This is a genomic window from Pseudaquabacterium inlustre, assembly GCF_038066595.1.
Lineage (GTDB): Bacteria > Pseudomonadota > Gammaproteobacteria > Burkholderiales > Burkholderiaceae_C > Pseudaquabacterium > Pseudaquabacterium inlustre.
In genome coordinates, this window is record NZ_JBBUTH010000004.1 from 1 (window position 1) to 57198 (window position 57198).

At 71.6% G+C, this 57198-nt stretch carries 45 protein-coding genes (1 of these 45 only partly in view); 27 read left to right on the plus strand and 18 right to left on the minus strand.

The features are described 5' to 3' along the window. Positions 1-594 precede the first annotated feature (594 nt). Positions 595-1557 carry a M14 family metallopeptidase gene (locus AACH10_RS08160; RefSeq protein WP_341409894.1) on the minus strand — a complete coding sequence of 321 codons (963 nt, stop codon included), beginning with the start codon at positions 1555-1557 and terminating at the stop codon, positions 595-597. Between the two features lie 158 nt (positions 1558-1715). Between AACH10_RS08160 and AACH10_RS08165 the strand changes: the two genes are divergently transcribed. Both AACH10_RS08165 and AACH10_RS08170 read left to right on the plus strand, forming a co-directional pair. After that, entirely contained in the window at positions 1716-2945 is a 1230-nt protein-coding gene (locus AACH10_RS08165) for a D-amino acid dehydrogenase (protein ID WP_341409895.1), read from the plus strand. Position 2946: 1 nt separating this feature from the next. Continuing rightward, entirely contained in the window at positions 2947-4200 is a 1254-nt protein-coding gene (locus AACH10_RS08170) for a serine hydrolase (RefSeq protein ID WP_341409896.1), read from the plus strand. Positions 4201-4204: 4 nt separating this feature from the next. Here the strand turns inward: AACH10_RS08170 and AACH10_RS08175 are convergent, their stop codons facing one another. Continuing rightward, positions 4205-5857, minus strand: coding sequence for an ABC transporter substrate-binding protein (locus AACH10_RS08175; RefSeq protein ID WP_341409897.1), 1653 nt, complete (start codon positions 5855-5857; stop codon positions 4205-4207). A gap of 73 nt (positions 5858-5930) precedes the next feature. On the opposite strand from AACH10_RS08175, the gene AACH10_RS08180 reads away from it, so the two are divergent. Beyond that, positions 5931-7772, plus strand: coding sequence for a SulP family inorganic anion transporter (locus tag AACH10_RS08180; protein ID WP_341409898.1), 1842 nt, complete (start codon positions 5931-5933; stop codon positions 7770-7772). A 139-nt stretch (positions 7773-7911) separates the two neighbouring features. Beyond that, positions 7912-9189, plus strand: a complete 1278-nt coding sequence (locus tag AACH10_RS08185) for an HD-GYP domain-containing protein (protein ID WP_341409899.1) — start codon at positions 7912-7914, stop codon at positions 9187-9189. 16 nt (positions 9190-9205) lie between these two features. On the opposite strand, the gene AACH10_RS08190 is transcribed toward AACH10_RS08185, so the two are convergent. The 5 genes from AACH10_RS08190 to AACH10_RS08210 form a co-directional block, all read right to left on the minus strand. Beyond that, complete coding sequence (locus AACH10_RS08190; protein WP_341409900.1) at positions 9206-9673, minus strand: (2Fe-2S)-binding protein; 468 nt, start codon at positions 9671-9673, stop codon at positions 9206-9208. Positions 9674-9690: 17 nt separating this feature from the next. Then, entirely contained in the window at positions 9691-11985 is a 2295-nt protein-coding gene (locus tag AACH10_RS08195; protein WP_341409901.1) for a xanthine dehydrogenase family protein molybdopterin-binding subunit, read from the minus strand. 129 nt (positions 11986-12114) lie between these two features. Then, complete coding sequence (locus tag AACH10_RS08200) at positions 12115-13356, minus strand: hypothetical protein (protein WP_341409902.1); 1242 nt, start codon at positions 13354-13356, stop codon at positions 12115-12117. Between the two features lie 118 nt (positions 13357-13474). Next, the gene (gene rocF / locus AACH10_RS08205; RefSeq protein WP_341409903.1) at positions 13475-14404 is read right to left on the minus strand and encodes an arginase; all 930 of its coding nucleotides are present in this window, start codon (positions 14402-14404) and stop codon (positions 13475-13477) included. A gap of 37 nt (positions 14405-14441) precedes the next feature. Beyond that, positions 14442-15365, minus strand: a complete 924-nt coding sequence (locus tag AACH10_RS08210) for an LOG family protein (protein WP_341409904.1) — start codon at positions 15363-15365, stop codon at positions 14442-14444. Positions 15366-15458: 93 nt separating this feature from the next. Between AACH10_RS08210 and AACH10_RS08215 the strand changes: the two genes are divergently transcribed. The 3 genes from AACH10_RS08215 to AACH10_RS08225 all read left to right on the plus strand — a co-directional run bounded on the left by AACH10_RS08215 (position 15459) and on the right by AACH10_RS08225 (position 18709). After that, a complete protein-coding gene (locus AACH10_RS08215; protein ID WP_341409905.1) occupies positions 15459-16148 on the plus strand; it encodes an HAD family hydrolase in 690 nt (229 codons plus the stop codon). Positions 16149-16301: 153 nt separating this feature from the next. Further along, positions 16302-17747: a S41 family peptidase gene (locus tag AACH10_RS08220; RefSeq protein WP_341409906.1), complete on the plus strand. Its 1446-nt coding sequence runs from the start codon at positions 16302-16304 to the stop codon at positions 17745-17747. 209 nt (positions 17748-17956) lie between these two features. Next, complete coding sequence (locus AACH10_RS08225; RefSeq protein ID WP_341409907.1) at positions 17957-18709, plus strand: HesA/MoeB/ThiF family protein; 753 nt, start codon at positions 17957-17959, stop codon at positions 18707-18709. 44 nt (positions 18710-18753) lie between these two features. Here the strand turns inward: AACH10_RS08225 and AACH10_RS08230 are convergent, their stop codons facing one another. Beyond that, a complete protein-coding gene (locus tag AACH10_RS08230; RefSeq protein WP_341409908.1) occupies positions 18754-19452 on the minus strand; it encodes an NAD(P)H-binding protein in 699 nt (232 codons plus the stop codon). Between the two features lie 26 nt (positions 19453-19478). Beyond that, the gene (locus AACH10_RS08235) at positions 19479-21032 is read right to left on the minus strand and encodes a DEAD/DEAH box helicase (protein ID WP_341409909.1); all 1554 of its coding nucleotides are present in this window, start codon (positions 21030-21032) and stop codon (positions 19479-19481) included. A gap of 328 nt (positions 21033-21360) precedes the next feature. Between AACH10_RS08235 and AACH10_RS08240 the strand changes: the two genes are divergently transcribed. Continuing rightward, positions 21361-23190: a M24 family metallopeptidase gene (locus AACH10_RS08240; RefSeq protein ID WP_341409910.1), complete on the plus strand. Its 1830-nt coding sequence runs from the start codon at positions 21361-21363 to the stop codon at positions 23188-23190. Here the strand turns inward: AACH10_RS08240 and AACH10_RS08245 are convergent. Continuing rightward, positions 23180-24718 carry a methyl-accepting chemotaxis protein gene (locus AACH10_RS08245; RefSeq protein WP_341409911.1) on the minus strand — a complete coding sequence of 513 codons (1539 nt, stop codon included), beginning with the start codon at positions 24716-24718 and terminating at the stop codon, positions 23180-23182. The genes AACH10_RS08240 and AACH10_RS08245 overlap by 11 nt on opposite strands. 204 nt (positions 24719-24922) lie before the next feature. Between AACH10_RS08245 and AACH10_RS08250 the strand changes: the two genes are divergently transcribed. Next, positions 24923-25849, plus strand: coding sequence for an ROK family protein (locus AACH10_RS08250; RefSeq protein ID WP_341409912.1), 927 nt, complete (start codon positions 24923-24925; stop codon positions 25847-25849). Then, positions 25846-26151, plus strand: coding sequence for a hypothetical protein (locus AACH10_RS08255; RefSeq protein WP_341409913.1), 306 nt, complete (start codon positions 25846-25848; stop codon positions 26149-26151). The genes AACH10_RS08250 and AACH10_RS08255 overlap by 4 nt, the downstream gene beginning before the upstream one ends. On the opposite strand, the gene AACH10_RS08260 is transcribed toward AACH10_RS08255, so the two are convergent. From AACH10_RS08260 to argH, 5 genes are all read right to left on the minus strand, one after another. Beyond that, entirely contained in the window at positions 26138-27016 is an 879-nt protein-coding gene (locus AACH10_RS08260) for a LytR/AlgR family response regulator transcription factor (protein ID WP_341409914.1), read from the minus strand. The two genes, AACH10_RS08255 and AACH10_RS08260, sit on opposite strands and share 14 nt — an antisense overlap. Before the next feature lie 46 nt (positions 27017-27062). Continuing rightward, positions 27063-28160, minus strand: coding sequence for a sensor histidine kinase (locus tag AACH10_RS08265; protein WP_341409915.1), 1098 nt, complete (start codon positions 28158-28160; stop codon positions 27063-27065). Next, a complete protein-coding gene (locus AACH10_RS08270) occupies positions 28157-31003 on the minus strand; it encodes a zinc-dependent metalloprotease (RefSeq protein ID WP_341409916.1) in 2847 nt (948 codons plus the stop codon). Before AACH10_RS08270 ends, AACH10_RS08265 begins: the two co-directional genes overlap by 4 nt. A 120-nt stretch (positions 31004-31123) precedes the next feature. After that, positions 31124-32788 carry an energy-dependent translational throttle protein EttA gene (ettA, locus tag AACH10_RS08275; protein WP_341409917.1) on the minus strand — a complete coding sequence of 555 codons (1665 nt, stop codon included), beginning with the start codon at positions 32786-32788 and terminating at the stop codon, positions 31124-31126. Between the two features lie 70 nt (positions 32789-32858). Next, entirely contained in the window at positions 32859-34256 is a 1398-nt protein-coding gene (gene argH, locus AACH10_RS08280; RefSeq protein WP_341409918.1) for an argininosuccinate lyase, read from the minus strand. A gap of 146 nt (positions 34257-34402) precedes the next feature. On the opposite strand from argH, the gene AACH10_RS08285 reads away from it, so the two are divergent. Continuing rightward, positions 34403-35584 carry a sensor histidine kinase gene (locus AACH10_RS08285; RefSeq protein WP_341409919.1) on the plus strand — a complete coding sequence of 394 codons (1182 nt, stop codon included), beginning with the start codon at positions 34403-34405 and terminating at the stop codon, positions 35582-35584. A 65-nt stretch (positions 35585-35649) separates the two neighbouring features. Continuing rightward, positions 35650-36432 carry a LytR/AlgR family response regulator transcription factor gene (locus tag AACH10_RS08290; protein ID WP_341410433.1) on the plus strand — a complete coding sequence of 261 codons (783 nt, stop codon included), beginning with the start codon at positions 35650-35652 and terminating at the stop codon, positions 36430-36432. A gap of 611 nt (positions 36433-37043) precedes the next feature. Here AACH10_RS08290 and AACH10_RS08295 read toward each other — a convergent pair. Next, complete coding sequence (locus AACH10_RS08295; RefSeq protein WP_341409920.1) at positions 37044-37907, minus strand: amidohydrolase family protein; 864 nt, start codon at positions 37905-37907, stop codon at positions 37044-37046. A 182-nt stretch (positions 37908-38089) separates the two neighbouring features. Here AACH10_RS08295 and AACH10_RS08300 point away from each other — a divergent pair, with 182 nt between their 5' ends. From AACH10_RS08300 to AACH10_RS08345, 10 genes are all read left to right on the plus strand, one after another. After that, positions 38090-38911, plus strand: a complete 822-nt coding sequence (locus tag AACH10_RS08300) for a crotonase/enoyl-CoA hydratase family protein (RefSeq protein ID WP_341409921.1) — start codon at positions 38090-38092, stop codon at positions 38909-38911. Then, on the plus strand, positions 38908-40812 hold the full coding sequence (locus AACH10_RS08305; RefSeq protein WP_341409922.1) for a feruloyl-CoA synthase: 1905 nt from the start codon (positions 38908-38910) through the stop codon (positions 40810-40812). Before AACH10_RS08300 ends, AACH10_RS08305 begins: the two co-directional genes overlap by 4 nt. 21 nt (positions 40813-40833) lie before the next feature. Next, entirely contained in the window at positions 40834-41607 is a 774-nt protein-coding gene (locus AACH10_RS08310) for an SDR family NAD(P)-dependent oxidoreductase (RefSeq protein ID WP_341409923.1), read from the plus strand. Next, positions 41604-42017: an acyl-CoA thioesterase gene (locus AACH10_RS08315; RefSeq protein WP_341409924.1), complete on the plus strand. Its 414-nt coding sequence runs from the start codon at positions 41604-41606 to the stop codon at positions 42015-42017. Before AACH10_RS08310 ends, AACH10_RS08315 begins: the two co-directional genes overlap by 4 nt. A 57-nt stretch (positions 42018-42074) precedes the next feature. Next, positions 42075-43211 (plus strand): ABC transporter substrate-binding protein, encoded by a 1137-nt coding sequence (locus AACH10_RS08320; RefSeq protein ID WP_341409925.1) that lies wholly within the window; start codon positions 42075-42077, stop codon positions 43209-43211. A gap of 153 nt (positions 43212-43364) precedes the next feature. Next, positions 43365-44402, plus strand: coding sequence for a branched-chain amino acid ABC transporter permease (locus AACH10_RS08325; protein WP_341409926.1), 1038 nt, complete (start codon positions 43365-43367; stop codon positions 44400-44402). A gap of 13 nt (positions 44403-44415) precedes the next feature. Next, complete coding sequence (locus tag AACH10_RS08330; protein ID WP_341409927.1) at positions 44416-46176, plus strand: branched-chain amino acid ABC transporter ATP-binding protein/permease; 1761 nt, start codon at positions 44416-44418, stop codon at positions 46174-46176. Between the two features lies 1 nt (position 46177). After that, the gene (locus AACH10_RS08335; RefSeq protein WP_341409929.1) at positions 46178-46903 is read left to right on the plus strand and encodes an ABC transporter ATP-binding protein; all 726 of its coding nucleotides are present in this window, start codon (positions 46178-46180) and stop codon (positions 46901-46903) included. Between the two features lie 41 nt (positions 46904-46944). Further along, positions 46945-48750: an acyl-CoA dehydrogenase family protein gene (locus tag AACH10_RS08340; RefSeq protein ID WP_341409930.1), complete on the plus strand. Its 1806-nt coding sequence runs from the start codon at positions 46945-46947 to the stop codon at positions 48748-48750. Further along, positions 48747-49199, plus strand: coding sequence for a MarR family winged helix-turn-helix transcriptional regulator (locus tag AACH10_RS08345; protein WP_341409931.1), 453 nt, complete (start codon positions 48747-48749; stop codon positions 49197-49199). Before AACH10_RS08340 ends, AACH10_RS08345 begins: the two co-directional genes overlap by 4 nt. A gap of 15 nt (positions 49200-49214) precedes the next feature. Here AACH10_RS08345 and AACH10_RS08350 read toward each other — a convergent pair whose 3' ends face one another. Next, the gene (locus AACH10_RS08350; RefSeq protein ID WP_341409932.1) at positions 49215-50378 is read right to left on the minus strand and encodes an aromatic ring-hydroxylating oxygenase subunit alpha; all 1164 of its coding nucleotides are present in this window, start codon (positions 50376-50378) and stop codon (positions 49215-49217) included. Between the two features lie 211 nt (positions 50379-50589). Here AACH10_RS08350 and xseB point away from each other — a divergent pair, with 211 nt between their 5' ends. The 4 genes from xseB to AACH10_RS08370 are packed head-to-tail and all read left to right on the plus strand — an operon-like array spanning position 50590 to position 54977. Then, on the plus strand, positions 50590-50823 hold the full coding sequence (xseB, locus tag AACH10_RS08355; RefSeq protein ID WP_341409933.1) for an exodeoxyribonuclease VII small subunit: 234 nt from the start codon (positions 50590-50592) through the stop codon (positions 50821-50823). Then, positions 50820-51725: a polyprenyl synthetase family protein gene (locus AACH10_RS08360; RefSeq protein WP_341409934.1), complete on the plus strand. Its 906-nt coding sequence runs from the start codon at positions 50820-50822 to the stop codon at positions 51723-51725. Before xseB ends, AACH10_RS08360 begins: the two co-directional genes overlap by 4 nt. 26 nt (positions 51726-51751) lie before the next feature. After that, positions 51752-53680 carry a 1-deoxy-D-xylulose-5-phosphate synthase gene (gene dxs / locus AACH10_RS08365; protein ID WP_341409935.1) on the plus strand — a complete coding sequence of 643 codons (1929 nt, stop codon included), beginning with the start codon at positions 51752-51754 and terminating at the stop codon, positions 53678-53680. A 49-nt stretch (positions 53681-53729) separates the two neighbouring features. Beyond that, entirely contained in the window at positions 53730-54977 is a 1248-nt protein-coding gene (locus AACH10_RS08370; protein WP_341409936.1) for an SUMF1/EgtB/PvdO family nonheme iron enzyme, read from the plus strand. Between the two features lie 51 nt (positions 54978-55028). Here AACH10_RS08370 and AACH10_RS08375 read toward each other — a convergent pair whose 3' ends face one another. Then, positions 55029-55661 (minus strand): response regulator, encoded by a 633-nt coding sequence (locus AACH10_RS08375; RefSeq protein WP_341409937.1) that lies wholly within the window; start codon positions 55659-55661, stop codon positions 55029-55031. A gap of 330 nt (positions 55662-55991) precedes the next feature. Between AACH10_RS08375 and AACH10_RS08380 the strand changes: the two genes are divergently transcribed. Then, positions 55992-57198 carry the 5' portion of a TonB-dependent receptor family protein gene (locus AACH10_RS08380; RefSeq protein WP_341409938.1) on the plus strand. Its footprint extends 1022 nt past the window's final position, so only the first 1207 of its 2229 coding nucleotides appear in the window; it begins with the start codon at positions 55992-55994; its stop codon lies off the right edge, out of view.

Sequence of the window (57198 nt, forward strand, 5' to 3'; positions counted from 1 at the left end):
TGTACTTCTGCCACCAGAAATTCATGACCATCGACCTGCGCGCCGACAAGCCCGACACTTGAGCCCAAGGTGTTACCCATGTCCTGGCACACCCGTTACCCATGTGTCCGGTCTGAACAGTCGCGAAAAGAAAGTAGGCAAAGAAAGCGCTTCCCAAACTTTCCGACACCGCACTGCTGCTCTCCACGCATCGAGGCGGGGGCCTCGCCCGCCCGGCGGGCTCGAACATAGCCAGCCGGAGACGCAATGGGCCATTCCCAGGCCAAGCCCCCCCCGGTCAAGACTTGCGTGAGAAACGGCGCAAGGCAGGAGGGTTGCCAGAGTGGTGCGATGCGACGGCCATGCCATCGGCGGCAGCGCTTCCGTCACCCAGCCCTTGTTCGGCAGTCTGTTCGAGCCCGCCGGGCGGGCGAGGCGCCCGCCTCGATGGTGGGCGAGCAGCAGGGCCTCAACGGAAAGTTCAAGAAGCGTTTCTTTGGGTCCTTTCTTGTCGCGACAAGAAAGGACCTCGCCGGCCGGGCGAGACCGGCGGGCTGCAAGGAGAAATGGGAAACCCCAGCCGCCAGCCGCCGCCCGCCTGGGACGCTCAAAGGCTCAGAACCGCGCCGAAGGCTGCGCCAGGTAGAACCACTCCTGCCGCGCCTGCGCCTTGGCATTCGGGAACACGATGCGCCCGTCGCCCGGCGCCCGCACTTCCTCGCCATCGGCCCGCACGCCAATCAGCTCACCCGCAGCCACGGCGTCAAAACTCTTCCACTCGCGCGCAAACCGGTCGTCGACATGGCGCTTGTCGATCACCTCGTGCAGCGACAAGGCCTCGATGGCACCCATGGTCGGCGGCGGCGCCTCGTCGGTCAGCCCCAGGTGCGCCAGCGTGTTGCGGATGGCGCGGTAGGCCACCTCGGGCGCGGCGGGGTCGTCGTGCTGGCCGCATTCCAGCGTCAGCGCGCAGCCGCCCATGGCGCGCATGTACTCGGTGGTGCCCACGCCGTAGTTCGGGTTCAGGTCCAGCGTGGCGGCGGCGGGGCCGGCCTCGGCGCGGCGGCGGGCCACGCCGGCGGCATAGGTGCCCAGCCAGCCGTCCACCGCGCGGTCCACGCCCAGGTGGCGCACCAGGGCCTCCTCGCGCGCGGCCTGGGCGAAGGGTTCGACGGGGCCGGTGTTGTCGCGCGGGCCCACCATCACGAAGGGCTTGCCGTTGCTCTGGAACGAGTGCAGGTCCAGCAGCACCTGGTGCTCGGCCAGCAGCGGGCACAGCCAGTTGGCCACATGGTCCTCGAACTCGCGCGGGATGGCCGTGGGGCCGAGCGCGCGGTTGAGGTTGCGGTCGCCGGCGCGCACGCCCTTGGCATGGGCCAGCGGGTTGGTCACCGGCACCAGCGTGAGCACGCCGCGCGCGATGCGCACCACGCCGCGGTCGATCTCGTCGATCAGGCGGCCGATGGCGTGCGTGCCGCAGACCTCGTTGCCATGCACGGCGCCGGTGACGATGACGCGCGTGCCGGGCGCGGTGCCGGCATAGCGCACGGACTTGAACGGGAGCAGGGGCGGATTCATCCCCGCATTGTCGCCAAGCCAAGCCGGACCGCCGCCGATGGGCGCCGGCAGCGCCTGTCATGCGGCGCGGTTATGCGCGCCGCCCCAGCCGGCATTTCCCTTGGCCTGCGGCAGCGCCTACCCTTGCCGCTGGCGACAACGAGGCAACAGACGGCGACATGCGGGGTGAGGTGTGCGTGGTGGGCGCGGGCGTGGTGGGCATCACCAGCGCCTGGTACCTGGCCGAGGCCGGTTGGCGCGTCACGCTGCTGGACCGCACCGGCGTGGCCCAGGGCACCAGCCTGCGCAATGGCGGGCAGCTGAGTTACCGCTACGTGTCGCCGCTGGCCGATGCCGGCGTGCCGCTGAAGGCACTGAAATGGCTGACCGAGCGCGACGGCCCGCTGCGCTGGAAGCCGCAGGCCGATGCCGCACAGTGGCGCTGGCTGGCGCAGTTCATCGCGCGCTGCCGCGGCAGCGTGAACCGCGCCGCCACGCAGCGCCTGGCGCGCCTGGGCGAGCACAGCCGGCAGTGCCTGCAGCAGCTGATGGCGGCACAGGACCTGCCGCCGTTCGACTGGCAGCAGCCCGGCAAGCTGGTGGTCTACCGCACGCCGGCCTTGCTGGACCGCGCCAGCGCCGGCTTGCAGGCCGGCGTCCAGCAGCGCTGGGACGCCACCCAGTGCGTGGCACATGAGCCCGCGCTGGCCGGCTTGGCCGAGCGCCTGGCCGGCGGCATCTTCAGCCGCGACGAGGCGGTGGCCGACTGCCATGCCTTCTGCTTCGCGCTGATGCAGCGCCTGCGTGCCCATGCCAACTTCCGGGGCCTGGTGCTCGACCGCGCGCAGACCTTTGAGCCCGACCCGATGGCACCCGACCGCCTGCGCCTGCGCTGCGCAGGCCAGGTGCTGGGGGCCGACGCCTATGTGCTGGCCGCCGGCATCGGCAGCCGCCACCTCGCGGCCAGCGCCGGCCTGCAGTTGCCGCTGTACCCGTTGAAGGGCTACAGCCTCGATGCGCCGATCGGCCCGGGCCATGTGCCGCCACGCGCCAGCATCACCGACTTCGAGCGCAAGGTGCTCTACGCCCGCATCGGCCAGCGCCTGCGCATCGCGGCCATGGTCGACCTGGTGGGCGAAGATGACACCATCGACCCGGCACGCCTGGAAAGCCTGCTGCGCATCGCCCGCGCCGACCTGCCGGTCGCCGGCGATTACGAGCAGGCCGAACCCTGGGCCGGCCTGCGCCCGGCCACGCCCGGCGGCGAGCCCATCGTCGGTGCCAGCGGCGTGCCGGGGCTGTGGCTGAACCTGGGCCACGGCGCGCTGGGATTCACCTTCGCCTGCGGCACGGCGCAGCTGCTGGCGCAGCAGATGAGCGGCCAGCCGGCGTCGCTGCCCACTCACTGACATGGACTTCCGCCGCCTGAGCGCCGAGCCACTGACCCACGCCACACTGGCCGAGGCGCTGCGTCAGGCGCTGGTGGAGGAGCTGGCCGTCGCGCCGCGCTTCGACCCCACGCCGCAGCTGGACCTGGCGGTGATCGCCTTCCCTGAACAGGCGCCGCCGGTGTGGGCCAATGTGCTGTGGGGTTGCCAGTGGCCGCAGGGCCTGGTGGCCAGCATCGACGCGCACCAGGCCGGCCCGGTGCGCAACATCGCCTGGTTCGCCGATCCCACCGATGCGCAGCGCAATTCCATCGCCTGGGCGCCCGGCGCCGACTGCACCCGCCTGGCCGGCCTGCCCGCACTGGCCGGCGACGGCCCGCACCAGGCCATCGCGCCATACCCGGCCTCGCTGATCAAGCTGATGGTGGCGGTGGGCGTGGCGCACCTGGTCGACCGTGGCCTGGCCGACTGGCACGAGCCCTGGACGCATGCAGGGATCAGCCGGAGCGTGGCCGAATGGGCCGAGCCGATGATCACCGTCAGCAGCAACGAGGCCACCAGCGCGCTGGTGGCGCTGCTGCATGCGCGCGGGCTGATCCGCCGTGCCGCCGATGGCAGCGAGCACAACGGCCTGCATGCACTGTTCGAGCGCTCCGGCCTGGCCACGCTGCGCCTGGCCCGCACCCGGCCCGATGGCGGCTGGCTGAACCGCGACGGTGCCGGCGTGGGCCACCTGCAGATGACCGCCTGGGACACCGCGCGCCTGCTGTGGTGCCTGCTGCCGGGCACCTGGGCTGAGGCGCCGGCCGCGCCCTGGCGGCCGGCTGACGCGGCGCCCCTGCTCAGCCGCGCCAGCGCCGCGCGCCTGTGGGGCTGGCTGGGCGATCAGGCGCTGCACCAGGTGCTGTCGTCCACGCTGGTGGCCGGCCTGCCGGGCTGGCAGCCGGGCATCCCGGCCGAGCTGCCGGCGCGCTGGCTGCAGGCCGATGGCAGCGCTCGCACCGGCTCGGGCGATGACGAACGCTACCCGCCCGACATCCGCCCGGCGCAGCGCGCGGCGCAGTTGCGCTTCGCCCACAAGACCGGCACGACGGCCTCGTATGTGTCCGATGCCGGCTGGGTGACACCGATGGCCATGGCCGGCCGTCGCTACCTGATCGCGCTGATCGCCACGCTGGGCAACCGCCATGCGCCGCATCCGCAGGCGGCCACGCCCTGGTGCGTGCCGCGCATCGGCGCGCGCGTCGACGCCTGGCTCATGGCTCGCTTGGGTTGAAGGATCAGGGTGCCAGCTTCACCCAACGCAGCTCCAGCGTGTCATTCGGCCACTGCACCAGCTGCACCTTCTTGCTGGTGGCCCAGTTCAGCGTGCGGCGGTACAGCGGCAGGTAGGGCATCTCGTCGGCGATCAGGCGCAGCGCCACGCCCACGCGGGCGCGGCGCTTGACCAGGTCGGGCTCGACGCGCACCGCGTCGATCAGCGTGTCGAGCTGCGGGTTGCTGTAGCGCCCGGCGTTGAAGGTGCCGCCGCCGGCGGGGTCGTGCGTGCGCACCAGGCCGTTCAGCGTGTTCCAGGGGTCGGTGGTGGGCGTCCAGCCGAACTCGATGAAGCTGGCCGTGCCCTGGCTCAGCTTGGGGAAGAACTGGTTGGTGGGGCTGCTGCGCAGCTGGGTGCGGATGCCCACCTGCGTCAGCATGGCCGAGGCGGCCTGGCACACGGCCTCGCGCCAGGCCACGTTCACGCAGTCCAGCGTCACGCCGAAGCCGTTGGGGTAGCCGGCCTCGGCCAGCAGGGCCTTGGCCTTGCCGGGGTCATAGGGCAGGCGCTTGTCCAGCGTGGCGTCGTAGCCATCCACCATCGGAGAGAAGAAGCTGCCGGTGGGCGTGGCCTGGCCGCGCAGCACCTTCTGGATGATCAGGTCGACGTTGATCGCATGGGCTACGGCGCGGCGCACGCGCACGTCCTTGAACGGGTTGCGGTCTTTCACGTCGCCGTTCGTCAGCTCGTTGCGCGCCTGGTCGAAGGTGAGGTACTGCGTGCCCAGGTCGGTGGTGCTGCGCACGCTGATCTTGGCGTCCTGCTTCAGGCGCGCCACGTCCTGGAAGGGCGGGTCGAGCACCACGTCCACCTCGCCCGAGCTCAGGGCGGCCAGGCGCGTGGCGTCGCTCTTGATCGGCAGGAACACGGCGCCGTCCAGGTTGCCGGATCGCTTGGCATCCTTCCAGCCCCACCAGGCGGGGTTCTTCACCAGTTCCAGCTTGGCGTCGGGCGCGTAGCTCACCAGCTTGAACGCGCCGGTGCCGTTGGCATTGCGCACGGCGAAGGTCTCCTGCTTGGCATTGAAGTCCTGCGCCTTCTCCACGCCATGCTGGCGGCACCAGGCGCGGCTCATCATCGCCACGTACAGCAGCTTGTCGGGCAGCACGGCGTCGGGTTGCTTGAGTTGCAGCTCGATCGTCGCGGCGTCGATCTTCTTCACGGCCGCCACGCCGGTGAGCTGGAAGCTGCGCTGCGAGCCCGGGCCCATCGCACGCTCCAGCGAGAACACCGCGTCGTCCACGGTGAACGGGCTGCCGTCGTGGAAGCTCACGCCTTGGCGCAGCGTGAGCCGCCAGGTGCTGGGGTTGAGCTGCTTCCACTCGGTGGCCAGCGCCGGCTCCAGGCGGAACTGCTCGTCGCGGCTGACCAGGGTGTCGTACACCTGGAACGCCACGCGCGAGTGGTACAGCAGGGCCAGCGCATGCGGGTCCATGGTCTGCGGGTCGAAGGCGCTGGCCACGCGCAGCGTGCCGGCGACGGCCGGCGCGCCGTGCAGGGCCAGCAGCGCGGCGCAGGCCAGGGCCAGCGGGCCGCCGCGGCGGGGCAGCCGCGGGGCCTGGAACGGGAAGTGGCGCAGCGGGAAGTCGCGCAGCGAAAGGTGGCGCAGCAGCATCGGGCGTCCCTGCAAGTGGATGTTGCGCCGGATTCTGGCGGAAGCGGCGGGCGGCGCTGATACGCTGCCGGGCATGCCGTCCACCGCCTCCCTGCCCGCCGCCGCCCCCCTGGACCGCTGGTGGCCCTGGCTGGCCCTGCTGCGCCAGGGCGGCTGGCGCAGCACCTTGCGCTCCGATGCGCTGGCCGGCCTGCTGGGCGCGGTGCTGGTGCTGCCGCAAGGCATCGCCTTTGCCGCGCTGGCCGGGCTGCCGCCGGCCATGGGCCTGGCCGCGGCGGTGCTGCCGGCGGCGGTGGCGGCGCTGGCCGGCTCCAGCCGGCATGTGGCCACCGGGCCCACCAACGCCACCTCGCTGGCGCTGGGCGCCATGCTGGCGCCGCTGGCCCAGGGCGACGTGATGCTGGCCATCGCGCTGGCCGGTGCGCTCACGCTGCTGGTGGGCCTGATGCAGGCCGCGCTGGCGCTGCTGCGCCTGGGCACGCTGGCCAACTTCATCTCGCCGTCGGTGATGCTGGGCTTCACCACCGGCGCGGCGGCGCTGATCGCCTGGTATGCGCTGGCCGGCCTGCTGGGCGCCAGCGGCCGGGTGTCGCCGCTGGCGGCCTGGGCGCAGGGCGCGTCGCTGCCGGCGCTGGCCGTGGGCGCGCTGGTGCTGGCGCTGGCGGCTGCCGGGCGACGCTGGTGGCGGCGCGGACCGCACCTGCTGGCCGCGCTGCTGGTGGGCGTGGCGGCGGCCTGGTGGCTGGGCGATCCGGCACGCCGTGCGGCGCTGTTCGGCTCAGGCGCGGGTGGCCCCTGGCTGGCGACGGCCCCGGCCGTGGTGGGCACGCCGCCCTCGGCCTGGCCGCACTGGCAGTGGCCGGTGCTGCAGCCGGCGCTGCGCTGGGAACTGCTGCCGCAGCTGCTGCCGATGGCGCTGGCGCTGGCCATCGTGGCGCTGGGCCAGGCCATGGCCATGGCCAAGGTGCTGGCGCAGCGCAGCGGCCAGGTGCTGGACGTCAACCGCGAATGCCTGGGCCAGGGCCTGGGCAACATCGTCGGCGGCCTGAGCGGTGCGCTGGTCAGCTGCGGTTCGCTGAACCGCTCGCTGCCCAACTTCGAGGCCGGCGCGCGCACGCCGCTGGCCAGCGTGGCGGCCGCGCTGTGGCTGCTGGCGCTGCTGGCCGTGGCCGCGCCGCTGCTGGCCTGGATTCCGCTGGCCGGCGTCAACGCGCTGCTGCTGGTGGTGGCCTGGGGCCTGTTCGACCGCGCCGCCTGGGGCCGCCTGGCGCGGCTGGACCGCAGCGAACTGGGCATCGCGCTGGCCACCGCGCTGGCCACGCTGACGTTGCGCCTGGAGATGGCGGTGCTGACCGGCGTGATGCTGTCGCTGGTGGCCTATTTGTGGCGCGTGTCGCGCCCGGCGCTGCGCAGCATGGGCTTTGATCGTCAGTCGTCCGCACGTCCGTTCGTGGTGCTGGACGGCGCCGCGCCCGGCAGCGTGCTGCCCGAGTGCCCGCAACTGAAACTGCTGCGCATGGAGGGCTCGGTGTGGTTCGGCGCTGTGGCCCATGTGGCCGAGCACCTGCGCACGCTGCGCGGCGCCCCCGGCTGCCAGCGCCACCTGCTGGTGATGGCCAAGAGCATGAATGCGCTGGACCTGGCCGGTGCCGACCTGTGGGACGATGAGCGCATCCGCCGCCGCGAACTGGGCGGCGACCTGTACTTCCACCGCCCGCGCCCGCCGGTGCTGGCGCTGTGGCTGCACACCGGCTTCCTGGCGCGGCTGGGCGCCGACCATGTGTTCCCCGACAAGCGCAGCGCCATCGCCACCATCGTGCCGCGGCTGGACCCCGACATCTGCGCACGCTGCCAGGTGCGGCTGTTCGAGGAATGCACCGAGCGCCCGGGCGCACCGATCGCGCCGATGATCTGACGACGGCGCCCGGCGCCTTGCGCACAAGGCGTTGCCAATGCAACGGGGTTTTTCCGGGCCGCTGAAGTGCTCAAGTTCCGGGCGTGGCGTCCGAAATGCTGGACGAGGCGGTCTTCATCCGTCCGTTCAGGAGCTTGGCATGGTGCCGTCTTCATCTCCCGTCGACTTCAGCAGCGCCAATCCGCATGCGCTGGACACCATCCTCGAGGCCAGCGAGACCCGCAGCATCATTGCCGCGCGCGACATCGTCGACCTGAAGGGGGTGAAGCTGTGGGCGCGCAACCAGCCGGTGACGCGCGCGCTGCAGGAGCGCCTGATGGACCGCGGCCTGAAGGACCCGCTGGAAAGCAGCCTGCGGGTGGAGAACGGCGTCGACCACCGCATGTTGGGTCAGATGCTGGGCCAGCGCGCCGACCAGGGCCTGCTGATGCCGCTGCTGCAGCCGGTGATGCCGACGCTGCGCGCCGGGCTGTCGGCGCTGAACCTGCACTCGGTGGCCCAGCTGCTGCTGACCGCGGCGCAGACCGCGCGGCCGGTGTGCTTTGCCCACGCGGTCGATTGCATGGCGGTGTGCGGGGCCATCGCCGCCGCGCGCAACGCGCCCACGCCGATGGTGGCGGCCGCCATGACCGCCGGCCTGCTGCACGACATCGGCGAGATCTACATGGCCCCCGAGTTCGGCGAGGCCGACATCGGCGCCACGCTGGACGCCGCGGCCTACCAGCAGCTGGTGGTGCATCCGCACATCGGCCAGTTGCTGCTGGCCAAGCTGACCGACTACCGCGCCGACGTGATCCGCGCGGTGGGCGAGCACCACGAGCGACTGGACGGCTCGGGCTTTCCGCTGCGCCGCACGGCCGACACCCTGTCGGTGCTGGGGCGGCTGGTGGCGGTGGCCGAGGCGGCGTTGGCCGCCCTGCGGCCCGACGGGGCCACGCTGCAGCACGCCAGCGTGGCGCTGCGCGTGATGCCTGGCGAGTTCGACGACGGCATGGCCGGCCCGGTGGTGGTGGCCGCCCGGCGCGCCGCCAAGGCCGAGCCGGCGGCGCCGCGCGAGGGCCTGCGCGAGGAACTGGCCCAGCTGGACATCGCGCTGCAGGCCGCGCTGAACCGCCTGGACACGCTGGCCGGCAACGACCCGGCCGTGCCGCTGCCCGACAGCGGCCTGGTGCGCGCGTGCGGTCTGGCGCGCCACCTGCTGCTGCGCCTGCGCACCGGCTGGAACGAGAGCGGGCTGTGGAGCCCCGCGGCGCTGGACGAGGAATCTGCCGCCGAGGCCGCGGCGGTGCAGGACGCGCTGCGCTGGCGCCTGCGCGCCATCGAACGCATGGCCCGGCTGACGGCCGGCGAACTGCAGGGCGACGAGGCCGACCAGCTCGACGCCATGTGCGCCGGCCTGGTGTCCGAGCTGCACTGAGCGCGGCCGCGGCCGCTCAGCCGGTGCGGGCCAGCGCCGCGCCCGCCTGGTGGATGGCGGCGCGGATGCGCGGGTAGGTGCCGCAGCGGCACAGGTTGCCGTTCATGGCCGCGTCGATCTGCGCGTCGCTGGGCTGCGGCGTGCGCGCCAGCAGCGCGGCGGCGGCCAGCAGCTGGCCGCTCTGGCACCAGCCGCACTGCACCACGTCCAGCGCGCTCCAGGCGGCGCGCAGCGCATCGATCTCGCGGCCTTTCACGCCTTCGATCGTGGCCACCGGCTGCGTGCCCACGGCCGACAGCGGCAGGCTGCAGCTGCGCACCGGCTGGCCGCCCAGCTGAACGGTGCAGGCGCCGCACTGCGCGATGCCGCAGCCGAACTTGGTGCCGGTGAGCTTCAGCTCGCCGCGCAGCACCCACAGCAGCGGCGTCTCGGGCTCGGCCTGCACGCTGACGGGCTGGCCGTTGAGGTTCAAGGTGGTCGTCATCGGTGAACTCTCTGCCATCAGGCCAGTTTCAGCGGCAGGCTGCGCAGGCGCTGGCCGGTCAGTGCGAACAGCGCATTGGCCAAGGCCGGCGCCAGCGGCGGCAGGCCGGGCTCGCCCACGCCTTCGGGCGGCTCGGTGCTGGCGATGATCTCGGTGTGGATCTGCGGGCAGTCGGCGCCGCGCAGCAGCGGCTGCTGGTGGAAGTTGCTCTGTTGCACCTGGCCCTTGTCCAGCGTGATCTCGCCGTACAGCGCCGTGCCCAGGCCCTGCACGATGGCGCTTTCCATCTGCTGGCGCACGATGCCGGGGTGCACCACGGTGCCGCAGTCGATCGCCGCCACCACGCGGTGCACGCGGATGCGCTTGGCGTCCGCCGGGTCCAGCGACACCTCGGCCACCTGGGCCACGATGGCGCCAAAGCTCTGGTGCAGCGCCAGGCCGCGGGCGCGCCTGGCGCCGTCGGCTGCCGGTGCCAGCGGCCCGCCCCAGCCGGCCACCTCGGCCGCGCGGCGCAGCACGGCGGCGTGGCGCGGGTGCTGCTTCAGCAGGTCCAGCCGGTACGCCAGCGGATCCCGGCCCGCCGCATGGGCGCATTCGTCGAGGAAGCTCTCCTTGAAGAAGGCCTGGTGCGAATGCCCCACCGAGCGCCAGAAGCCCACCGGCACCGGCAGCGGCACGATGTGGTGGCTGATGCGCGCGGCCGGCCATTCATAGGCCTGGTCGAAAGCGCCTTCGCAGGTGGTCTTGTCCGGCCCTGCACCCGGCAGACCGAACATGCGTTGCAGAAACTGCTGCACGATCGACGGCCCGGCCGAGGCCGCCTGCCAGGCCAGCAGCCGGCCCTGGGCATCCAGCCCGGCGCGGTAGCGCGCCACGCAGGGCGGGCGGTAGAAGTCGTGCGTGCTGTCCTGCTCGCGGCTCCAGAAAGCCTGCACCGGCACGCCGGGCACGGCGCGGGCGATGGCGGCGGCCTGGGCCACGAAGTCCACGTCCAGCCGGCGGCCGAAGCCGCCGCCCAGCAGCGTGACGTTCATCGTCACCTGCGCGCTGTCCAGCCCCAGGGCCTGCGCCGCCACGTAGCGCGCCAGGCCCGGCACCTGGGTGGGGGCCCACACGGTGGCGCGCGCACCGCCGGCGGCCTCGGGCTCGAAATGCACGGTGCAGTTCTGCGGCTCCAGCGTGGCGTGGGCCAGCAGCGGGGCCTGGTACTCGGCTTCGAGCGTCTTGGCGGCGCCCTTCAGCGCCTGCTCGGCATCCCCGGTCTTGAAGTAGGCGAAGCCGGGGTCGGCGGCCAGCGCCTCGCCCAGCTGGCGGCGGATGCCGGCGCTGTCGAGTGCGGCCGCCGGGCCATCGGTCCACTGCGGCTGGACGGCCTGGGCCGCCTGCATCGCGTGCCAGGGCGTGTCGGCCACGGCGGCGTAGCCGGCGGTCGAGCCGCGCAGCGCCGGCACGGCCACCACGGTCTTCACGCCGGGCAGGGCCCGCGCGGCCTGGGCGTCGAACGCGGCCATGCCGCCGCCCAGCTGCGGGTTCATCACCACGCTGGCGTACAGCAGGCCCGGCGGCGTGGCATCCAGGCCGAAGCGCGCGTTGCCGTCGTGCTTGGCCGCGTTGTCGCGCCGCGGCGGCGTCTGGCCGATCAGCGTGAACTGCGCGGGTGTCTTGAGCGTTGGCGCCTCCGGCAGCGGCAATGCCGCAGCGCGCTCGGCCAGCTGGCCAAAGCGCAGCTCGCGCTGGCTGCCTGCATGCACCACCACGCCGCGCCGCACCTGCACCTCGCCGGCCGGCACGCCCCATTGCGCGGCGGCGGCAGCGACCAGCATGGCGCGCGCCGAGGCGCCGGCCTGACGCATCGGCAGCCACAGGTCCTTGATGCTGGACGAGCCGCCGGTGACCATCAGGCCGATCTCGCGCATGGTCTTGGCGGTCAGCCAGCCGGCCAGGCGCTTGACGGTGCCCTGGTCGTCGGGGTGGAAGGGCAGGCCGTCGACTACCGTGGCCAGGTTGTTGTAGATCGCGTCCACCGGGGCCATCTCGGTGCGCACGCGCGCCCAGTCGGCATCCAGCTCGTCGGCCAGCACCATGGCCAGCGCGGTGCTCACGCCCTGGCCCATCTCGCTGCGCGCCAGCACGATGGTCACGGCGTCGTCGGCGCCGATCTTCAGCCAGCCGTTGAAGGCCTGCTCGCCAGGCCCGGTGGCCAGTGGCCGGCTGCCCTTCAGGCGCTGGCGCGGCGGCATCACGCCCCAGCCCACCACCAGCGCGCCGGTGGCGGCCAGGGTGCCCAGCAGGATGCGGCGGCGGCTCACCATGGCTGGCGGGCCTCGGAGGGCAGAAGGCGGGTGGCGGTCATGGGCCGCGAGCGTAGCCCGGGTGGCCCCACGGTGGCCTGGAGGAACTCACCTAGACGCCACTGTCGCCCGCGCGACAGCGGCCGGCGCTCACAGCCCCTCGACCGTCCAGCGCAGCTGCAGCCGGGTCTGGCCATCGGGTTGCGCCGGTGTACCGGGACGGGTCTCGCTGCCGTTGCTGGACCCGGTGGCCGGGCCGGCCGGCAGCGTGACGCTGTCGCTGCCGCTGCGCGTGAGCTGCTGCAGCCGGCCCTGCAGCCAGGTGGTCGCCTCGTGCCAGTCCAGGTTCTGCACCTCGTCACCCTGCTGCGTGACCGTGCTGCCATGGCGGTAGCGGAAGGCCACATTTGCTGCCGGCAGCGGCAGGCCGCTGCCCAGCCAGAGCTTGCCGCTGCGCGTGTCCAGCACCGCCATCTGGCGGCCGCACTCGCTGAGCGGCGGCCGCGTGTCGTCGGCCTGGCGGGTGATCTCGAAGGGCCGCATGCCCTGCACGTCGGCGGTCTGGCCGCGGCGCGTGTCGCTCAGGCGCACATGGGCGCGCACCTCGCAGGCGGCCGGGGCCTGGAAGTGCAGGTAGGGCGTGGGTACGATGTCGTCGTCGTGGTCGCTGGCATCGGGCGTGCCGCCAGCGCGGCGGCGTGCGTCGTCCAGGCAGGCGCGGCGCGCGGCGCCTTCGGGATGGCGCTTGTCGCAGGCGCGGCTTTCGGCGGCATAGGTCTGCAGCGCAGCCGTCTGGGTGGCGCTGAGCGTGCCGCCAGGGCGGCCCGCGCCAGCACCCGCACCCGCCGGCCCGGCCCCGCCCAGCATCTGCGCCTGCATGGCCGCGGCCTCGCGCATCAGGCAGTCCTGGTTCTGGCCGCAGCGCGCCAGCAGCTGCTGGGCCTGGGCCTGCAGGGCGGCCAAGTCGGGCGCGGCGGCCATGCCGGCGCGCGCACCGCCCTGGCGGGCCAGGGCCGCATCCACCTTCTGCTGACGCGCCTGGGCGCGGGCCAGCTGGCGGGCCGTGTCGTCGGGATCGAGTGGGTTGTGAGTGGCGGGCACGCCATCGCTGACCAGCGTCAGCGCGTACTCCAGCCGCTGGTTCAGGCTCTGGCGGCCGCTGCCGCCGATGACGGCGATGCCGGCCTCGCGCTGCTGCTCGATCTGCAGCGACAGGCGGATGCGGCGCTCGCCGCCCGGCGCGGCGGCCTGCGCCCCGGGCAGCAGGACGGGCAGCAGCGTGGTGGCGGCCAGCAGGCCGCAGGCCGCATGGCGCAGCCGGGGCATCGGATGGGTCAGGGCGGCGGGCAGGCGCGGAGCGCGCGGGGTGCGCAGGAATCGGGGCGACGACATGGCGGACGGTGCACGGAAGTGGAACGGTCCGTCATCGTCGCCAGCCGGCCGGCCGGCGCCATCGCCCACAGGAGCCATGCGCCGGCGTGGCGGGGAGCCATCGCCGGCCACGCGCAGCTCAGCCGCGGTCGCGCATCAGCGTGCTCTTGCCGAACAGGCTCTCGATCAGGTCCACCGCCAGCTCGGCGGTCTGGTTGCGCACGTCGAGCGCCGGGTTGAGCTCCATCACGTCCAGGCTGGCCAGGCGGCCGGTGTCGGCGATCATCTCCATGCACAGCTGGGCCTCGCGGTAGCTGGGGCCGCCGCGCACCGTGGTGCCCACGCCGGGCGCGATGTCGGGGTCGAGGAAGTCGACGTCGAAGCTCACGTGCAGGTGGGTGTTGGCGTCCAGCGTGGCCAGGGCCAGTTCCATCGCGTGGCGCATGCCGTGCTCGTCGATGAAGCGCATGTCGAAGACTTCCAGCCCCATCTGGTGCACGAAGCGCTTCTCGCCGGCATCGACCGAGCGGATGCCGATCTGCCGCACCCACTTCGGGCTGATGGCCGGCACCTGGCCGCCGATCTCGATCAACTGCTGCGGGCCGTGGCCGCACAGGCAGGCCACCGGCATGCCGTGCAGGTTGCCGCTGGGCGTGAGCACGTTGGTGTTGAAGTCGGCATGGGCATCGAGCCACAGCACGCGCAGCTTCTTGCCGTCTTCGCGGCAGTGGCGCGCCACGGCGCTGATGCTGCCCAGGCCGAGGCAATGGTCTCCGCCCAGCAGGATGGGCAGGCGCCCCAGCGCCAGCTCGGCATGCACGGCGTCGTGCACGGCGCGGTTCCAGGCCGTCACCTCGGCCAGGTGGCGGTAGCCGTCCACCGGGGGCAGCCAGGGGTTGGACGGGCCGGCCAGGTTGCCGCGGTCGGCCACTTCCAGGCCGTGGCTTTGCAGGATGGGACCGATCTGCGCCACGCGCAGCGCCTCGGGGCCCATGCTGGCGCCGCGGCTGCCGGCGCCGATGTCGGTGGGTGCGCCGATCAGGCTGACCGGCAGGTGGGGGGTGTTCATGGTGCGCGATGGTAGTGGCGCGCCGGCCACCCACGCATCAGGCCGCGCCCGCGGAGCGCTCGTCCTGATCGGCGGCGCTGTCGAAGCCGTAGTGCGCGGCCAGCACGCCCCAGGCTTCCTCGGCCGTCTCGACGAAGTGGAACAGGCCCAGGTCGCCCGGGCTGATCATGCCGGTGTCCACCAGGTGCTGGAAGTTCACCAGCTTCTCCCAGAATGCGCGCCCGAACAGCAGGATCGGCCGCTTGCGGCTCTTGCCGGTCTGGATCAGCGTCATGGTCTCGAACAGCTCGTCCAGCGTGCCGAAGCCGCCCGGGAAGCACACCAGCGCGATGCTGCGCATCACGAAGTGCATCTTGCGCAGCGCGAAGTAGTGGAACTGGAAGCACAGCTCCGGCGTGATGTACGGGTTGGGCTGCTGCTCGTGCGGCAGCACGATGTTCAGGCCGATGCTCTTGCCACCCACCTCGTGCGCGCCGCGGTTGCCGGCCTCCATGATGCCGGGGCCGCCGCCGGTGACCACGTAGATCGGCGTGTCGTGCGCGCGCGATCGCTCGGTGACCAGGGCCGCGAACTCGCGCGCCGCCTCGTAGTAGTCGCTCATCGCCAGCGCGGCCTCGGCACGCTGCAGCGCCTGGGCGTCGCCGGCCGCGCGCGCAGCGGCCACGCGGGCCTGGGCCACATCGCGCGGCAGGATGCGCGCCGAGCCGAAGATCACGATCGTCGACTCGATGCCCAGCTCCTTCTGGATCATCTCGGGCTTGAGCAGCTCGAGCTGCATGCGCACCGGGCGCAGTTCCTCGCGCAGCAGGAACTCGGTGTCGGTGAAGGCCAGGCGGTAGGCGCTCTCGGGGCCGTCGTACAGCGAGGGCGGCTGCGCGGCCTGCGCGTCCTGCTCGGCCGTGGGGAAGTTGCGGGCGGTCAGTTCACCCAGGTGGCGGGGATCGGGCTTCGGATCGGTCATGGTGGCAGCTTAACGCCCTGCGGCGACGGGTGAATGGCGTGCAGGGCTAGCATCCGGCCCCGTTTTGTCGAATTGCGAAAGAGGGGCCGCCCCGTGAACCTGCGTGCGATCACGCTCGACCTGGACGACACGCTGTGGCCGGTGTGGCCGGCCATCCGCCGCGCCGAGGCGCAGCTGCACGACTGGATGCGCGCGCATGCCCCGGCCACCCACGCCGCGCATGACCTGGCCGCGCTGCGCGAGATCCGTGCCGCCGTGGCGCGCGACCTGGCGCACCTGGCGCATGACCTCAGCGCCATGCGCCGCGAGAGCATCCGCCGCGCCCTGGCCGCCGCCGGCGACGACCCCGCGCTGGCCGAGCCGGCCTTCGACGTGTTCATGGCCGCGCGCCAGCAGGTGGACCTGTTCGACGACGTGGTGCCGGCGCTGGCCCGGCTGGCGGCGCGCTTTCCGATCGTGGCGCTGTCCAACGGCAATGCCGACGTGCGCCGCATGCCGGCCATCAGCGGCTTCTTCCAGGCCACGGTCAGCGCGCTGGAACTGGGCGTGGGCAAGCCGGCGCCCGAGGCCTTTGCGGCGGCCTGCGCCCGCGCGGGCTGCGCCGCGCACGAGACCCTGCACGTGGGCGACGACGGCGGCACCGATGTGGATGGCGCGCTGGCCGCCGGCCTGCAGGCGGCCTGGGTGCGCCGCCCCGAGCTGCCACCGCCGGTGGCACCGCGCGGCGAGCCGCAGCATGTGGTGGCCAGCCTGGCCGAACTGGCCGACCGGCTGGGTTGCTGAGACCGCTTCATCCGTCTGGGGAGATCGCCCGAGAAAACGACCGCATTCACGGTGCAACTTTCACGCCAGTCTTCACTCCGTGGAAAAAGGGCGGTCTTATACTGACCGCGTATCCATTCGTTGGCAGGCCGCAACCCGGCCAAGGCGGGCAAGATGACGGGCAAATTGAAGGTGGCGGGGCTGTTGGCGCTGGGTGCGCTGGCCGGAGCGCTCACCACGATGCAGTTGCAGGCCAACGCCCGCAGCTCGCTGGCGCCCCTGCCGCTGGAAGAACTGCAGCAGCTGGCCGCCGTGTTCGGCATGATCAAGAGCGACTACGTCGAACCGGTCGACGAGAAGAAGCTCATCTCAGACGCCATCGGCGGCATGGTGGCCGGGCTCGATCCGCACTCGGTCTACTTCGACAAGAAGACCTTCAAGGAATTCCGCGAGGGCACCACCGGCAAGTTCGTCGGCGTGGGCATCGAGATCGGTATGGAAGACGGCCTGGTCAAGGTGGTCTCGCCGATCGAGGGCTCGCCGGCCTTCCGCGCCGGCCTGAAGCCCGGTGACCTGGTGACCAAGATCGACGACACCGCGGTCAAGGGCCTGAGCATGGACCAGGCCGTCAAGAAGATGCGCGGCGAGCCCAACACCAAGGTGGTGCTCACGATCTTCCGCAAGCTCGAGAACCGCAGCTTCCCGGTGACCATCACGCGCGAGGAGATCCGCGTGCAGAGCGTGCGCGCCAAGGTCATCGAGCCGGGCTACGCCTGGGTGCGCGTGAGCCAGTTCCAGGACCGCACGGTCGAGGACTTCGCCCGCAAGCTCGAAGAGATCTACAAGTCCGAGCCGCACCTGAAGGGCCTGGTGCTGGACCTGCGCAACGACCCCGGCGGCCTGCTCGAAGGCGCGGTGGCGCTGTCGGCGGCCTTCCTGCCCAGTGACGTCACGGTGGTCAGCACCAACGGCCAGATCGCCGAGAGCCGCGCCACTTTCAAGGCATCGCCCGAGTACTACGCCCGCCGCGGCACCAGCGACCCGCTGAAGAAGCTGCCGGCCGCGCTGAAGAGCGTGCCGCTGGTGGTGCTGGTGAACGAAGGCTCGGCCTCGGCCAGCGAGATCGTGGCCGGCGCGCTGCAGGACCACAAGCGCGCCACCATCATGGGCGCGCAGACCTTCGGCAAGGGCTCGGTGCAGACCGTGCGCCCGCTGTCGGCCGAGACGGCGCTGAAGATCACCACCGCGCGCTACTACACGCCCAGCGGCCGCAGCATCCAGGCCAAGGGCATCGTGCCCGACCTGTGGATCGACGAGACCTCCGAGGGCAATGTCTTCGCCGCGCTGCGCATGCGCGAGGCCGACCTCGAGAAGCACCTGGGCAACGGCAAGGAAGCCGAGGTCAAGGACGAGGCCCGCGAGAAGGCGCGCGAAGAGGCGCGCAAGAAGCTTGAGGAGCTCTCGGCCAAGACCAAGGAGCCGCCCAAGCCGCTGCCCGAGTTCGGCAGCACCGAGGACTGGCCGCTGGTGCAGGCGCTGAACCAGCTCAAGGGCAAGCCGGTGGCGGTGAGCAAGACGCTGTCGGAGCGCAAGGCAGCGCTCGATGAAGACAAGCAGTGATTGAAGCACCCGCCGGGCGGGCTGAGCCCGGACACAAGGCGTCCTGAGGACGGCTTGTGCCTGGCGAAGCGGTCAGCCATGCCAGGCTGACCGTGGGGACGGCCCGCTTGGGAGCGGCCCGGCGCTGGGCTGCGACGCTCCGATCCGCATTGATTCAAGGCCCGCCTCGGCGGGCCTTTGTCATTCATGGCGCTATGCTGCGCGCCACCATGAACGACGACCAACTGCTGCGCTACTCGCGCCACATCCTGCTCGACGAGATCGGCATCGAGGGCCAGACCCGGATCCTCGAGGGCCATGCGCTGGTGATCGGCGCGGGCGGCCTGGGCTCGCCGGTGGCGCTGTACCTGGGCACGGCCGGCGTGGGCCGCATCACGCTGGTGGACCACGACACGGTGGACGTCACCAACCTGCAGCGCCAGATCGCGCACAACCTGGCGCGGGTGGGCCACCCGAAGGCCGAGTCGGCGCGCGAGACCATCGCCGCCATCAACCCCGACGTGCAGGTGCGTCCGGTGGTGCAGCGCGCCGATGCCGCCTTCCTGGCCGAGGCGGTGGCCGCGGCCGATGTGGTGCTGGACTGCAGCGACAACTTCCAGACCCGCCATGCGGTCAACGCGGCCTGCGTGGCCGCGGGCAAGCCGCTGGTCTCGGGCGCGGCCATCGGCTTCGACGGCCAGATCTCGGTCTACGACACGCGGCGCGCCGAGGCACCGTGCTACCACTGCGTGTTCCCGGCCGAGGCCACGTTCGAGGAGGTGCGCTGCGCCACGATGGGCGTGTTCGCACCGCTGGTGGGCATCATCGGCACCATGCAGGCGGCCGAGGCCTTGAAGCTGCTGGCCGGCATCGGCAGTTCGCTGGCCGGCCGGCTGCAGATGCTGGACGCGCGCACGATGGAGTGGACCGAGATCCGCATGCCGCGCCAGAAGCACTGCACGGTGTGCGGACACCGCGACTGACCTGCGACCGACCCGCGGCGGGACCTGCTCGCGCTTGCGGGCTGTCAGGCGCCCAGGCGCTGCAGGGCGTCGGATTCGAGGATCTGCACGGCCGCACCATCGGCGGCCAGCGCGCGGTGCAGGGCGTGGGCCACCACGTCGGCGCGGATCGGCCGCAGGCGGGCGGGCAGCAGCCAGCCGATGGCCGGTGTCACGGCCTGCGCCAGGCGTTCAGCCGGGCGTGAAGGCTGGCCCAGCGGGCCGCGGTCGCCCAGCAGCAGCGACGGCCGCGCGATCACCAGGCGCGGCCAGCCCACCGCGGTGAGCGCGGCCTCGGCCTCGCCCTTGACGCGGTTGTAGAACACCGACGAGGCCGCATCGGCGCCGAGCGCCGACACCACGCCCAGGCGCTGCGCACCCGCGTCGCGGGCGGCCCGGGCAAAGGCCAGCACGGCGTCGAGGTCGACCGCGCGGAAGGCAGCCTGCGAGCCGGCCACCTGGATGGTGGTGCCCAGCGCGCAGAACGCGGCGTCGATGGCCGGCAGCGCCGGGGCCCCGGGTTGGCCCAGGCCGGCCGGATCGGCGAAGACCGCCCGGGTCTTGGCCTCGGGCAGCACGCCCGGGCCCGGTGCGCGGCGCAGCACGGCATGCACCGCCTGCACCTGGGCATCGGCCGCCAGGCTGTGCAGCAGGGCCCGGCCCACCAGGCCGCTGGCACCGGCCACGGCCACACGCCGCAGGGGGTGCGGGGCAGGGCGGTGCATGGCCGGTGGCGGCGCGCCTGCGGGGCTCAGCGCTTGGGCTGGGTCAGGCGCGACACCAGGCCGCCGGCGCCGCTGCGCTGGCCGCCCTGGCCACCACCGCCCTGGCCGCCACCGCTGCCCTGGGCCGGACGGCCACCGCCCTGGCCCTGCGCCTGGCGCGGCTGGCCTTGCGGGGCCGGGCCGCGGCCGCCCTGAGGCGCCGGACCGCGACCGCCTTGCGGCGCCGGACGGCCCTGGCCGCCGCCCGAGCCACCGCCCGAACCGCCACCGGGACCGCGGCCACCGCCCTGGGCACCACGGTGGCCACCGCCACCGCCGCCGCCCGGACGGCCACCACCACCACCGGGCCGGCCCATGCCGCCGCCGGGGTTGCGCTTGGTGCCGCCCACACCGATGGTCATGCGGCCCAGCACGATGGGCTCGGCACGCTCGTCGGCCGGGGCCTCGAAACCGGGGATCGGCTCGCGCGGGATCTGGCGCTTGATCAGCTTCTCGATGTCCTTGAGGAAGATCTCCTCGTCCAGGCACACCAGGCTGATGGCCTCGCCCTGCGCGCCGGCTCGGCCGGTGCGGCCGATGCGGTGCACATAGTCTTCCGGCACGTTGGGCAGCTCGAAGTTCACCACGTGCGGCAACTGGTCGATGTCGATGCCGCGCGCCGCGATGTCGGTGGCCACCAGCACCGGCAGCTCGCCGCTCTTGAACTCGCTGAGCGCCTTGGTGCGCGCGCCCTGGCTCTTGTTGCCGTGGATGGCCATGGCGCCGATGCCGCGGTCGTTCAGGTACTCGGCCAGGCGGTTGGCGCCGTGCTTCATGCGCGTGAACACCAGCACCTGGTGCCAGTCGCCCTCGCGGATCAGGTGCGCCAGCAGTTCCTTCTTCTTGTCGCGCGCGACCGGGTGGATCTTCTGCGCGATGGCGTCGTTGGTCTGGTTGCGGCGGGCCACCTCGATCAGCGCCGGCTGGTTCAGCAGGCGGTCGGCCAGGGCCTTGATGTCATCGGAGAAGGTGGCCGAGAACAGCAGGTTCTGGCGCTTGGGCGGCAGCACGGCCAGCACCTTCTTGATGTCGTGGATGAAGCCCATGTCGAGCATGCGGTCGGCTTCGTCGAGCACCAGGATCTCGATCTTGCTGAGGTCCAGCGTGCCCTGGCCGTGGTGGTCCAGCAGGCGGCCGGGGGTGGCCACCAGGATGTCCACGCCCTGGCGCAGGCGGTCGATCTGCGGCTGCATGCCCACGCCGCCGAACATCACCATGCTCTTGAGCGGCAGGTACTTGCCGTAGGTGCGCACGCTCTCCTCCACCTGGGCCGCGAGTTCGCGGGTGGGGGTGAGGATCAGCGCGCGGATCATGGCGCGGCCGCGGGCGTCGCGCACCGGCTTGTCGACCGACAGGCGCTGCAGCAGCGGCAGCGTGAAACCGGCGGTCTTGCCGGTGCCGGTCTGGGCGCCGGCGAGCAGGTCGCCGCCCTTCAGCACGGCGGGGATGGCTTGCGCCTGGATGGGGGTGGGTGCGTCGTAGCCCTGTTCGTGCACGGCGCGCAGCAACGGCTCGGCCAAGCCGAGATCGGTGAATTTCATCGGTGAGGGGGTGTGGCCCCGGGGAGGGGTGGGGCGCATCGGTCGGCCTCGCAACCGCTCGTTGCCGAGGGCTCCAGTCGGAAGAGGCCGCAAGGTCGATGTGAAGGTCGGATCGACTGTGCCCGCGTGACTGGTGGCGCCGGCACGAACCCATTGTAGCGGCCGGGGTGTCCCCCAGCGCGTGACAAGGCGGGCCATCGCCATGCAGTTCACGGCGTGACCATGCGTCATGGTGCCGTCACGTGTGCGGGGCGGCTCCTAGAATCGTCGCTCCCTCACCACGGTGCAGGCCCACCCGGCCTGCCGCCGATCCCGCCGGAGCCTCACGATGGACACCCGCACCCACCCCGCCCGTGAACGCGTGCAGCGCGTGCGCGACGCGCTCGCCGCCCATGGCGCCCATGCCCTGCTGGTGCCCAGCGCCGACCCGCACCTGTCGGAATACCTGCCCGGCCGCTGGCAGGCGCGCGAGTGGCTGTCGGGCTTCACCGGCTCGATGGGCACGCTGGTGGTCACGCGCGACGAGGCCGCGCTGTTCGCCGACAGCCGCTACTGGGAGCAGGCCGAGCGCGAGCTGCTGGGCAGCGGCATCGCGCTGGTGAAGATCCCCACCGGCGCGGCCACGCACCACATCGACTGGCTGGCCCGCCACACGCCGCGCGGCGGCATGGTGTGCGTCGATGGCGACGTGCTGGGCCTGGCCGCGGCCAAGCTGCTGGGCAGCGCGCTGGATGCCGCGGGCGTGCAGCTGCGCACCGACACCGACCTGATGAACACCGTGTGGCCCGACCGACCGGCGCTGCCGCAGGCCGGCGTGTACGCCCACGAAGCGCCCTACGCGCCCGAGCAACGCGCCGCGCGCCTGGCCCGCGTACGCGAGGCCGTGGCGGCGCAGGGTGGCACGCACCACTTCGTGTCCACCGTCGACGACGTGGCCTGGATCACCCAGCTGCGTGGTTCCGACGTCGACTACAACCCGGTGTTCCTGGCCCACCTGCTGGTCACGCTGACCGGGGCGACGCTGTTCGTCGGCCAGGGTGACGACGGTGGCAAGGTGCCGGCCGCGCTGGCCGCGGCGCTGGCCGCCGACGGCATCGCGCTGGCGCCCTACGAGGCCGCGGCGGCGGCGCTGCGCGCGCTGCCGGCCGATGCGGTGCTGCTGATCGATCCGCGCCGCATCACGCTGGGTTTCCGCCAGCAGGTGCCGGCCGGCGTGAAGGTGATCGAGGCCATCAACCCCAGCACGCTGGCCAAGAGCCGCAAGGGTGAGGTCGAGGCCACCCACATCCGCGAGGCCATGGCCGAAGACGGTGCGGCGATGTGCGCGTTCTATGCCTGGTTCGAGGCCGCGCTGGCGCGTGGCGAGCGCATCAGCGAGCTGACCATCGACGAGAAGCTCAGCGCCGAGCGCGCCCAGCGCCCCGGCTTCAAGGGCCTGAGCTTTTCCACCATCGCCGGCTTCAATGCCAATGGCGCGCTGCCGCACTACCGCGCGCTGCCCAGCGCCTATGCCTGGATCGAGGGTGACGGCCTGCTGCTGATCGACTCGGGTGGCCAGTACCTGGGCGGCACCACCGACATCACCCGCGTGTGGCCGATCGGCCAGGTGAGTGCGGCGCAACAGCGCGACTACACGCTGGTGCTCAAGGGCACGATGGCGCTGTCACGTGCGCGTTTCCCGCGCGGCACGTTGAGCCCGATGCTCGACGCCATCGCCCGCGCGCCGCTGTGGGAACACGGGCTGGACTACGGCCACGGCACCGGCCATGGCGTGGGCTATTTCCTGGCCGTGCACGAGGGCCCGCAGAGCATCAGCAAGACCGTGCCCGAGCCGCAGATGGCCATGGAGCCGGGCATGATCACCTCGATCGAGCCGGGGCTGTACCGCTCGGGCCAGTGGGGCATCCGCATCGAGAACCTGGTGATGAACCGCGTGGCCGCCACGCCCGAGCAGGGCGCTTTCGGCGAGATGCTGGAGTTCGAGACGCTGACGCTGTGCCCGATCGACACACGCTGCATCGACCGCAGCCTGCTGCGCGCCGACGAGGTGGCCTGGCTCAACGCCTACCACGCCACGGTGCGCGAACGCCTGGCGCCCAAGGTGAGCGGCGCGGCGCTGGACTGGCTGATCGCGCGCACCGAGCCGATCACACCCTGAACGTGCCCACCAGCTGCGTCAGCCGGCCGGCCTGATCCTTCAGGCTCTCGGCGGCGGCGGCGCTCTGCTCCACCAGCGCGGCGTTCTGCTGCGTCACGCCGTCAAGCTGGGTGACGGCGGCGTTCACCTCGCTCAGGCCGCCGCTCTGCTCGCGCGTGGCGGCCGAGATCTCGCCGATGATGTCCGACACGCGCTGCACGCTGTCGACGATCTCGCGCATGGTCTGGCCGGCATCGCCCACCAGGCGCGCGCCGGTTTCCACCTTGTCGACGCTGGTGCCGATCAGGCCCTTGATCTCGCGCGCCGCCGTGGCGCTGCGCTGCGCCAGCGTGCGCACTTCACCGGCCACCACCGCGAAGCCGCGGCCCTGCTCGCCGGCGCGGGCGGCTTCCACCGCCGCGTTCAGCGCCAGGATGTTGGTCTGGAAGGCGATGCCGTCGATGGTGCCGATGATGTCGGCGATCTTCTTGCTGCTGGTGTGGATCTCGTCCATGGTGCTGACCACCTGCTGCACCATGTCGCCGCCGCGGCGTGCCACGCTGGCGGCGGAGCTGGCCAGCTGGTTGGCCTGGGCGGCCGATTCGGCGCTCTGGCGCACCGTGCCGGTCATCTCCTCCATGGCGCTGGCCGTCTGCTGCAGATTGCCGGCGGCCTGCTCGGTGCGGTGGCTCAGGTCGGCGTTGCCGCCCGCCACCTCGGCGCTGGCAGTCTGGATGCTGTCGGCGGTGTGGCGGATGTCGGTCACCAGCGTGGCCAGGCGGGTCTGCATCGCGGCGATGGCCTGCAGCAGCCGGCCCAGCTCGTCCTGGCGGCGGTGGTCGATCGGGTTGTCGAGCCGGCCTTCGGCGATGCGCTCGGCCACCGTGATGGCCTCGCCCAGCGGCTGCTGGATGCCGGCGCTGACGCGCCAGGCCACCAGCACGCCCACGCCCAGCGCGGCGGCCACCAGTGCGGCTTCCAGCCCCAGCGTCCAGCGGGTGGCGGCCTGCACGGCCTGCGCGGCCTCGTCGCTGGCCTTGGCCTGGCGCGCAACCAGGGCCTCCACCTTGCCGCGCCAGGCCTGCTCCACCGGGCGCAGGTGCGTGGTGAGGGTCAGCGTGGCCTCGATGTTGGCGCCGTCCTGGCCCTGCTTGGCCGCCTGCTGCACCAGCGGGATGGCCTTGGCGGCCAGCGCGGCCACCTCGGCCACCAGCTTGCGGTCCTCGTCGCTGCCGTCGGCCGAGGCCTCGGCCAGCGCCTTGGCGCTGCGCTCGTAGGCGTCGCGGAACTTGGTCAGCAGCGCCATCTCGGCATCGATCTCCTTCAGGTCGGTCAGCAGCGTGATCGAGCGGGCCTGGATGGCCATGCCGTTGATGCCGTTCAGCAGCTGGTGCGCGAGCTCGGCGCGCCGGTTGTTCACCTCGACGATCTGCTGCACCTGCGAGCCATTGCGCTGCAGGGCCGCCGCACCGACCGCCGCCACGCCCACCAGCAGGGCCAGCAACAGGCCGCAGCCGCCCCACAGGCGGCCACGGATCGAGGTTTGCATGCCAGGAATCATTCAGACGTCTCCTACCAATGCCGTCGCGGCCGTGTGCCGCGCCGGTCTTGGGGCTGCATCGGCCGGGCGCCCGATGTCTTGAATTGGAGCAGTGCTGATACCCTGCTTGCCGTGATGTCCGCAGCAGCTTCCACCGGGCCTGGGTCGGCCCGTGTCACCCCGGCGACGGGCTCGGCCCCCGAGGCCGCCGCCATGCCGGCCGGCCTGCCCGCACTGGGCATCGACGTCGGCGGCACCAAGATCGAGGCGGTGCTGCTGGCGCCCGACGGCCGCGCGCTGTGGCGCGAACGCCGGCCCTCGCCATCGGCCGACTACGCCGAGATGCTGGCGGCCATCGCGGGCCTGGTGGCCGGCGCCCGGGCGGTGTCGCCAGCAGGCTGCAGCATCGGCCTGGGCACGCCGGGCAGCCTGACGGCCGATGGCCGCATCAAGAACGCCAACACCCAGTGCCTGAACGGCCGTGCGCTGGCCGAGGACCTGCACGCCCGGCTGGGCCAGCCGGTGCGCATCGCCAACGATGCCAACTGCCTGGCCCTGTCGGAGGCCACCGATGGCGCCGGGCAGGGCGCCGGCGTGGTGTTCGCGGCCATCCTGGGCACCGGCACCGGGGCGGGCATCGTGGTCGATGGCCGGGTGCTGGTGGGTCCCAATCGCCTGGCCGGCGAGTGGGGCCACAACCCCTTGCCCTGGGCGCCGGCCGACGAGCCCTGCCTGCCCTGCTACTGCGGGCAGCAGGGCTGCGTGGAGACGCTGGTCAGCGGCCCGGGCCTGGCGGCCGACCATGCGCGCCGGCACGGCGGCGCGCTCAGCGCCCAGCAGATCGCCGCGGCGGCCGAGGCGGGTGACGCCGCCGCCCAGGCCACGCTGGCGCGTTGGCACCAGCGGCTGGCGCGTGCGCTGGCCGGCGTGATCAACCTGCTGGACCCCGAAGTCATCGTGCTGGGCGGTGGGCTGTCGCGCATGGCCGCCACCTACCAGGCGGTACCGGCGCTGTGGGACCGCTGGGTGTTCTCGGGCGGGCTGCGCGAGCCGGTGCGCACGCGCCTGCTGCCGGCGCAGCACGGTGATGCCTCGGGCGTGCGCGGGGCGGCCTGGTTGTGGAAGGATGCGGCCCCATGACGCCGAACCCGAACCCGAATCCGACCCTGGCCGCATCGATCGACGCGCTGCGTGCCGGCACGCTGGACGTGCATGCCCTGGTGGCGCAGTGGCGCGCCGCCGCGGCCGCCTGGCCGGGCCTGCCGCCGCGCTATGCCGCGGTGCTGGAGAAGCTGCTGGCCCCGCTGGAGGCCAGCGCGATGTTCGGCGAGGAGAGCTGCAGCTTCAGCCGCGCCGACCTGGCCGACACCCTGCTGCAGTGGCTGCAACATGTCCAGGCCGCGGCGCCGGGCGGTCCCGGCGACGGCGCTACATCTGCCTGAACAGGTGCAGGAAGCTGCGGCTGACCGGCAGGGTCTCGGGCCGGCCGCGCAGGTGCACGTCGGCGGTGTCGTTGGCACCGCGCACCACCTGGGCGATGGCGCGCAGGTTCACGATCACCGAGCGGTGCACCTGGGCGAAGCACTCGGGGTCGAGCTCGTCCACCAGTTCGCGGATCGGCTTGCGGATCAGCGCCTCGCCGCCCTGCCAGACCACCAGCGTGTACTTCTCGTCCGAGCGCAGGTAGATCACCTCGTCCACCGGGATCAGGCGCACGGCGTTGCCCACCGACGCCTTGATCCACTGCAGCCAGGCGCGGCCGTTGGCATGCTGCAGCCGCGCGGCCAGGCGCGCCAGCACGGCGTCGATGCGCCCCGAGCCGTCGTCGCCGTCTTCACCGGTGCCGGCGGCAGGCGCCTCGCCCGGCCCGGCGGCCGCGGGCGTGGCGGCCAGCCGCTCGCGCAAGCGGCCCACGGTGTCGGCCAGGCGCGCGGCCTCGAAGGGCTTGACCAGGTAGTCGACCGCCCCCTGCTCGAAGGCCTGCACCGCGTACTGCTCGTAGGCGGTGACGAAGACCAGCAGTGCGCATGACGTGACCGCGCCACCCGTGCCGCCCGCGCCGTGGCTGGCGCGTGCGGCGGCCTCGGCCTCGCGGATGGCGCGGGCGGCGTCCACGCCGCTCAGGCCGGGCATGTGCACATCCAGGAACACGATGTCGGGCCGATGCTGGGCGCACAGGGCCACCGCCTCGCGGCCGTTGCGTGCCTGGGCCTGCACCTGCAGCTCGGGCCACAGCCGCGCCAGGTGGCTGGCCAGGTGCTCGCGCAGCAGCGGTTCGTCGTCGGCGATCAGGCAGGTGGGCGGCATGGCGGGCGAAGGCAGGCGAAGGCGGGCGGAGCAGGGCGTGCGCGCGTCAGGCGGCTTGCGGCACGCGGATCTCGGCGCACACGCCGTGCGGCGCCACCTCGGCCAGCTCCAGCCGCGCGGCGGGGCCGTACACGCTGGCCAGGCGCTCGCGCAGGTTGGCCAGGCCGGTGCCCGGCGCGGCAGTGGCGGCCATGCCCACGCCGGTGTCGGTCACGCGCAGCAGCAGGGCGCCGTCGGCCGCGCGGCGGGCCTGCACCTCGATGCGACCGCCGTCCTCGGCGGGGTCGATGCCGTGGCGCACGGCGTTCTCCACCAGGGTCAGCAGGGCCATGGCCGGAAAGCGCGCGGTCTCCACGCCGTCCTCGGCCTGCACGGTGAACTGCAGGCGGTCGGGCATGCGCAGGTGCATCAGCTCGAGGTAGGCGCGCACCAGGGTCAGCTCATTGGCCAGCGCCGGCAGGCCGCCGTCCTCGTGCAGCCGGGGCAGGGCGGCGCGCAGGTAGGCGATCAGGCTGCGCAGCACCTCGGGGGCGCGCGGCGAGCCGGTTTCCACCAGGGCCTGCACATTGGCCAGGGTGTTGAACAGGAAGTGCGGCTCGATCTGCGCGGTCAGCAGCGCCAGGCGGGCGTCCACGGCCTGGCGCGCCAGCTCGGCCTGGTGCAGGTCGAGCTGCAGCTGCAGCGTGCGGGCCTGGGCCTCGCGCTCGCGCAGCAGCGAGCCCAGCGCCAGCACCAGGCCCACCAGGATGGCGGGCACCGAGATCCACAGGAAGCCGAACAGCCGCGCCTCGTTGGTGACGAAGGCCCGGAAGTCGCCGCGCGTGGACACCAGGTACACCACCAGCGTGGCCAGCGGCGCGGCCAGCGCCAGCGCCAGCGACTGCACCAGCCAGCGCGGCACCTGGCGCGGCAGCCCCCTGGGTTGCCAGTGGCCCGCGGCGCTGAAGGCCAGCAGGCTGGTCAGCGCGACGAAGACCGTGCGGCCGGTGAGTTCGAGGAACGAGGGCTTGAAAATCGGGTTCAGCAGCGCCGCACCCACCACCGCCAGGCCGATCACCCAGCCCAGCGTGAGCGGCTTGAGCCCGCGCAGCCAGGCGCGCCAGCCGATGGCCGGCGCCACCGCGACCGACGCGTCGGCGCTCATGCGCCGGTGCGCTCCATCTTCGCGGCCAGCGCGCTGCGCAGCGACTCGGCGCTGTCCTGCAGGTGCGCGCGGGTCTCGGTGCCCAGGCCGTTGCGGCGGCTGGCGCGCTCGATGCGGGCCAGCAGCGCGGTGGCCTGGCTGCGCACCAGGGCACGCGCATCGGCGCGGGCCAGCAGGCCGGGCTTGATGACGAGTGCGGTCAGGCGGTTCAGGTGCTCGCGCTGCAGATCGCGGCGCGTGGCGCCGATCTCGGCGGCGCTGCCGCTGGCCGCCAGCTCGCTCCAGACGTCGGCCTCGAGCTGCTGGTACAGGTCGCGCAGGTGCAGGGCCTGCGCGGGCTGGTCGACCTTGGCCTCGTTGTCCAGCACGCGGCGGGCCAGGTCGTCGCTCATCAGGCGGTTGAGCAGGGCGCGCTGCATGTCCAGCACGTTCTGGCCGAGCGGGAACTCGGTGGGCGTGGCCGCCAGGTTCTCCTGGCGTTCCAGGTAGTCGGGCGCCAGGCGGCGCTGCAGCGCCGGGCTGACCGGGAAGGCGTTGGCCGCCAGCACGCGCTGGCTCAGCAGCGTGAGCGCGGCGCGCTGGGTCTCGGCCGGCACCGGTTGCAGCGGGTCGCGCCCGGTGTTCGCGAAGTCGCGCAGCGTGCGCACCCCACCCACCTGGCGCAGCAGCACGCCGGCGGCGCGTCCGGCATCGCGCAGCGCGTACGACACCGAGCGGCGCAGGCCGGCGAAATCCTCGTCGGGCTTGAGCTGGCGCGTCTCCTGGCGCTTGAGCAGGTCGGCCACGATGTCGAAGCGGCGCTTGGCAAAGGCGATCGGGTCGTCGCCCAGGTCCATCTGCAGCGCATCGGGGTCGATGCCGAGCAGGTTGTCCTCGTCGGTGCCGTAGGCCAGGTCACGCTCGCCGCTGCGGCCGGCGATGCGCTGCAGTTCGGCCTTCTCGTCGGCGGTGGCGATGGGCTTGTAGGCGTACTCGATGGCCCAGTAGTCGTACGGGCCCAGCGTCACCTGGAACGGCGCGGCCGCCGGCTCGCCCGGGGCCGGCAGGTTCACCGGCGCGTACTCCATCACCGAGCCGGTGAAGGCGTGGTCCTTGGTGAAGGCCGGGTCGGCGACCTGCTTGTCGCTGAAGATGCGCGAGGCGCGGAAGTTGTGCCGCAGGCCCAGCGTGTGGCCCACCTCGTGCATCGTGGTGTCCTTCAGGTAGGCCAGCACGAACGCCTGGGCCTCGGGGCTGTCGGGGTCCAGGTCGCCGCGGGCGGCCAGCACGTCGAGCGCGAAGCCCAGTTGTTCGGCCGCGTGGTCGCCGTGGGCGCAGGCCAGGTGGTCGTGCAGGCTGGCGCTGTCGGTCGGCGCCTGGGCCACCTGCATCAGCTGCGCCCACTCGGCCGGGCCGCTGGCCGCGCCCAGGATGCGCGCCCGCGCGGCGCGGACGTTGCGCGAGGACAGGCTTTCCATGCCGATGTCGGCGTCCAGGATCTCGCCGCTGCGCGGGTCGACGTGGGACGGGCCGATGGCACCGAACACCGGGTCGCGGTTGACCATCCAGCGCACCGAGGCGATGCCGGCGTCCAGCGTGTCCCAGTCGGCATCGTCGGGCTGCTGCTTGACCTCGATGGCGTTCTTGAAGCCGGCCTTCTCGAAGGCCTTGTTCCACTCCAGCACGCCGGCGGTGATGACCTCGCGGTACTTGACCGGGATGTTGCGGTCCAGCCAGTAGGTGATGGGCTTGACCGGCTCGGACACGGCGGCGGCCGGGTCCTTCTTCTCCAGGCGCCAGCGGTTGACGATGCGCTTGCGCGGCGAGCGCGCCAGGTCGTCGCTGAAGTCGTCGGTGGTGGACAGGAAGTAGCCCACGCGCGGATCGGCCACGCGGGCGGCCATCGGCTGCTCGGGCAGGCGGGCCAGCGAGTAGTGGATGCCCAGGAACAGGCTGCGCGCATCCATCAGGCCGCGCGGCGTGGTGGGCACCGGCGCGCCGGGCGGCGTGCCCGGCTGCGGCACGGCGATGACCGGCGAGGCGTAGTGGTTCTGCACCTCCAGCACCAGCAGGTCGGGCTTGCCGCGCAGGCCCAGCACGGCCGAGTTGCGACCGTCGAAGCTGTAGCTCTGGCGGTAGGTGCGCTGCAGCGTGGCGCCCAGGCCCAGCATGTCGCCCACGAAGATGGCGGCGCCGTCGATCAGCACCGACTTGCGCTCGGGGTGCGCCGCGCTGGCCACCGGGATGCTGCCCAGCAGGCTGGGCGAGATGGCACTGGCCACCGCGCGCGCCTCGGGCGTGCCGGCCTGGGCGATCTGCTGGGTGTTGATGGCTTCCAGGCGCACCACGTTGTGCACGCGCTTCCACTGCACCAGGCGCGGGGAGGGCAGCATCAGGCCGCCGAAGAACATCGACTCGCCGATGCCGCTGGTCAGCTTGGGCGACAGGAAGAAGGGCTTGTCGAAGTCCTCGGGCCGCAGCTCCAGCCAGACCTTCTCGTCCTTGCGCCAGGCCGTGAACAGGCCCTTGACCTCGGTGGCGTCCTTGATGACGGTGGCGAAGGCCGGCGGCTGGCCGGGGGCCGGCGGGGCGGCAGCGGCCGGTGTGGCACCGGCCGGAGCGGCGCCGCTGGCCGCGCGGGCCGGTGCGGGCGCGGCGGCAGCCGGTCGCGAAGTCGCCGCTGGTGTGGCGGCGGGGGCAGGGGCCGGGGCGGCCTGCTGGGGCGCCGCTGCGGCCGCCGTGCCGGCCGCCGCAGGGGTGCCGGTGCCGGCGGGCAGCTGCGCGCAGCCGGCCATCAGCGCGGCAACGGTGGCGGTGGCCAGCGCCGAAAGGCGCCAGACGGCTTGCGGGTGCGTGAAGGACATCGGCAGGGTTCCACAGTGGAGCGTCCTGACGATTGTGCGGCCGCGCCGCGATGCCCCGCTGGCGCCAGGGCCAGCGATGCGATCAATGGCGGTTTGGGTGGCGCCAGCGGCGCCGTGCCCTCACTTGATGTTCTTGAAGCGCAGGCGGTGCGGACGCGCACCTTCCTCGCCCAGGCGCTTCTTCTTGTCGGCCTCGTACTCCTGGTAGTTGCCGTCGAAGAAGAACCACTTCGAGTCGCCTTCGCAGGCCAGGATGTGGGTGCAGATGCGGTCGAGGAACCAGCGGTCGTGGGAGATCACCATGGCCGAGCCGGCGAACTCCAGCATGGCTTCTTCCAGCGCGCGCAGGGTTTCCACGTCGAGGTCGTTCGACGGTTCGTCGAGCATCAGCACGTTGCCGCCCTGGGCCAGGGTCTTGGCCAGGTGCAGGCGGCCGCGCTCACCGCCCGACAGGCTGCCCACCAGCTTCTGCTGGTCGTTGCCCTTGAAGTTGAAGCGGCCGATGTAGGCGCGGCTGGGCATCGTGAACTTGCCGACCACGATGTTGTCCAGGCCGCCCGAGACGTCTTCCCACACGGTCTTGTCGCCGGCCAGGCCTTCGCGGCTCTGGTCGACGAAGGCCAGCTTGGCGGTCTTGCCGATCTTGACCTCGCCGGCATCGGGCTGCTCGACGCCCTGGATCATGCGGAACAGCGTCGACTTGCCGGCGCCGTTGGGGCCGATGATGCCGACGATGGCGCCCGCGGGCACCTTGAAACTCAGGTCGTCGATCAGCACGCGGTCACCGAAGCTCTTCGTGACGTTGACGAACTCGATGACCTCGTTGCCCAGGCGCTCGGCCACGGGAATGAAGATCTCGTTGGTCTCGTTGCGGCGCTGGTAATCGACGTCGCTCAGTTCCTCGAAGCGGGCCAGGCGCGCCTTGCTCTTGGCCTGGCGGCCCTTGGCATTGCTGCGCACCCACTTCAGTTCTTCCTTCATGGCCTTGGCGCGGGCGTCCTCGGCCTTCTGTTCGCTTTCCAGGCGCTTTTCCTTCTGGTCCAGCCAGTCGGAATAGTTGCCCTTCCAGGGGATGCCGTGGCCGCGGTCGAGTTCCAGGATCCACTCGGCGGCGTTGTCCAGGAAGTAGCGGTCGTGGGTGATGGCCACCACGGTGCCCGGAAAACGCTGCAGGAAGTGTTCGAGCCACTCCACCGACTCGGCGTCCAGGTGGTTGGTGGGCTCGTCCAGCAGCAGCATGTCGGGCTTGGACAGCAGCAGGCGGCACAGCGCCACGCGGCGCTTCTCACCGCCCGACAGCACGCCGATCTTCTGCTCCCAGGGCGGCAGGCGCAGCGCGTCGGCGGCCAGTTCCAGTTGCAGGTCGGTGTTCTCGGAGCCGGCGGCGGCGATGATGGCCTCCAGCTCGGCCTGTTCGGCGGCCAGCTTGTCGAAGTCGGCGTTCTCGTCGGCGTATTCGGCATACACCTGCTCCAGGCGCGCCTTGGCGGCCAGCACGCCGCCGATGCCTTCTTCCACCGCCTCGCGCACGGTCTGCTCGGGGTTGACCAGCGGCTCCTGCGGCAGGTAGCCGATCTTGATGCCGGGCATCGGCACGGCTTCGCCGTCGATCTCCTTGTCCAGGCCGGCCATGATCTTGAGCAGCGTGGACTTGCCCGAGCCGTTCAGGCCCAGCACGCCGATCTTGGCACCGGGGAAGAACGACAGCGACACGTCCTTGAGGATCTGGCGCTTGGGGGGAACCGTCTTGGAGACACGGTTCATCGTGAAGACGTACTGGGCCATGGTGTGGGGCGTGTGGGCTCGAGGTGTCGGAAGCAGGGCGCGCCCCGGAAAAGGGGCGCGGAACCGGTGATTATCCCAGGCGCGCGCGATGACGCGCCACCTGGGCCGCCGCCTGGGCTGGCGCCGTGCCGCCGCGCACGTTGCGGGCGTTCAGGCTGCCCACCAGCGTGAGCACCTCGGGCGCGTCGTCACCCACCAGCGGGTGCAGGGCCTTCAGCTCGTCGAGCGACAGCTCGGACAGGTCGACGCCCTTCTGCAGGCCCAGCTTGACGGCGTGGGCCACCACCTCGTGCGCGTCGCGGAAGGGCAGGCCCTTCTTCACCAGGTAGTCGGCCAGGTCAGTGGCCGTGGCGTAGCCGCGCTGGGCGGCCGCCTTCATCGCGGCGGGCTTGACGGTGATGCCGGCCACCATCTCGGCCATGATGCGCAGGGTGCCGGCCAGCGTGTCCACGGTGTCGAACAGCGGCTCCTTGTCTTCCTGGTTGTCCTTGTTGTAGGCCAGGGGCTGGCCCTTCATCAGGGTGATCAGGCCCATCAGGTGGCCGATGACGCGGCCGCTCTTGCCGCGCGCCAGTTCGGCGACGTCGGGGTTGCGCTTCTGCGGCATGATCGACGAGCCGGTGCAGTAGCGGTCGGCCAGGTCGATGAAGCCGAAGTTCTGGCTCATCCACAGCACGATCTCCTCGGCCATGCGCGAGACGTGCACCATGGTGATCGAGGCCCAGGCCAGGAATTCCATCGCGAAGTCGCGGTCGCTCACGGCGTCCAGGCTGTTCTCGCACACGGCGTCGAAGCCGAGCGCCCGGGCCACGGCCTCGCGGTCCAGCGGGTAGCTGGTGCCGGCCAGCGCGGCGGCGCCCAGCGGCAGGCGGTTCAGGCGCTTGCGCACATCGGCCAGGCGCTCGGCATCGCGCGCAAACATCTCCACATAGGCCAGCAGGTGGTGCGCAAAGCTCACCGGTTGCGCCACCTGCAGGTGGGTGAAGCCGGGCATCACGGTGGCGGTGTTCTTCTCGGCCACGCCGACGAGCGCGCGCTGCATGTCCACCAGCAGCTCGGCCAGCGCATCGATCTCGCCGCGCAGCCACAGGCGCACGTCGGTGGCCACCTGGTCGTTGCGGCTGCGGCCGGTGTGCAGGCGCTTGCCGGCGTCACCCACCAGCTGGGTCAGGCGGGCCTCGATGTTCAGGTGCACGTCCTCCAGGTCGAGCTTCCACTCGAACTGGCCGCCTTCGATCTCGGCGCTGATCTGGGCCATGCCGCGCTGGATGTCGGCCAGATCCTGCGCGCCGATGATGCCCTGCGCGGCCAGCATGCCGGCGTGGGCCAGGCTGCCCTGGATGTCGGCACGCCACAGGCGCTTGTCGAAGTCGACGCTGGCGGTGTAGCGCTTGACGAGCTCGCTCATCGGCTCGGAGAACAGGGCCGACCAGGCCTGGGATTTCTTGTCGAGTTGGTTGCCGGACATGGGTGGGCGGCGCCGGGCGGCGCAGGCGGGGCTGGATGGGGGGAAGGGCGCGTTGCGGCGGCCGGGTGAGGGCCGGCTGGGCCGCTGGCCGGTTCGGGCACGGCGCGCTGCGGCCCGTATTATCCGGCCGCTCCGCCTGCTGCCCGATGCCGCGTCCGTCCGCCTCCCCTGCACCTGCCTCCGGCCCGCCGTCCGGCGCTGTGGCCGGTGCGTCGGTGTCGGATGCGGCCGACAGCGTCTGGCCCGATTCGGCGCACCCGCTGGAGGCGGCGCACCAGCAGGAGGTGATCAGCAGCTTCGATCCCGAGCGCGATGCGGCCGAGGCGCGTGGCCGCGCCGGTGCGCGCGGCCGTGGCTTCGTGCTGTGCCAGCCGGGGCCGACGCTGCGGGTGCTGCTGTTCGTGCAGGGGGCGGTGGCCCTGGGGGTGCTGCCGCTGGCCCAGGGCTGGCGCGAGGCGGTGCTGCACCTCAGCGGCGCGGCCTGCGCCGCGCTGCTGGGCAGCCTGCTGTGGCTGGCGGCGGTGTGCCGCCTGCAGCCGGCGCTGGCGCGCTGGCGCGGCGCGGTGGCGCGGACGGCCGTGTGGCTGCTGGGCGCGCTGGCCGCGCTGGCGGGCTGGGCGCTGGCCCTGGCGCTGGGCGTGACCTTGCCCACCGTCTGGAACGGCAGCGTGGCCGCGCTGGCCGGGGCCGCGATGGCCGGCGTGCTGTGGGCCTGGATCCGCCTGCGTCTGGCGCTGGCGCGGCCGGCCGATGCGCGGGCGCGCCTGTCGGAGCTGCAGTCGCGCATCCGGCCGCACTTCCTCTTCAACGCCTTGAACACCGCGCTGGCCCTGGTGCAGGTGGACCCGGCGCGGGCCGAGCTGGTGCTGGAGGACCTGTCGGCCCTGTTCCGCGCTGCACTGGCCGAAACCGGCGCCGCAGTGACGCTGGACGACGAGATCGACCTGGCGCAGCGCTACCTGGCCATCGAGAAGCTGCGCTTCGCCGACCGGCTGGACCTGCGCTGGGACCTGGACCCCGAGGCCGCCTTCGCCCGCGTGCCGCCGCTTGTGCTGCAGCCGCTGGTGGAGAACGCGGTGCGCCACGGCGTGGAGCCGGCGGCGCGCGGTGGCAAGGTGCTGGTGCGCACGCGGGTGCGGCGCGGCATGGCCGAGGTGGAGGTGATCAACACCCTGCCCGACGAGGCCGAAGCCGGCAGCGCCGCCGGGGCCGGCATGGCGCTGGCCAATGTGCGCGAGCGCCTGCACCTGATGCACGACCTGGCCGCCACGCTGGACACCAAGGTGGAAGACGGGCGTTGGCATGCCCGCATCGCGGTGCCGCTGTGAGCGCGGCAGCAGCCCTGCCCGCGCCGCTGCGGGTGCTGGTGGTGGATGACGAGCCGCTGGCGCGCATGCGGCTGGTGGCGTTGCTGCGGCAGTTGTCGGCCGAGGCGGGTGGCGCCGAGCCGGGCGAGGCAGCCGCCACGATGCCGCGCGCCGAGGTGGTGGGCGAGGCCGGCGATGCCGACGCGGCGCTGGCCCGGCTGGCCGACACGCCCTGTGATCTGGTGCTGCTGGACATCGCGCTGCCGGGCCGCGACGGCCTGCGCACGGCGGCGGCGCTGCGCTCGATGGACCAGGCGCCGCAGGTGGTGTTCGTCACCGCCCATGCCGAGCATGCGCTGGCGGCGTTCGATCTGGATGCCACCGACTACCTGACCAAGCCGGTGCGGCGCGACCGGCTGCAGGCCGCGCTGCTGCGGGTGACGCGGCGGCTGGGCCGTGAGGCCGCGCCGGTGGCGGCCGCGTCAGGCGATGCGTTGCCGGCCAGCACGCCCGCGGCGGCGGGCGACGCGCTGAGCTTCAGCCACCGGGGCCGGGTGCAGCGGGTGCCGCTGGACGAGATCCTGAGCCTGAAGGCCGAGCAGAAGTACGTGCGGCTGAGCAGTCGCACACAAGGGCAGTGGCTGCTGGACGAGTCGCTGTCGGAGCTGGAGCCTCGGCTGGGGCCGGGTTTCTTGCGCGTGCACCGCAACGCCATCGTGGCGCGGGGCGCGGTGCGGGCGCTGGAACGCGGCTCGGATACGGCCGGTCCGCTGCTGGATGGCGAGAACTGGGTGGTGCGGCTGTCGGACGGGCAGGTGCTGGCGGTGTCGCGGCGTCAGGTGGCGGCGGTGAGGGAGGCTTTGCGGTAGCTCCGCGCGGGCTTTCGACGCTTGAACAGGCCGACGTCTGTGCGGGCCAAGCCGTGCCCGGGTGTCCGGCTCCGCTCAACTGCGTGGGTCCGATGCGTTCGCATCGGACTTCGCTGCGGTGCTCGGGCGGGTGGCCCCGCATCGCAACTCGCCCCGTTCGCTCACGCTCACTGTGCTCGAACAGGCGATGCGAGTCAGAAGGTCGATGCGCGCTGGCGCGCGCGGCCACCCGCCCTGCGCTCCTCGCCCACGCAGATTCGCTGCGCCAGACACCCGGGCACGGCTTGGCGGCACGGTTTCCGCGCGCGAATCGGGGCATTCTGCGTTGGCATGCCACGGTGGTGGGGCGATCGGCCCGGGTGGCGGGTGTGGCGGGCCGTGGGAAGCGGCGAGGCGCGCAGGCCTGGGGGCGGCGTGAGGCGGCGAAGCCGAATCACGCTTCGACCGACTGACTCGCCGGACCTGTGCGCAGCCGGCCGCAGGCCGGCGGAGCTAAATGTACGGCGCGCCCCCAGGCCGAGCACCGCAGCGAAGTCGCCGCAGGCGACCGCTTCCGTCGGCCCGACGCGCCCGCCATCCGGGCCGATCGCAGGCTCGGTCGCCCCCAGCCATCAACCCAACTTCAACAACCGCTTCGCGTTCTCTTTCAGGATCAAAGGCTTCACCTTGTCCTTGAAGCCCGCCTCGTCGAAGTCCTTCATCCAGCGCTCGGGCGTGATCAGCGGGTAGTCGCTGCCGAAGAGCATGCGGTCCTTCAGCAGCGTGTTCGCGTACTGCACGAGTTGGGGCGGAAAGTACTTCGGGCTCCAGCCGCTCAGGTCGATCCACACGTTGGGCTTGTGCAAGGCGAGCGACAAGGCCTCGTCTTGCCACGGCCAGCTGGGGTGGGCGACCACGATCTCCATGTCGGGGAAGTCGATGGCCACGTCTTCCAGCAGCATGGGGTTGCTGTTCTGCAGGCGCAGGCCACCGCCGCAGCGCATGCCCGAGCCGATGCCCGAGTGGCCCGAGTGGAAGATGGCCGGCAGCTTGTGCTCGGCGATCACCTCGTAGATCGGCCAGGCCATCTTGTCGTAGGGCAGGAAGCCCTGCACCGTGGGATGGAACTTGAAGCCCTTGACGCCGTGCTCCTCCACCAGGCGACGCGCCTCGCGGGCGCCCATCTTGCCCTTGTGGGGGTCGATGCTGGCGAAGGCGATCATCATGTCGCTGTTCTTCTGCGCCGCCTCGCAGATCTCCTCGTTCGGGATGCGGCGGCGGCCGAGCTGGGCCTCGCTGTCCACCGTGAACATCACCAGGCCGATCTTCTTCTCGCGGTAGTAGGCCACCGTCTCGTCGATGGTGGGCCGGCGGTTGCTGCCGAAGTACTTGTCCGCGGCGCGGTCGTACTCCTCGCCGTAGTTGTCGAACGGGTTCCAGCACGACACCTCGGCATGCGTGTGGATGTCGATCGCGATCAGCTCGTCGGCCTTCATGGCAGGTCCTTGCAGGTGCTCGATGGTTCAGAGATGAAACCAGCCGCGGCTGGCATCGAACGCGATTCTGCGGCGGTGCAGCACGAAATTCTCCAGGGTTTCCCCTGATCATGAATTTCAATCGTTGAACTATCTTTCGGGCCGTTCAGAACCCGATACGCATCATTGAGAGGCCTGCCCGCATGTCTGACGACGCTTTCGCTCCCGCCACCGGCCTGCTGGCCACGCTGGACCTGCTGGAGATTTCGCAGTCGGGCGCGGTGCTGCATGTGCGGCTGAACCGGCCCACCAAGCGCAATGCCATCAGCGACGGCCTGATCGCCCAGTTGCACACCGCCTTCGTGAACCTGCCCGAGGGCACGCGGGCCGTGGTGGTGAGCGGCGCCGGCGACCATTTCTGCGCCGGGCTGGACCTGTCGGAGCTGGTCGAGCGCGACATCCAGGCCGCCATCCTGCATTCGCGCGGCTGGCATGCCTGCTTCGACGCGGTGCAGTTCGGCAAGGTGCCGGTGATCGCCGTGCTGCACGGCGCGGTGGTGGGCGGCGGGCTGGAGCTGGCGGCCTCGTGCCACCTGCGCGTGGCGGAAGACTCGGCCTACTTCGGCCTGCCCGAGGGCCAGCGCGGCATCTTCGTCGGCGGCGGGGGCTCGGTGCGCGTGCCGCGCCTGATGGGCACCGCCCGCATGACCGACATGATGCTGACCGGCCGCGTGTTCGATGCCGACGAGGGCGAGCGCTACGGCGTGGTGAACTACCGCGTCAAAGATGGCGAGGGTCTGGCCAAGGGCATCGCGCTGGCGCGCAAGATCGCCAGCAACGCGCCGATGAGCGCCTTTGCCGTGATGCACGCGCTGCCGCGCATTGCCGAGATGAACCCCGGCGAGGGCCTGTTCGCCGAATCGCTGATGGCCGCCTGCGCCAGCAACACGCCCGAGGCGCAGACCCGGCTGCGCGCCTTCCTGGAAGGCAAGGCCGGCAAGGTGGTGAAGGGGGCCGGGCTGTGAGCGGGCCGGCGCGTTATCGCGATGCCGACGTGGGCGGCTGCGTCGAGGCCACGATCGAGACGCGTGCCGACGGCACGCAGATCCTGCGCTCCACCGACGCGCTGCGCTGGTTTCCCGACCGCCTGACCGATCCGCTGGAGCAATGGGCCGCCGAGGTGCCCGAGCGCACGCTGGTGGCCAAGCGCGATGCGCGCGCGCCGCACCACGGCGACTGGCGGCGTGTGAGCTACGGCCAGTTCCTGCAGCGCATCCAGGCCGTGGGCCAGGCGCTGATCGAGCATGGCCTGTCGGTCGATCGGCCGCTGGCCATCCTGAGCGACAACGACATCGAGTACCTCACGCTGGCCTTCGGCGCCATGTGGGTGGGCGTGCCCTATGTGCCGATCTCGTCGGCCTACTCGCTGATCAGCACCGACTACGGCAAGCTGCGCCACATCGCCAACACGGTGACGCCGGGCATGGTGTTCGCGTCGTCGGCGGCCTATGCCAAGGCCATCGAGGCGGTGTTCGACAAGAACGTGCCGGTGGTGCTGACCGAGGGCAGGGCCGAGGGTGTGCTGGAAGGCCGCGAGGTGCTCAGCGTCGAGCAGATCCTGGCCACCGTGCCGGGTGAGGCCGCGGCCCAGGCCCATGCGAAGGTCGGCCCCGACACCATCGCCAAGTTCCTGTTCACCTCGGGCAGCACCAAGGCGCCCAAGGGTGTGATCAACACGCACCGGATGATCTGCGCCAACCAGCAGATGATCCACCAGTGCCTGAACTTCCTGGCCAAGGAGCCGCCGGTGCTGGTGGACTGGCTGCCGTGGAACCACACCTTTGGCGGCAACCACAACGTGGGCATCGTGGTCTACAACGGCGGCACGCTGTACATCGACGACGGCAAGCCCACGCCCAAGGGCATGGCCGAGACGCTGCGCAACCTGCGCGAGATCTCGCCCACCGTGTACTTCAACGTGCCCAAGGGCTTCGAGGAGATCTCGGCCGCGATGGACACCGACCCGGTGCTGCGCAAGAGCCTGTTCGCCCGCGTCAAGGCGTTCATGTTCGCCGGCGCGGGCCTCAGCCAGGCGGTGTGGGACAAGCTCGAAGCCCAGGCCGAGGCCGAGGTGGGCGAGCGCATCCGCATCATCACCGGCCTGGGCATGACCGAGACCGCGCCCAGTTGCACCTTTGCCGTGGGCACCGATGTCAAGTCGGGCTGGATCGGCCTGCCGGTGCCGGGGGTGGAGGTGAAGCTGGTGCCTGATACCTCGGGCGACCCGCTGGGCAAGACCGAGATCCGCTTCCGCGGCCCCAACGTGATGCCGGGCTACTGGCGCGCACCCGAGCAGACGAACGAGGCCTTCGACGAGGAAGGCTTCTACAAGACCGGTGACGCGGTGAAGTTCGTCGACCCGGCGCACCCCACGCGCGGCCTGGTGTTCGACGGCCGCACGGCCGAGGACTTCAAGCTCAGCACCGGCACCTTCGTCAGCGTGGGGCCGCTGCGCGCCAAGGTCATCGCCGCCGGCCACCCCTGCGTGCAGGACGCGGTGGTGACGGGCCTGAACCGCGACGAGATCGGCCTGCTGCTATTCCCGCGCATGGACGAGGTGCGCAAGCTGGCCGGCCTGAATGTGGAGGGTGGCGATGCGATGCCCTTCCCCGAGGTGCTGCACCTGCCGGCCGTGCGCGCCTTCTTCCAGCAGTTGGCCGACACGCTGTGGGCCAGCGGCACCGGCAGCGCCAACCGCCCGGCGCGCCTGCATGTGCTGGCCGAGCCGCCGCAGATCGACAAGGGCGAGGTCACCGACAAGAACTCGATCAACCAGCGCGCCGTGCTGGCCGCCCGTGCGGCCCTGGTGGAGGCGCTGTACGAAGGGGGCGAGAGCGACCCCTTCCTGATCCTGCCGAAGAAGTGAACACGAAGAAGGGCTGATGCGATGAACATCCAGGGAAAGGTGGCAATCGTCACCGGCGGTGGCTCGGGCCTCGGCGAGGCCGTGGCGCGCGAGCTGGCGCGGCTGGGCGCCAAGGTGGTGGTGCTGGACATCAACGAGGCCGGCGCGCAGCGCGTGGCGGCCGACCTGGGCGCCGATGCGGCGCTGGGCCTGCGCTGCGACATCACCAGCAGCGATTCGGTCACGGCCGCGCTCGATGCCGCGCAAGCGCGCTTCGGCGTCGCGCGCATCGTGATGAACATCGCCGGCATTGGCACCGCCAAGCGCGTGATCCAGCGCGACGGCTCGCCGGCGCCGCTGGAAGACTTCGAGCGCGTGGTGCGCGTCAACCTGATCGGCACCTACAACGTCACCCGCCTGGCCGCGTCGCGCATCGCGCAGGCCGAGCCGCTGGCCGATGGCGAGCGCGGCGTGGTGGTCAACACGGCTTCCGTGGCGGCCTTCGACGGCCAGGTGGGCCAGCAGGCCTATTCGGCCAGCAAGGGCGGCGTGGTGGGCATGACGCTGCCGATGGCGCGCGACCTGGCGCAGTTCGGCATCCGCTGCTGCACCATCGCGCCGGGGCTGTTTGCCACGCCGCTGATGCAGGAGCTGCCCGAGGCCGTGCAGCAGTCGCTGGCGCAGAGCATCCCGTTCCCCAAGCGCCTGGGCCGCCCCGACGAGTTTGCTGCGCTGGCCGCGCACATCATCACCAACGTGCACCTCAATGGCGAGGTCATCCGCCTGGACGGCTCGCTGCGGATGGCGCCGCGATGAGCCAGGTGCATGTCCACCGTGTCGAGGTCTGCTTCGGCGACTGCGACCCGGCCGGCATCGTGTTCTTCCCCAACTTCTCGAAGTGGATGGACACGGCCTCGCTGGCCTTCTTCATGGCCTGCGGCGTGCCGCCCTGGCGCGAGCTGGTGAAGACGCGCGGCATCATCGGCACGCCGCTGCTGGAGATCCACACGCGCTTCCTGAAGCCCGCCACCTATGGCGAGACGATCGAGATCCACACCAGCGTGGAGGAGTGGGGCCGCAAGACCTTCCGCCACCGCCACCTGGTGCGCCGCGGCGATGACCTGCTGTGCGAAGGCACCGAGACCCGCGCCTTCTGCGTGCGCGAGCCCGATGGGCGCATCCGTTCGATTCCCATTCCCGAGGACATCCAGGCGCTGTGCCTGTGAGCGTCCGTCCCCGTTCCGTGTTCCCCCACCCCTGACCGTGCTCCGAGGAGACAAGCGATGAAGCCGATCAAGACCCTGCTGGCCACCGCCGCCATGCTGCTGGCCGCCGCACCCGCGCTGGCCGACATCAACATCGGCGTGAGCCTGTCGCTCACCGGCCCAGGCTCGGGCCTGGGCATCCCGATGCAGAACCAGCTCAAGCTGTTTCCGAAGACCATCGCCGGCGAGAAGGTCAACCTGATCATCCTCGACGACGCCACCGATCCCGGCAAGGGCGCCACCAACGCCCGCCGCTTCATCAGCGAAGACAAGGTCGACCTGATCATCGGTTCGTGCATCACCGCCGTGGCCGCGGCCATGTCGCCGGTGGCCACCGAGGGCAAGACGGTGCAGCTGGCCGCCTCGCCGGTGGGCCTGCCGCCGGGCCAGGACGGCTGGGTGTTCCGCCTGCCGCAAAGCAACGACGTGATGGCCCACGCCGTGTTCGGCCACATGAAGAAGCTGGGCATCAAGACCGTGGGCTTCCTGGGCTACACCGACGCCTATGGCGAACTGTGGCTGAAGGCCGCCACCGCCGAGGCCGAGAAGAACGGCATCAAGATCGTGGCCACCGAGCGCTTCGCGCGCACCGACACCTCGGTGACCGCGCAGGCGCTCAAGCTCACGTCGGCCAACCCCGACGCGATGCTGATCGTGGCCTCGGGCTCGGGCGCGGCCATGCCGCACAAGGCCGTGGTCGAGCGTGGCTACAAGGGCAAGATCTACCAGACCCATGCCGCGGCCTCGATGGACCTGATGCGCGTGGGCGGCAAGGACGTCGAGGGCGCCTACGTCGTCTCCGGCCCGGCCACGGTGGGCGACATCCTGCCCGACAGCCACCCCAGCAAGGCCGTGTCCAAGGCCTTCCTGACTGCCTACGAGAAGGTGTACGGCAACAACACCGCCAACCAGTTCGCCGGCCATGCCTACGACGCGCAACTGATCCTGGAGAAGGCCGCGCCGATGGCCCTGAAGAAGGCCAAGCCCGGCACGCCTGAGTTCCGCGCCGCGCTGAAGGACGCGTTCGAGACCATGGGCCGCACCGTGCTGGCCCACGGCGTGCTGAACTGGACGCCCGACAACCACTGGGGCTACACGATGGAAACCGGCGTGATGCTCCAGGTGAAGAACGCCGACTGGGTGCTGGCGAACTAAGCCGCTTGCCCCACCACCCGAGGTGCGTGCCGCCTCGGGTTCTCCCTAGGCTTTTTGACATCCCTCAGCCGCCGCCAGCTTCTTATCATCGACCGACTGGTCGGTAGGTGATCTGCGGCAAACCGCTTGCAGCATCCCGGCACTGGATTTCGCATGGACTTCTCGATCGCAAGCATCCTGGCGCTGGACGGCGTCACCAACGGTGCGGTGTACGCGCTGCTGGCGCTGGCCACCGTGCTGGTGTTCGCCGTCACGCGCGTGATCTTCATCCCGCAGGGCGAGTACGTGGCCTTCGGCGCGCTGACGCTGGCGCTGCTGCAGCAGGGCCAGGTGCCGGGCACGGTGTGGTTCCTGCTGGTGCTGGCCGGCTGCGCGGCGGTGGCCGACGTGGCCGATGGGCTGAAGCACCACCAGAGCCTGTCGCGCATCGCACGCCGCGTGACCGGCAGCACGGTGTACCCGGTGCTGATCTCCCTGGTGGCCATCTGGGCCGCACCGCAGAAATTTCCGCTGCTGGTGCAGGCGGCGCTGACGCTGGCGCTGGTCACGCCTTTCGGCGGTCTGCTGTACCGGCTGGCCTACCAGTCGCTGGCCGATGCCTCGGTGCTGGTGCTGCTGATCGTCTCGGTGGGCGTGCACTTTGCGCTCACCGGCCTGGGCCTGTTGTTCTTCGGCGCCGAGGGCTTCCGCAACCCCAGCTTCTGGGACGAGCGCTTCAGCGCCGGCCCGCTCACCTTCAGCGGCCAGACGCTGATCATCATGCTGGCCTCGGTGGCGCTGATCGTCGCGCTGTGGCTGTTCTTCGAACGCAGCCTGTACGGCAAGGCGCTGCGCGCCACAGCCGTCAACCGCCTGGGCGCACGGCTGATGGGCATCAGCAGCGAGTCGGCCGGCAAGCTGACTTTCACGCTGGCCGCCTTCATCGGCGCGCTGTCGGGCCTGCTGATCGGCCCCACCACCACGGTGTTCTACGACTCGGGCTTCCTGATCGGCCTGAAGGGCTTCGTGGCCGCGGTGTTCGGTGGCCTGGCCAGCTACCCGATGGCGCTGGTGGGCGCGATCGGCGTGGGCCTGCTGGAAAGCTTCGGCTCGTTCTGGGCCAGCGCCTTCAAGGAAGTGATCGTCTTCTCGGCCATCGTGCCGGTGCTGTTGTGGCGAAGCCTGCGCGACCCGCACGCCGAAGAACATTGAACGGGCCGTCGCCATGCAACGCTTTGCCTTTCCCGCCTTCGCAGCCCTGATGCTGCTGCTGCCGGCCCTGCCGGTGCCCGAGTTCTGGATCACCCAGCTCAACTACATCGGCCTGTACGCCATCGTCTCGCTGGGCCTGGTGCTGCTCACCGGCGTGGCCGGCCTCACCTCCTTCGGCCAGGCCGCCTTCGTTGGCATGGGCGCCTACACCTCGGCATTTCTCAGCGTCAAGCTGGGCATCTCGCCGTGGCTGGCGCTGTTCGTCGGCGTGGGCCTGTCGGTGGTGGTGGCGCTGGTGCTCAGCGCGATCACGCTGCGCATGTCGGGCCACTACCTGCCGCTGGCCACCATCGCCTGGGGCCTGGCGCTGAACTACACCATGGCCAACATGGAGTTCCTGGGCAAGTACGACGGCATCCTGGGCATCCCGGCACTCGAGATCGCCGGCGTCAGCCTGGGCTCGGGCCGCGGCATCTGCGTGCTGATCTGGGCCGTGGCGCTGGCGGCCGCACTGGCCGTCACGCACCTGCTGGACAGCCGGCCGGGCCGCGCCATCCGCGCGCTCAAGAGCGGTACCACCATGGCCGAGGCCATGGGCATCTCCACCTTCCGCTACAAGGTCATCATCTTCGTCATCGCCGCGGTGCTGGCGGCCATCTCCGGCTGGCTGTTCGCGCACTTCCAGCGCACGGTCAACCCGTCGCCCTTCGGCATCCACAAGGGCATCGAGTACCTGTTCATGGCCGTGCTGGGCGGCGTGGGCCATGTCTGGGGTGCCTTCCTGGGCGCGGGCGTGGTCAAGATCGTCGAAGACCAGCTGCAGGTGCTGCTGCCCAAGCTGATCGGTGCCTCGGGCAACTTCGAGATCATCGTCTTCGGCCTGGTGCTGGTGGCGGTGCTGAAGTACGCGCCCGACGGCCTGTGGCCCTTCGTGGCCCGGTGGTTCCCGGCCCCGCAGCGCAAGCGCGACTGGGACGGCGCCCCGGCCCTGCCGGCGCGGAGCAAGCCGCAACGTGGCGAGGCCCTGCTGCAGGTGGACGCGGTGCGCAAGGAGTTCGGCGGCCTGGTGGCCGTCAACGATGTCAGCTTCGAGATCAGGGCCGGCGACATCATGGGCCTCATCGGCCCCAACGGCGCCGGCAAGAGCACCACCTTCAACCTGGTCACCGGCGTGTTGCCGCTCACCCGCGGCGCGGTGCGCTTCCGGGGCGAGGCGGTGGGCGGCCTGCCCTCGCGCGAGATCGCGCGGCGCGGCATGTCGCGCACCTTCCAGCACGTGAAGATGATCCCCGAGATGACGGTGCTGGAGAACGTGGCGCTGGGCGGCTACCTGCGCAGCAGCTCGGGCACCGTGAAGGCCATGCTGCGGCTCGACCGCGCCGAGGAGAAGCGCCTGTTCGCCGAGGCCGAGGCGCAGTTGAAGCGCATCGGCATGGCCGAGCAGATGCACGAGCTGGCCGGCAACCTGGCACTCGGCCCGCAGCGTCTGATGGAGATCGCCCGTGCGCTGTGCACCGACCCGGCCCTGCTGCTGCTGGACGAGCCCGCCGCCGGCCTGCGCCACAAGGAGAAGCAGGCCCTGGCCGAGGTGTTGCGGCAGTTGAAGCGCGAGGGCATGAGCATCCTGCTGGTCGAGCACGACATGGACTTCGTGATGGGCCTGGTGGATCGCATCGTGGTGATGGAGTTCGGCACCAAGCTGATCGAGGGCACGCCGGCCGAGGTGCAGGCCAGCCCGGTGGTGCGCGCCGCCTACCTCGGGACGGAACATTGAGATGACTGCTTTGTTGCAAGTGAATGCCCTCCACGCCGGCTACGGCCGCGCCGAGGTGCTGTCGGGCCTGAACTTCCAGCTGGCCAAGGGCCAGGTGGTCACCATCATCGGCCCCAACGGCGCCGGCAAGAGCACCACGCTGAACGCGCTGATGGCGGTGCTGCCCTCACGCGGCCAGATCGTGTTCGACGGCACCGACCTGGCCGACGTCACGCTGGAAGAACGCGTGATGCTGGGCATGGCCCTGGTGCCCGAGAAGCGCGAGCTGTTCGGCACCATGCCGGTGGAGGACAACCTGGTGCTGGGCGGCTGGCGCGCGATGAAGCAGGGCCGCGAGTGGAAGGACGCGCTGGAGCGCGTGTACACCACCTTCCCGCGCCTGAAGGAGCGCCGCGCGCAGCTGGCCGGCACGCTGTCGGGCGGCGAGCGCCAGATGCTGGCCGTGGGCCGCGCGCTGATGTCCGGCCCGAAGCTGCTGATGCTGGACGAGCCCAGCCTGGGCCTGGCGCCGCTGATCGTGCGCGAGATCTTCCGCATCATCGCCACGCTGCGCGAGCAGGGGGTTTCGATCCTGCTGGTGGAGCAGAACGCCCGCGCCGCGCTGGAGGTGGCCGACCACGGCTACGTGCTGGAGACCGGCGCCTTCGCGCTGGAAGGCCCGGCCGCGCAGTTGGCCGACGACCCGCGTGTCGTCGAGACCTATCTCGGCGCCAAAAAGCACGATTGACCGGCGCGGGCGTTGGCCCGCCAGCCCAGGGAGCTTCAACGATGTGGACCTACCAGGCCCCGGTGGCCGACATGCTGCATGTGCTGGTGCAGGTGCTCGACGCACCGGCCCAGTGGGCCACGCTGCCCGCCCATGCCGATCTGGACGCCGACACGGCGGGCCAGGTGCTGGCCGAGGCCGGCCGCTTCGCCTCGGGCGTGCTGGCGCCGCTGAACGCCAGCGGCGACCGCGAAGGTTGCCGCTGGTCGCCCGAGGGCGTGACCACGCCCACCGGCTTCCGCGAGGCCTGGGCCGCGTATGTCGAGGGCGGTTGGCCGGCGCTGGCGGCCCCGGTGGCCGATGGCGGCCAGGGCCTGCCCGAGGCGCTGAACATGCCGCTCAACGAGATGATCGCGGCCGCCAACCACGGCTGGACCATGTACCCCGGCCTGCTGCACGGCGCCTGCGAGGTGGTGCGCCATGATGCCGTGCCCGAACTGCGCGCGCGCTACCTACCACCGATGGTGAGCGGCCAGTTCCTGGCCACCATGTGCCTCACCGAGCCGCAGGCCGGCAGTGACCTGGGCCAGGTGCGCACCCGCGCCGAGGTGGTGGGCGGTGCCCCGGCGGCCAACGGCGTGCCGGTGCGCATCAGCGGCAGCAAGATCTTCATCAGCGGCGGCGACCACGACCTCACCGACAACATCGTGCACCTGGTGCTGTGCCGACTGCCCGATGGCGGCGCGGGCAGCAAGGGCCTGTCGCTGGCGCTGGTACCCAAGTTCTTGCCCGATGGCAGGCGCAACGCCGTGCACTGCGACGGCATCGAGCACAAGATGGGCATCCACGGCAGTGCCACCTGCCAGATGCGCTTCGACAACGCCGAGGGCTGGTTGATCGGCCAGCCGCACCGCGGCCTGGCAGCCATGTTCCGCATGATGAACTCGGCGCGCCTGCATGTGGCCATGCAGGGCCTGGGCCACCTGGACGCCGCCACGCAGAACGCCTGGCGCTATGCGGCCGAGCGGGTGCAGATGCGCGCGCCGTCGCGGCCGGAAGGGGCGGTGCCGGGGCCCGGCGCCGATCCCATCGCCTGGCACCCCGCCATGCGCCGCCTGCTGCTGGGCCTGCAGGCCCGCACCGATGCCGCCCGTGTGGTGGCCCTGCATGGCGCCATGCTGCTGGACGAGGCCGAACACCATCCCGAGCCCGCGCGCCGCGCCGCCGCGGCCGCTCAGGTGGCCATCCTGACGCCGGTGGCCAAGGCCTTCTTCACCGAACTGGGCCACCGCGGCGCCGACGAGGCGCTGCAGGCCTGGGGCGGCTATGGCTTCGTCGCCGAGTTCGGCATCGAGCAGACGGTGCGCGACAGCCGCATCGCGATGATCTACGAGGGCACCAACGAGATCCAGGCCATCGACCTGGTGCAGCGCAAGTTGCTGGACGACGGTGGCGCGCGCGCCGAGGCGCTGATGGCCGGGCTGGCCGAAGAGGCCGCACGGTGCCGCACCGAGCCGGCGCTTCAGCCCTTTGCCGAGGCCCTGGACGGGCAACTGGCCGCCTGGCGCCAGGCCCAGGCCGCGCTGCTGGCCGGCCGCGAGGGCGATGCCGAGTACCCGCTGCGCGTGGCCGACGACATGCTGGCCGGCGTGGGCCATGCGCTGTTCGCGTGGGCCTGGGCGCGCATCGCACGCACCGCGCTGGACCCGGCGCGCGCGCCGGCGCCCGGTGGCCGCAGCGCGCAAGCCTGGCTGGACGTGGCGCGCTATGGCATCGACTGGCTGCTGCCGCAGGCCCAGGTGCACTGGGCGCGTGTGGGTCGCCAGGCCGCGGCGCTGCCGCATCTGGCGCAGGCGGGTCAGGGATGATCTCGCGCACCGAGACGCCGCAGCTGTCGCTGGGCGCGCTGGAGGACATCCTGGGCTTTCACCTGGCCACCGCCACGGTGACCACGATGGACACCTTCGAGCGCCATGTGGGCACGCCGCTGAACCTGCGCAAGGTGGAGTACTCGCTGCTGCTGCTGCTGCTGGCCAACGGCCCGCTGGCACCCAAGCGCCTGGGTCGCGCGCTGGCGCTGTCCGCGCCCAACCTGACGCTGCTGCTCGACCGACTGCAGCAGCGCGACCTGATCCGCCGCGAACGCAGCGAGTCCGACCGCCGCAGCCACAACATCGTGCTCACCGACGAAGGCCGCCAGCTCGCCGAGACCGGCGCGCAGGCCGCCGACCCGATGGAGCGCGAACTCGACAGCCGCCTCACCCGCGCCGAGCGGCTGATGCTGATCGAGTTGCTGAGGAAGGTGGCGGCCCGATAGCTCAGGCCCCCGGGCTCACCAGGGGGCGCGGCCCATGCCCATGACGCGGCGATACCACTCATGGAAGTGGCGCATGCCGTCTTCCATCGGGCTCTGGTACGGGCCGGCCTCGTCATCGCCGCGCTCCATCAGCGCGCGGCGGCCGGCGTCCATGCGCTCGGCGATCTCGTCGTCCTCGATGCAGGTTTCCATGTAGGCGTCCTGCTCGCTCTCGATGAACTCGCGCTCGAAGGCGGCGATCTCCTCGGGGTAGTAGAACTCCACCATGTTCAGCGTCTTCTGCGGCCCCTTGGGGTACAGCGTCGAGACGACCAGCACATGCGGATACCACTCGACCATGATGTTCGGGTAGTAGGTCAGCCAGATCGCGCCCTGCTTGGGCGGCGCGCCGTTGCCCAGCGCCAGCACGGCCTCGTGCCAGCGCTTGTAGGCGGGCGAGCCGGCCTGGCGCAGCGAGTCGTTGATGCCCACGGTCTGCACCGAGTGGTGGGGGCTGAACTCCCACTTCAGGTCGTCGCAGGTGACGAAGCGGCCCAGGCCGGGGTGGAACGGGCCGACGTGGTAGTCCTCGAGGTAGACCTCGATGAAGGTCTTCCAGTTGTAGTTGCACTCGTGGATGTGAACCTTGTCGAGCACATAGCCGGTGAAGTCGAGGTCGGCGCGCGGGCCCACCTGGCCGAGCTCGGCGCCGATGTCGCGGCCGTTGTCCTCGAACACCATGCCGTTCCAGCTGCGCGTGCGGTAGCGGTTCAGGTCCAGGCAGGGGTCGTGGTCGAACAGCGGGGCGCCCAGCAGCTTGCCTTGCATGTCGTAGGTCCAGCGGTGCAGCGGGCACACGATGTTGCCGCCGCCGCCGTTGGTCTGGGTGTTGCCGCGCCCGCGCAGCATCACCGCCTGGCGGTGGCGGCAGACGTTGGAGATCAGCTCCACGCCTTGCGGCGTGCGCACCAGCGCACGGCCTTCGCCTTCCTGCGGCAGCGCGTAGAAATCTCCCACCTCGGGCACCGCCAGCTCGTGCCCGAGGTAGCGCGGGCCGTGCTGGTAGATCAGCTCCATCTCGCGACGGAACAGCTCGTCCGAGAAATAGGTGGTGACAGAGAGTTGCGAGCGCGCCGACCGTTCATCGACAGGATGCTGGCTGCGCGCAAGAGCTTCGAGACGAGTGCTCAGGTCCGACATGATCCCCTGGATCTCCGGCAAAGGATGTCAAAAACCCCCCACCCGGTGGCCCCGCGGGATGGGACTGATGATGAAAACGGCCACCTCGCGAGACGCGGGGTGACCGTTGGGGCGCGATTGTAGCCCGAGCTGGGGAGGTGCCCCTGCGGCGGGTCAGCGGGGCGTCGGGCGGCTTGACTAAAATCGAAGATTGCCCAGATTGCAGCTGCCCATGACCGCACCCGCCACCGCGCCCGAACTGCCCGCCCGTTACGAAGACGCGCTGGCCGAACTGGAGCGCCTGGTACAGGCCATGGAAGGAGGGCAGCTGCCGCTGGACGGCCTGCTGGATCACTACAAGCGCGGGGCGGCGCTGTTGGCCTTCTGCCGCGAGCGGCTGCAGGCCGTCGAGGCGCAGGTCAAGGTGCTGGAGGAGGGACAGTTGAGCGATTGGACGGGCGCATGAGCGCCGCCGTGGAGACCGCGGCGTTCGAGGGCTGGGTGCGTGAGCAGCTGGCCCAGGTGGAACAGGCGCTGGACGCCTGGGTGCCGGCCGATGCGCCGGCGGGCCTGGGCGCGGCCATGCGCTACGGCGTGCTCGATGGCGGCAAGCGCCTGCGTCCGCTGCTGGTGCGCGCGGCCGCCGAGGCGGTCAACGGCCACTGCGACGCCGCGATGCGCGCCGCGGTGGCGGTGGAGCTGATCCATGCCTACTCGCTGGTGCATGACGACATGCCCTGCATGGACGACGATGTGCTGCGCCGTGGCAAGCCCACCGTGCATGTGCAGTTCGGCGAGGCCACGGCCATGTTGGCCGGCGATGCCATGCAGGCCCTGGCCTTCGAGGTGCTCACCCCCGAGGGTGAGGCCGGCCTGCCGCCGGCGCTGCAGGCGCGCCTGGTGGCGCTGCTGGCCCGCGCCTCGGGCCATGCCGGCATGGCCGGTGGCCAGGCCATCGACCTGGCGGCCACCGGCAAGCCGCTCACCGAGGCCGAGCTGCGCCAGATGCACCGGCTGAAGACCGGTGCGCTGCTGCAGGCCAGCGTGCTGATGGGCGCCGCCACCGGCCCCTGCGGCGCGGGAGCCTGGTCGGCGCTGTCTGACTTCGGCGCCGCGCTGGGCCTGGCCTTCCAGATCGTCGACGACATCCTCGACGTCACCCAGGCGTCCGACAAGCTCGGCAAGACCGCCGGCAAGGACATGGACGCCAACAAGCCCACCTACGTCACCGTGCTCGGCCTGGACGAGGCACGGCGCCAGGCGCATGCGCTGCATGCCTCGGCCGTCGATGCCCTGGCCCGCAGCGGCCTGGCCGACACCCACGGCCTGCGCCAGCTGGCCGACATGGTGGTGCACCGCGACTGCTGAACGGCCACGCCCGGAAGAGAACATCCATGCCTTATCCGCTGCTGCAGTCCATCACCACCCCGGCCGAGCTGCGCCGCCTGTCGCGCGCCCAGCTGCGCACGCTGGCGCAGGAGTTGCGCGCCTTCCTGCTCGAAAGCGTGGCCAAGACTGGCGGCCACCTGTCGTCCAACCTGGGCACGGTGGAGCTCACCATCGCGCTGCACTACGTGTTCGACACGCCGCACGACCGCCTGGTGTGGGACGTGGGCCACCAGACCTATCCGCACAAGATCCTCACCGGTCGCCGCGAGGCCATGCCCACGCTCAAGCAGCTCGGCGGCATCAGCGGCTTCCCGCGCCGCGCCGAGAGCGAGTACGACACCTTCGGCACCGGCCACTCCAGCACCAGCATCTCGGCCGCGCTGGGCATGGCGCATGCCGCCAAGCTCAAGGGCGAGCGCCGTCATGTGGTGGCGGTGATCGGCGATGGCGCGATGACCGGCGGCATGGCCTTCGAGGCCATGAACCACGGCGGTTCGCCGCACGGTGTGGGCCCGGCCGACATGCTGGTGGTGCTCAACGACAACGACATGTCGATCAGCCCGCCGGTGGGCGCGTTGAACAAGCACCTGGCACGCCTGATGAGCGGCAACTTCTACAGCGCCGCGCGCGAGGGCGCCAAGAGCGTGCTGAAGAACACGCCGCTGTACGAGTTCGCCCGCCGCTTCGAGGAGCACACCAAGGGCATGGTGGTGCCCGGCACCATCTTCGAGGAACTGGGCTTTACCTACGTGGGCCCGATCGACGGCCACGACCTGGATTCGCTGATCCCCACGCTGGAGAACCTGCGCGACAAGCGCGGGCCGCAGTTCCTGCACGTGGTCACGAAGAAGGGCTACGGCTACAAGCTGGCCGAGGCCGACCCGATCGGCTACCACGGCCCGGGCAAGTTCGATCCGGGCGTGGGCCTGACCAAGCCGAGCGCGCCGCCCAAGACCACCTTCACGCAGGTGTTCGGCCAGTGGCTGTGCGACATGGCCGCGGCCGACCCGCGCCTGGTGGGCATCACGCCGGCCATGCGCGAGGGCTCGGGCATGGTCGAGTTCGAGCAGCGCTTCCCCAAGCGCTACCACGACGTGGGCATCGCCGAGCAGCACGCCGTCACCTTTGCCGGTGGCATGGCCTGCGAGGGCTACAAGCCGGTGGTGGCGATCTACTCCACCTTCCTGCAGCGCGGCTATGACCAGCTGATCCACGACGTCGCGCTGCAGAACCTGCCGGTGATGTTCGCGCTCGACCGCGCCGGTCTGGTGGGCGCCGATGGCGCCACCCATGCCGGGGCCTACGACATCGCCTTCCTGCGCTGCGTGCCGAACATGGCCGTGCTGACGCCGTCCGACGAGAACGAGTGCCGCCAGGCCCTGACCACCGCCTTCCGCCGCGACCACCCCACCGCCGTGCGCTACCCGCGCGGTGCCGGCATCGGCGCGGCCATCGAGCCGGGCCTGACCGAGCTGCCCTGGGGCCAGGGCGAGGTGCGTCGCACCAGCCGCCTGCCCCAGGCCGCGGGGCAGGGCGCGCCGCGCCGTGTGGCCATCCTGGCCTTCGGCACGCTGCTGCACCCGGCGCTGGCCGCCGCCGAGGCGCTGGACGCCACGGTGGCCAACATGCGCTTCGCCAAGCCGCTGGACACCGAACTGGTGGCCGAACTGGCCCGCAGCCATGACGCGCTGGTCACGCTGGAGGAGGGCTGCATTGCCGGTGGCGCGGGCAGCGCGGTCGGCGAGGCCCTGGCCGCCGCCGGCCTGAGCGTGCCGCTGCTGCACCTGGGCCTGCCCGACGAGTTCATCGAGCATGGCGATCCTGCCAAGCTGCTGGCCTTGTGCGGGCTGGACGCGGCGGGCATCGAGGCTGCGGTGCGCAAGCGCTTCGGGCCCGCGCTGTCGCTGGTGGCGCGGCCCGCGGTCAACGACTGACCGGACCCCCCTCCCGCCCCGCCCCGCACGCCGACGCCACCGCACCCGCATGAGCCTCGGCGCTGCCCTCATTGATCCCCGCGTGCACGACGGGCCGGCCATGCGCCGCGCCGGCCCGGAACTGCTGTCGTTGGCGCTGATGGATGCACGCAGCCGCACGCTGGGCTGGCTGGCGGCGTTCGAGGGCCTGAGCTTTCGCGAGCCCTTCACCGACTTCGATCCGCCGCTGTGGTGGGTGGGCCACGCCGCGTGGTTCCAGGAATACTGGATCGCCCGCCATGTGCAGCGCAGCCGTGGCGAGGCGGCCGACCCGGCGGGCCTGCGCCTGCCGCCGGTGGAGCCGGGCGTCGATGCCTGGTTCGATCCCCAGGCGGCCAGCCGCGCCGAGCGCTGGCGCCGCGAGATGCCCGACGCACAGGCGCTGCGCCGCTACCTGGCGCTCACGCTGGAGGGCACGCTGGAGTTGCTGGACAAGCTGGGCACGGGCCCGGATGGCGCGTCGGACGATGCGGCCCTGCATGTCTACCGGCTGGCGCTGCAGCACGAAGACCGCATCGGCGAGACGTTGGCCGTGCTGGCCCAGGCGCTGGACCTGGCGCCCGAGCGCCTGCAAGGGGCCCAGGCCGCCGGCTGGCTGGCCGAACTGCCGGTGCGCGCGCGCCGCGACAGCATCGGACTGCCGGGCCAGCGCATGACCTTGGGCGCAGCCCACGGCGGCTTCGTGCCCGAGACCGAACGCTGGGCACACGCGGTGCAGGTGCCCGAGTTCGAGATCGATGCCCAGCCGGTCGGCTGGGCCGAGTACGCCGAGTTCATCGACGACGGCGGTTACGACGACCGCCGGTGGTGGAGCTGCGACGGCTGGGACTGGCTGGAGGCCACCACGCGCCGCGCGCCGCGCTATGTGGAGCAGGTGGCCGGTGGTGTGCTGGCGCGGCGTCAGGGCCGCATGCAGCGCGTGCCGGGGGCCCAGCCGGTGCTGCATGTCAGCGCGCACGAGGCCGAGGCCTGGTGCCGCTGGGCGGGCCGGCGCCTGCCCACCGAGCCCGAATGGGAACTGGCGGCCACCACCGCGGTGCGGCGCGGCTTCGTCTGGGGCGAACTGCTGGAGTGGACGGCGGGCAGCGCCCGCGCCTGGCCCGGCGCACCAGCCAGCCTGGCCATCGCGCCGGGGCAGCGGGTGCTGCGCGGCGCCACGCTGCAGGCCAGCCCGCGCCTGCGCCACCCGTGCGCGCGGCGCTTCGTACCGCCCACGGCCGACGAACTGTTCTGCGGTTTTCGCAGCTGCAGCATTTGAGCACCCGGCTTCGCGAGTACGCGAAGCCACCCGCGCTCTCCGACGAACGGCTTACTTTTCTACGAGGCCTTCGCGCACCGCCAGGCGCACCAGGCCGGTCACGCCGTGCACGCCCAGCTTGGCCATGATGCGGCTGCGGTAGGTGTCCACCGTCTTGGGTGACAGGTGCAGCTGCTGGCCGATGGCGGCGCTGGACAGGCCGTTGACCACCATCGTGATGATCTGGCGCTCGCGCGGCGACAGCGTGGCGAAGGCGTCGTCGGTGCTGGGTGCGGTGAGGGCCTGCAGCGCCAGGTCAGCCACCTGCGGGCCGAAGAAGCGGCGGCCGGCGGCCACGGCGTCGATGGCCTGCAGCAACTCGGGGGCGCCCGCGTCCTTCAGCACATAGCCCGCGGCGCCCAGGCGCACGGCCTCGGCCACGTGGCGCGGCTGCTCCGACATGGTCAGCACCACGGCGCGCACGGTGGCGTCGCGGCGGCGCAGCTCGTGCAGCACCTCGAAGCCCGAGCGTTCGCCCAGGCCCAGGTCCAGCAGCATCACCTGCGCCTGTCGTTGTTGCGCCTCCACAACAGCTTGCGTCGGGTCGCTGGCGGTGCCGACCACCTCGTGGCCGGCTGACTCGAGCAACGCCTGCAGGCCGTCCCGCAGGATGGCCTGGTCATCGACGAGGTAGATCCGGGTCATTGCACCGATCCAATCACTGCACGTTTGCTGCGGCGCCACATGGGCCGCTGCCTGGCCACCCACGTGGCCTGAGCCTGACTGTGACGCAGGCACGCGTGCACATCAGGCCGGAAAAGCGGCACTGGAAACATTGTTTTTCGACTCCCTGACATGTGGCTTGTCGTTCCACTTGGTCACACGATACCAAATGCACATCGGGGTTGATCCGATTTGAAGCATCGCACGGGTAAATGCCGGGTTGGTCGCGCCCTGGGGTCGCGGCCACAGTGCGGTCAGCGGGGCGCCTGCCGTGGGCACGCGTCCTGAGTCCGTGTCACTGAATCGAGCATCATGATCCCCAGTTTCCGCCATGCGCCGGTCGCGCTGGCCTGCCTGCTGACCGCCGCCTCGGCCGCGGCCCAAAACTCCGGCACATCTGCGGCAGCCGCCCCCGCGTCGGCAGCCGTCACCGAGACGGTGGTCATCACCGGCACCCCCAAGGCCCAACGCCTCCTGGACGCGCCGTTCGCGATCTCGGCAGTCGATGCCACGGCGCTGCGCGATGCCGGGCCGATGGTCAACCTGTCGGAGGCGCTGGCCGCGGTGCCGGGCCTGGTGGTCAACAACCGCAGCAACTACGCCCAGGACCTGCAGATGAGCTCGCGCGGCTTTGGTGCGCGTGCGGCCTTCGGGGTGCGCGGCCTGCGGCTCTACACCGACGGCATTCCGGCCACCATGCCGGATGGCCAGGGCCAGGTGGCGCATGTCGATCTGGCCGGTGCCGAGCGCATCGAGGTGCTGCGCGGCCCGTTCTCGGCGCTGTACGGCAGCAGTTCGGGGGGCGTCGTGGCGGTGTTCAGTGCCCCGGTGCGCGGGGCGCAGGGCGAACTGGCGCTGGATGCCGGCAGCTTCGGCCTGCGGCAGGCGCGCGCCAGCGTGGCCGCACCGCTGGGCCAGGGCTTCGATGCGCGCGTCAGCGTCAGCAGCACCGATCTTGACGGCTTCCGTCCGCACAGCGCCGCGCACCGCACGCTGGGCAACCTGCGCCTGGGCTGGCGCAACGACACCGACACCGTGGTGCTGCTGGTGTCCGACCACAACCAGCGCGCGCAGGACCCGCTGGGCCTCAAGCGCGAGCAGTTCGATGCCGACGCGCGCAGCACCACGGCCGAGGCCGACCAGTTCGACACGCGCAAGACCATCCGCCAGACCCAGGCCGGCCTCAGCTGGCGCCACCGCTTCACCGATGCCGGTGCGCTGCGCGAAAGCCAGCTGGCCGGCTACTACGGCTCGCGGGGTGTCACCGGCTGGCAGGCCATCACCGCCGCCACGCAGACCGGCAGCGCACGCCAGAGCGGCGGCGTGGTCGATTTCGACCGCACCTACGGCGGCCTGGAAGGCCGGCTGCTGTGGCAGATCGGCGCGCTCGACCTGGTCACCGGCCTGAACGTCGAGACCCAGCAGGATGACCGGCGCGGCTACGAGAACTTCTCCGGCACCGCCAGTGCGCCGGGCACGTACGGCGTGGTCGGCAAGGTGCGGCGCGACGAGACCAACC

What these genes read in the sequence shown, in the direction of transcription:
- AACH10_RS08160 (WP_341409894.1), bottom strand. Translation starts at nt 1,557, where the DNA reads ATGAATCCGCCCCTGCTCCCGTTCAAGTCCGTGCGCTATGCCGGCACC.
- AACH10_RS08165 (WP_341409895.1), top strand. Translation starts at nt 1,716, where the DNA reads ATGCGGGGTGAGGTGTGCGTGGTGGGCGCGGGCGTGGTGGGCATCACC.
- AACH10_RS08170 (WP_341409896.1), top strand. Translation starts at nt 2,947, where the DNA reads ATGGACTTCCGCCGCCTGAGCGCCGAGCCACTGACCCACGCCACACTG.
- AACH10_RS08175 (WP_341409897.1), bottom strand. Translation starts at nt 5,857, where the DNA reads ATGCTGCTGCGCCACCTTTCGCTGCGCGACTTCCCGCTGCGCCACTTC.
- AACH10_RS08180 (WP_341409898.1), top strand. Translation starts at nt 5,931, where the DNA reads ATGCCGTCCACCGCCTCCCTGCCCGCCGCCGCCCCCCTGGACCGCTGG.
- AACH10_RS08185 (WP_341409899.1), top strand. Translation starts at nt 7,912, where the DNA reads ATGGTGCCGTCTTCATCTCCCGTCGACTTCAGCAGCGCCAATCCGCAT.
- AACH10_RS08190 (WP_341409900.1), bottom strand. Translation starts at nt 9,673, where the DNA reads ATGACGACCACCTTGAACCTCAACGGCCAGCCCGTCAGCGTGCAGGCC.
- AACH10_RS08195 (WP_341409901.1), bottom strand. Translation starts at nt 11,985, where the DNA reads ATGGTGAGCCGCCGCCGCATCCTGCTGGGCACCCTGGCCGCCACCGGC.
- AACH10_RS08200 (WP_341409902.1), bottom strand. Translation starts at nt 13,356, where the DNA reads ATGTCGTCGCCCCGATTCCTGCGCACCCCGCGCGCTCCGCGCCTGCCC.
- rocF (WP_341409903.1), bottom strand. Translation starts at nt 14,404, where the DNA reads ATGAACACCCCCCACCTGCCGGTCAGCCTGATCGGCGCACCCACCGAC.
- AACH10_RS08210 (WP_341409904.1), bottom strand. Translation starts at nt 15,365, where the DNA reads ATGACCGATCCGAAGCCCGATCCCCGCCACCTGGGTGAACTGACCGCC.
- AACH10_RS08220 (WP_341409906.1), top strand. Translation starts at nt 16,302, where the DNA reads ATGACGGGCAAATTGAAGGTGGCGGGGCTGTTGGCGCTGGGTGCGCTG.
- AACH10_RS08225 (WP_341409907.1), top strand. Translation starts at nt 17,957, where the DNA reads ATGAACGACGACCAACTGCTGCGCTACTCGCGCCACATCCTGCTCGAC.
- AACH10_RS08230 (WP_341409908.1), bottom strand. Translation starts at nt 19,452, where the DNA reads ATGCACCGCCCTGCCCCGCACCCCCTGCGGCGTGTGGCCGTGGCCGGT.
- AACH10_RS08235 (WP_341409909.1), bottom strand. Translation starts at nt 21,032, where the DNA reads ATGAAATTCACCGATCTCGGCTTGGCCGAGCCGTTGCTGCGCGCCGTG.
- AACH10_RS08240 (WP_341409910.1), top strand. Translation starts at nt 21,361, where the DNA reads ATGGACACCCGCACCCACCCCGCCCGTGAACGCGTGCAGCGCGTGCGC.
- AACH10_RS08245 (WP_341409911.1), bottom strand. Translation starts at nt 24,718, where the DNA reads ATGCAAACCTCGATCCGTGGCCGCCTGTGGGGCGGCTGCGGCCTGTTG.
- AACH10_RS08250 (WP_341409912.1), top strand. Translation starts at nt 24,923, where the DNA reads ATGCCGGCCGGCCTGCCCGCACTGGGCATCGACGTCGGCGGCACCAAG.
- AACH10_RS08255 (WP_341409913.1), top strand. Translation starts at nt 25,846, where the DNA reads ATGACGCCGAACCCGAACCCGAATCCGACCCTGGCCGCATCGATCGAC.
- AACH10_RS08260 (WP_341409914.1), bottom strand. Translation starts at nt 27,016, where the DNA reads ATGCCGCCCACCTGCCTGATCGCCGACGACGAACCGCTGCTGCGCGAG.
- AACH10_RS08265 (WP_341409915.1), bottom strand. Translation starts at nt 28,160, where the DNA reads ATGAGCGCCGACGCGTCGGTCGCGGTGGCGCCGGCCATCGGCTGGCGC.
- AACH10_RS08270 (WP_341409916.1), bottom strand. Translation starts at nt 31,003, where the DNA reads ATGTCCTTCACGCACCCGCAAGCCGTCTGGCGCCTTTCGGCGCTGGCC.
- ettA (WP_341409917.1), bottom strand. Translation starts at nt 32,788, where the DNA reads ATGGCCCAGTACGTCTTCACGATGAACCGTGTCTCCAAGACGGTTCCC.
- argH (WP_341409918.1), bottom strand. Translation starts at nt 34,256, where the DNA reads ATGTCCGGCAACCAACTCGACAAGAAATCCCAGGCCTGGTCGGCCCTG.
- AACH10_RS08285 (WP_341409919.1), top strand. Translation starts at nt 34,403, where the DNA reads ATGCCGCGTCCGTCCGCCTCCCCTGCACCTGCCTCCGGCCCGCCGTCC.
- AACH10_RS08290 (WP_341410433.1), top strand. Translation starts at nt 35,650, where the DNA reads ATGCGGCTGGTGGCGTTGCTGCGGCAGTTGTCGGCCGAGGCGGGTGGC.
- AACH10_RS08295 (WP_341409920.1), bottom strand. Translation starts at nt 37,907, where the DNA reads ATGAAGGCCGACGAGCTGATCGCGATCGACATCCACACGCATGCCGAG.
- AACH10_RS08300 (WP_341409921.1), top strand. Translation starts at nt 38,090, where the DNA reads ATGTCTGACGACGCTTTCGCTCCCGCCACCGGCCTGCTGGCCACGCTG.
- AACH10_RS08310 (WP_341409923.1), top strand. Translation starts at nt 40,834, where the DNA reads ATGAACATCCAGGGAAAGGTGGCAATCGTCACCGGCGGTGGCTCGGGC.
- AACH10_RS08315 (WP_341409924.1), top strand. Translation starts at nt 41,604, where the DNA reads ATGAGCCAGGTGCATGTCCACCGTGTCGAGGTCTGCTTCGGCGACTGC.
- AACH10_RS08320 (WP_341409925.1), top strand. Translation starts at nt 42,075, where the DNA reads ATGAAGCCGATCAAGACCCTGCTGGCCACCGCCGCCATGCTGCTGGCC.
- AACH10_RS08325 (WP_341409926.1), top strand. Translation starts at nt 43,365, where the DNA reads ATGGACTTCTCGATCGCAAGCATCCTGGCGCTGGACGGCGTCACCAAC.
- AACH10_RS08330 (WP_341409927.1), top strand. Translation starts at nt 44,416, where the DNA reads ATGCAACGCTTTGCCTTTCCCGCCTTCGCAGCCCTGATGCTGCTGCTG.
- AACH10_RS08335 (WP_341409929.1), top strand. Translation starts at nt 46,178, where the DNA reads ATGACTGCTTTGTTGCAAGTGAATGCCCTCCACGCCGGCTACGGCCGC.
- AACH10_RS08340 (WP_341409930.1), top strand. Translation starts at nt 46,945, where the DNA reads ATGTGGACCTACCAGGCCCCGGTGGCCGACATGCTGCATGTGCTGGTG.
- AACH10_RS08345 (WP_341409931.1), top strand. Translation starts at nt 48,747, where the DNA reads ATGATCTCGCGCACCGAGACGCCGCAGCTGTCGCTGGGCGCGCTGGAG.
- AACH10_RS08350 (WP_341409932.1), bottom strand. Translation starts at nt 50,378, where the DNA reads ATGTCGGACCTGAGCACTCGTCTCGAAGCTCTTGCGCGCAGCCAGCAT.
- xseB (WP_341409933.1), top strand. Translation starts at nt 50,590, where the DNA reads ATGACCGCACCCGCCACCGCGCCCGAACTGCCCGCCCGTTACGAAGAC.
- AACH10_RS08360 (WP_341409934.1), top strand. Translation starts at nt 50,820, where the DNA reads ATGAGCGCCGCCGTGGAGACCGCGGCGTTCGAGGGCTGGGTGCGTGAG.
- dxs (WP_341409935.1), top strand. Translation starts at nt 51,752, where the DNA reads ATGCCTTATCCGCTGCTGCAGTCCATCACCACCCCGGCCGAGCTGCGC.
- AACH10_RS08370 (WP_341409936.1), top strand. Translation starts at nt 53,730, where the DNA reads ATGAGCCTCGGCGCTGCCCTCATTGATCCCCGCGTGCACGACGGGCCG.
- AACH10_RS08375 (WP_341409937.1), bottom strand. Translation starts at nt 55,661, where the DNA reads ATGACCCGGATCTACCTCGTCGATGACCAGGCCATCCTGCGGGACGGC.